53 protein-coding genes and 1 other RNA gene (2 of these 54 cut by a window edge) are annotated in these 57,130 nt (G+C 60.8%); 42 read left to right on the top strand and 12 right to left on the bottom strand.

Translation table 11 applies throughout. The features are described 5' to 3' along the window. From murA to hisC, 4 genes are all read left to right on the top strand, one after another. Positions 1-1,020, top strand: partial view of a UDP-N-acetylglucosamine 1-carboxyvinyltransferase gene (gene murA, locus BBI10_RS23160; RefSeq protein WP_065993161.1) — the 3' portion only. It extends 246 nt beyond the left edge of the window; 1,020 of the gene's 1,266 nt are visible here — the last part of the coding sequence; the start codon falls outside the window, past its left edge; its stop codon occupies positions 1,018-1,020. 164 nt (positions 1,021-1,184) lie between these two features. Then, positions 1,185-1,820, top strand: a complete 636-nt coding sequence (gene hisG, locus BBI10_RS23165) for an ATP phosphoribosyltransferase (RefSeq protein WP_065992096.1) — start codon at positions 1,185-1,187, stop codon at positions 1,818-1,820. A gap of 156 nt (positions 1,821-1,976) precedes the next feature. Then, entirely contained in the window at positions 1,977-3,305 is a 1,329-nt protein-coding gene (gene hisD, locus BBI10_RS23170; protein ID WP_065992098.1) for a histidinol dehydrogenase, read from the top strand. A 2-nt stretch (positions 3,306-3,307) separates the two neighbouring features. Next, on the top strand, positions 3,308-4,366 hold the full coding sequence (gene hisC / locus BBI10_RS23175) for a histidinol-phosphate transaminase (RefSeq protein ID WP_065992100.1): 1,059 nt from the start codon (positions 3,308-3,310) through the stop codon (positions 4,364-4,366). A gap of 26 nt (positions 4,367-4,392) precedes the next feature. Here hisC and algW read toward each other — a convergent pair whose 3' ends face one another. Beyond that, positions 4,393-5,559, bottom strand: a complete 1,167-nt coding sequence (gene algW, locus BBI10_RS23180) for a Do family serine endopeptidase AlgW (protein WP_065992102.1) — start codon at positions 5,557-5,559, stop codon at positions 4,393-4,395. A 98-nt stretch (positions 5,560-5,657) separates the two neighbouring features. Between algW and BBI10_RS23185 the strand changes: the two genes are divergently transcribed. From BBI10_RS23185 to cysN, 3 genes are all read left to right on the top strand, one after another. Then, complete coding sequence (locus tag BBI10_RS23185) at positions 5,658-6,416, top strand: Nif3-like dinuclear metal center hexameric protein (RefSeq protein WP_065992103.1); 759 nt, start codon at positions 5,658-5,660, stop codon at positions 6,414-6,416. 146 nt (positions 6,417-6,562) lie between these two features. Beyond that, the gene (gene cysD, locus BBI10_RS23190; RefSeq protein ID WP_065992104.1) at positions 6,563-7,480 is read left to right on the top strand and encodes a sulfate adenylyltransferase subunit CysD; all 918 of its coding nucleotides are present in this window, start codon (positions 6,563-6,565) and stop codon (positions 7,478-7,480) included. Between the two features lie 124 nt (positions 7,481-7,604). Continuing rightward, positions 7,605-9,503 (top strand): sulfate adenylyltransferase subunit CysN, encoded by a 1,899-nt coding sequence (cysN, locus tag BBI10_RS23195; protein WP_065992105.1) that lies wholly within the window; start codon positions 7,605-7,607, stop codon positions 9,501-9,503. Between the two features lie 138 nt (positions 9,504-9,641). Here the strand turns inward: cysN and BBI10_RS23200 are convergent, their stop codons facing one another. Further along, entirely contained in the window at positions 9,642-10,079 is a 438-nt protein-coding gene (locus tag BBI10_RS23200; protein WP_065992106.1) for a YhcB family protein, read from the bottom strand. A 145-nt stretch (positions 10,080-10,224) separates the two neighbouring features. Here BBI10_RS23200 and BBI10_RS23205 point away from each other — a divergent pair, with 145 nt between their 5' ends. The 3 genes from BBI10_RS23205 to zapE all read left to right on the top strand — a co-directional run bounded on the left by BBI10_RS23205 (position 10,225) and on the right by zapE (position 13,388). Then, complete coding sequence (locus tag BBI10_RS23205; protein ID WP_065992108.1) at positions 10,225-10,854, top strand: alpha/beta hydrolase; 630 nt, start codon at positions 10,225-10,227, stop codon at positions 10,852-10,854. A gap of 28 nt (positions 10,855-10,882) precedes the next feature. Further along, positions 10,883-12,232 (top strand): tryptophan--tRNA ligase, encoded by a 1,350-nt coding sequence (locus tag BBI10_RS23210; protein WP_065992110.1) that lies wholly within the window; start codon positions 10,883-10,885, stop codon positions 12,230-12,232. A gap of 61 nt (positions 12,233-12,293) precedes the next feature. Further along, complete coding sequence (gene zapE, locus BBI10_RS23215) at positions 12,294-13,388, top strand: cell division protein ZapE (RefSeq protein WP_065992112.1); 1,095 nt, start codon at positions 12,294-12,296, stop codon at positions 13,386-13,388. A gap of 84 nt (positions 13,389-13,472) precedes the next feature. Here zapE and BBI10_RS23220 read toward each other — a convergent pair whose 3' ends face one another. Continuing rightward, the gene (locus tag BBI10_RS23220; protein ID WP_172612965.1) at positions 13,473-14,393 is read right to left on the bottom strand and encodes a GlxA family transcriptional regulator; all 921 of its coding nucleotides are present in this window, start codon (positions 14,391-14,393) and stop codon (positions 13,473-13,475) included. A 220-nt stretch (positions 14,394-14,613) separates the two neighbouring features. Between BBI10_RS23220 and BBI10_RS23225 the strand changes: the two genes are divergently transcribed. Next, on the top strand, positions 14,614-15,750 hold the full coding sequence (locus BBI10_RS23225) for an acyl-CoA dehydrogenase family protein (RefSeq protein ID WP_065992116.1): 1,137 nt from the start codon (positions 14,614-14,616) through the stop codon (positions 15,748-15,750). 204 nt (positions 15,751-15,954) lie between these two features. Here the strand turns inward: BBI10_RS23225 and BBI10_RS23230 are convergent, their stop codons facing one another. Next, a complete protein-coding gene (locus tag BBI10_RS23230) occupies positions 15,955-16,992 on the bottom strand; it encodes an NADP(H)-dependent aldo-keto reductase (protein WP_065992121.1) in 1,038 nt (345 codons plus the stop codon). 240 nt (positions 16,993-17,232) lie between these two features. Between BBI10_RS23230 and rplM the strand changes: the two genes are divergently transcribed. The 7 genes from rplM to BBI10_RS23265 all read left to right on the top strand — a co-directional run bounded on the left by rplM (position 17,233) and on the right by BBI10_RS23265 (position 22,061). Further along, on the top strand, positions 17,233-17,661 hold the full coding sequence (rplM, locus tag BBI10_RS23235; RefSeq protein WP_019693576.1) for a 50S ribosomal protein L13: 429 nt from the start codon (positions 17,233-17,235) through the stop codon (positions 17,659-17,661). Positions 17,662-17,675: 14 nt separating this feature from the next. Then, positions 17,676-18,068 (top strand): 30S ribosomal protein S9, encoded by a 393-nt coding sequence (gene rpsI / locus BBI10_RS23240; RefSeq protein ID WP_065992123.1) that lies wholly within the window; start codon positions 17,676-17,678, stop codon positions 18,066-18,068. A gap of 136 nt (positions 18,069-18,204) precedes the next feature. After that, entirely contained in the window at positions 18,205-18,798 is a 594-nt protein-coding gene (gene petA, locus BBI10_RS23245; RefSeq protein ID WP_065993162.1) for a ubiquinol-cytochrome c reductase iron-sulfur subunit, read from the top strand. Then, a complete protein-coding gene (locus tag BBI10_RS23250) occupies positions 18,798-20,009 on the top strand; it encodes a cytochrome b (RefSeq protein WP_065992125.1) in 1,212 nt (403 codons plus the stop codon). Before petA ends, BBI10_RS23250 begins: the two co-directional genes overlap by 1 nt. Further along, entirely contained in the window at positions 20,009-20,785 is a 777-nt protein-coding gene (locus tag BBI10_RS23255) for a cytochrome c1 (RefSeq protein ID WP_065992127.1), read from the top strand. Before BBI10_RS23250 ends, BBI10_RS23255 begins: the two co-directional genes overlap by 1 nt. A gap of 226 nt (positions 20,786-21,011) precedes the next feature. Next, complete coding sequence (locus tag BBI10_RS23260) at positions 21,012-21,629, top strand: glutathione S-transferase N-terminal domain-containing protein (RefSeq protein WP_065992129.1); 618 nt, start codon at positions 21,012-21,014, stop codon at positions 21,627-21,629. An 18-nt stretch (positions 21,630-21,647) separates the two neighbouring features. Beyond that, complete coding sequence (locus BBI10_RS23265; RefSeq protein ID WP_065992131.1) at positions 21,648-22,061, top strand: ClpXP protease specificity-enhancing factor; 414 nt, start codon at positions 21,648-21,650, stop codon at positions 22,059-22,061. Positions 22,062-22,140: 79 nt separating this feature from the next. Here the strand turns inward: BBI10_RS23265 and BBI10_RS23270 are convergent, their stop codons facing one another. The 4 genes from BBI10_RS23270 to BBI10_RS23285 all read right to left on the bottom strand — a co-directional run bounded on the left by BBI10_RS23270 (position 22,141) and on the right by BBI10_RS23285 (position 25,740). After that, the gene (locus BBI10_RS23270; protein ID WP_065992133.1) at positions 22,141-22,719 is read right to left on the bottom strand and encodes a BON domain-containing protein; all 579 of its coding nucleotides are present in this window, start codon (positions 22,717-22,719) and stop codon (positions 22,141-22,143) included. Further along, positions 22,716-23,309, bottom strand: a complete 594-nt coding sequence (locus tag BBI10_RS23275; protein WP_065992135.1) for a phosphoheptose isomerase — start codon at positions 23,307-23,309, stop codon at positions 22,716-22,718. The genes BBI10_RS23270 and BBI10_RS23275 overlap by 4 nt, the downstream gene beginning before the upstream one ends. A gap of 245 nt (positions 23,310-23,554) precedes the next feature. Next, entirely contained in the window at positions 23,555-23,929 is a 375-nt protein-coding gene (locus BBI10_RS23280) for a YraN family protein (RefSeq protein WP_065992137.1), read from the bottom strand. After that, complete coding sequence (locus tag BBI10_RS23285; protein WP_065992139.1) at positions 23,926-25,740, bottom strand: penicillin-binding protein activator; 1,815 nt, start codon at positions 25,738-25,740, stop codon at positions 23,926-23,928. Before BBI10_RS23285 ends, BBI10_RS23280 begins: the two co-directional genes overlap by 4 nt. A 222-nt stretch (positions 25,741-25,962) precedes the next feature. Here BBI10_RS23285 and rsmI point away from each other — a divergent pair, with 222 nt between their 5' ends. The 18 genes from rsmI to lpxC all read left to right on the top strand — a co-directional run bounded on the left by rsmI (position 25,963) and on the right by lpxC (position 45,425). Beyond that, the gene (gene rsmI / locus BBI10_RS23290) at positions 25,963-26,868 is read left to right on the top strand and encodes a 16S rRNA (cytidine(1402)-2'-O)-methyltransferase (RefSeq protein WP_083233241.1); all 906 of its coding nucleotides are present in this window, start codon (positions 25,963-25,965) and stop codon (positions 26,866-26,868) included. An 86-nt stretch (positions 26,869-26,954) separates the two neighbouring features. Then, positions 26,955-27,312, top strand: an RNA gene (gene rnpB, locus BBI10_RS23295) — RNase P RNA component class A. A gap of 306 nt (positions 27,313-27,618) precedes the next feature. Beyond that, a complete protein-coding gene (gene mraZ, locus BBI10_RS23300) occupies positions 27,619-28,074 on the top strand; it encodes a division/cell wall cluster transcriptional repressor MraZ (RefSeq protein WP_037017349.1) in 456 nt (151 codons plus the stop codon). Further along, entirely contained in the window at positions 28,071-29,018 is a 948-nt protein-coding gene (gene rsmH, locus BBI10_RS23305; protein ID WP_065992142.1) for a 16S rRNA (cytosine(1402)-N(4))-methyltransferase RsmH, read from the top strand. The genes mraZ and rsmH overlap by 4 nt, the downstream gene beginning before the upstream one ends. Then, complete coding sequence (ftsL, locus tag BBI10_RS23310) at positions 29,015-29,308, top strand: cell division protein FtsL (RefSeq protein WP_037014701.1); 294 nt, start codon at positions 29,015-29,017, stop codon at positions 29,306-29,308. The genes rsmH and ftsL overlap by 4 nt, the downstream gene beginning before the upstream one ends. Next, positions 29,308-31,053: a peptidoglycan D,D-transpeptidase FtsI family protein gene (locus tag BBI10_RS23315; RefSeq protein WP_197985980.1), complete on the top strand. Its 1,746-nt coding sequence runs from the start codon at positions 29,308-29,310 to the stop codon at positions 31,051-31,053. Before ftsL ends, BBI10_RS23315 begins: the two co-directional genes overlap by 1 nt. Continuing rightward, a complete protein-coding gene (locus BBI10_RS23320; protein ID WP_065992144.1) occupies positions 31,053-32,516 on the top strand; it encodes a UDP-N-acetylmuramoyl-L-alanyl-D-glutamate--2,6-diaminopimelate ligase in 1,464 nt (487 codons plus the stop codon). The genes BBI10_RS23315 and BBI10_RS23320 overlap by 1 nt, the downstream gene beginning before the upstream one ends. Continuing rightward, positions 32,509-33,879, top strand: coding sequence for a UDP-N-acetylmuramoyl-tripeptide--D-alanyl-D-alanine ligase (locus BBI10_RS23325; protein WP_065992146.1), 1,371 nt, complete (start codon positions 32,509-32,511; stop codon positions 33,877-33,879). Before BBI10_RS23320 ends, BBI10_RS23325 begins: the two co-directional genes overlap by 8 nt. Next, complete coding sequence (gene mraY, locus BBI10_RS23330) at positions 33,879-34,961, top strand: phospho-N-acetylmuramoyl-pentapeptide-transferase (RefSeq protein WP_037014691.1); 1,083 nt, start codon at positions 33,879-33,881, stop codon at positions 34,959-34,961. The genes BBI10_RS23325 and mraY overlap by 1 nt, the downstream gene beginning before the upstream one ends. A gap of 5 nt (positions 34,962-34,966) precedes the next feature. Continuing rightward, positions 34,967-36,313 (top strand): UDP-N-acetylmuramoyl-L-alanine--D-glutamate ligase, encoded by a 1,347-nt coding sequence (gene murD, locus BBI10_RS23335; protein WP_065992147.1) that lies wholly within the window; start codon positions 34,967-34,969, stop codon positions 36,311-36,313. Continuing rightward, on the top strand, positions 36,310-37,527 hold the full coding sequence (gene ftsW / locus BBI10_RS23340) for a putative lipid II flippase FtsW (protein ID WP_065992148.1): 1,218 nt from the start codon (positions 36,310-36,312) through the stop codon (positions 37,525-37,527). Before murD ends, ftsW begins: the two co-directional genes overlap by 4 nt. Further along, entirely contained in the window at positions 37,514-38,587 is a 1,074-nt protein-coding gene (gene murG, locus BBI10_RS23345) for an undecaprenyldiphospho-muramoylpentapeptide beta-N-acetylglucosaminyltransferase (RefSeq protein ID WP_065992149.1), read from the top strand. Before ftsW ends, murG begins: the two co-directional genes overlap by 14 nt. Next, a complete protein-coding gene (gene murC, locus BBI10_RS23350; protein ID WP_065992150.1) occupies positions 38,580-40,040 on the top strand; it encodes a UDP-N-acetylmuramate--L-alanine ligase in 1,461 nt (486 codons plus the stop codon). The genes murG and murC overlap by 8 nt, the downstream gene beginning before the upstream one ends. Continuing rightward, on the top strand, positions 40,037-40,996 hold the full coding sequence (locus tag BBI10_RS23355; protein WP_065992152.1) for a D-alanine--D-alanine ligase: 960 nt from the start codon (positions 40,037-40,039) through the stop codon (positions 40,994-40,996). Before murC ends, BBI10_RS23355 begins: the two co-directional genes overlap by 4 nt. Positions 40,997-40,999: 3 nt before the next feature. Further along, the gene (locus BBI10_RS23360; protein ID WP_065992154.1) at positions 41,000-41,872 is read left to right on the top strand and encodes a cell division protein FtsQ/DivIB; all 873 of its coding nucleotides are present in this window, start codon (positions 41,000-41,002) and stop codon (positions 41,870-41,872) included. A 15-nt stretch (positions 41,873-41,887) separates the two neighbouring features. Next, positions 41,888-43,147: a cell division protein FtsA gene (gene ftsA, locus BBI10_RS23365; protein ID WP_037014678.1), complete on the top strand. Its 1,260-nt coding sequence runs from the start codon at positions 41,888-41,890 to the stop codon at positions 43,145-43,147. 63 nt (positions 43,148-43,210) lie between these two features. Beyond that, positions 43,211-44,401 carry a cell division protein FtsZ gene (gene ftsZ / locus BBI10_RS23370; protein WP_065992156.1) on the top strand — a complete coding sequence of 397 codons (1,191 nt, stop codon included), beginning with the start codon at positions 43,211-43,213 and terminating at the stop codon, positions 44,399-44,401. A gap of 112 nt (positions 44,402-44,513) precedes the next feature. Then, positions 44,514-45,425 (top strand): UDP-3-O-acyl-N-acetylglucosamine deacetylase, encoded by a 912-nt coding sequence (gene lpxC, locus BBI10_RS23375; protein WP_065992158.1) that lies wholly within the window; start codon positions 44,514-44,516, stop codon positions 45,423-45,425. 519 nt (positions 45,426-45,944) lie between these two features. On the opposite strand, the gene BBI10_RS23380 is transcribed toward lpxC, so the two are convergent. Next, a complete protein-coding gene (locus BBI10_RS23380) occupies positions 45,945-46,412 on the bottom strand; it encodes a DUF721 domain-containing protein (protein WP_065992160.1) in 468 nt (155 codons plus the stop codon). A gap of 319 nt (positions 46,413-46,731) precedes the next feature. Here BBI10_RS23380 and secA point away from each other — a divergent pair, with 319 nt between their 5' ends. The 4 genes from secA to BBI10_RS23400 all read left to right on the top strand — a co-directional run bounded on the left by secA (position 46,732) and on the right by BBI10_RS23400 (position 52,447). Beyond that, positions 46,732-49,482: a preprotein translocase subunit SecA gene (secA, locus tag BBI10_RS23385; RefSeq protein WP_065992161.1), complete on the top strand. Its 2,751-nt coding sequence runs from the start codon at positions 46,732-46,734 to the stop codon at positions 49,480-49,482. A 135-nt stretch (positions 49,483-49,617) separates the two neighbouring features. Further along, positions 49,618-50,835, top strand: a complete 1,218-nt coding sequence (gene argJ, locus BBI10_RS23390) for a bifunctional glutamate N-acetyltransferase/amino-acid acetyltransferase ArgJ (RefSeq protein ID WP_065992162.1) — start codon at positions 49,618-49,620, stop codon at positions 50,833-50,835. A 38-nt stretch (positions 50,836-50,873) separates the two neighbouring features. Further along, positions 50,874-51,500 carry a glutathione S-transferase family protein gene (locus tag BBI10_RS23395; protein ID WP_065992163.1) on the top strand — a complete coding sequence of 209 codons (627 nt, stop codon included), beginning with the start codon at positions 50,874-50,876 and terminating at the stop codon, positions 51,498-51,500. 2 nt (positions 51,501-51,502) lie between these two features. After that, complete coding sequence (locus BBI10_RS23400) at positions 51,503-52,447, top strand: Nudix family hydrolase (protein WP_065993164.1); 945 nt, start codon at positions 51,503-51,505, stop codon at positions 52,445-52,447. 251 nt (positions 52,448-52,698) lie between these two features. Here the strand turns inward: BBI10_RS23400 and BBI10_RS23405 are convergent, their stop codons facing one another. The 3 genes from BBI10_RS23405 to BBI10_RS23415 form a co-directional block, all read right to left on the bottom strand. After that, positions 52,699-53,277: a cob(I)yrinic acid a,c-diamide adenosyltransferase gene (locus BBI10_RS23405; protein ID WP_065992164.1), complete on the bottom strand. Its 579-nt coding sequence runs from the start codon at positions 53,275-53,277 to the stop codon at positions 52,699-52,701. 4 nt (positions 53,278-53,281) lie between these two features. Further along, a complete protein-coding gene (locus BBI10_RS23410) occupies positions 53,282-55,330 on the bottom strand; it encodes a sensor histidine kinase (protein ID WP_065992165.1) in 2,049 nt (682 codons plus the stop codon). 62 nt (positions 55,331-55,392) lie between these two features. Next, entirely contained in the window at positions 55,393-56,313 is a 921-nt protein-coding gene (locus tag BBI10_RS23415) for a putative 2-dehydropantoate 2-reductase (RefSeq protein ID WP_432213769.1), read from the bottom strand. 172 nt (positions 56,314-56,485) lie between these two features. On the opposite strand from BBI10_RS23415, the gene BBI10_RS23420 reads away from it, so the two are divergent. Further along, positions 56,486-56,971 carry a YajQ family cyclic di-GMP-binding protein gene (locus BBI10_RS23420; protein ID WP_065992166.1) on the top strand — a complete coding sequence of 162 codons (486 nt, stop codon included), beginning with the start codon at positions 56,486-56,488 and terminating at the stop codon, positions 56,969-56,971. A 150-nt stretch (positions 56,972-57,121) separates the two neighbouring features. Next, a protein-coding gene (locus BBI10_RS23425; RefSeq protein WP_065993168.1) for a mechanosensitive ion channel family protein crosses the window boundary here: on the top strand, positions 57,122-57,130 show its start. It continues 840 nt past the right edge of the window; 9 of the gene's 849 nt are visible here — the first part of the coding sequence; the start codon lies at positions 57,122-57,124; its stop codon lies off the right edge, out of view.

The following is a 57,130-nucleotide window of genomic DNA, read 5'->3' on the forward strand; positions in this document are numbered from 1 at the left end:
GTCGCTCCGTACGAACTGGTGAAAACCATGCGTGCGTCGATCCTCGTGCTGGGTCCGATGGTTGCCCGATTCGGTGAAGCCGAAGTGGCACTGCCTGGCGGTTGCGCCATCGGTTCGCGTCCTGTCGATCTGCACATCCGTGGTCTTGAAGCCATGGGCGCGATCATCGACGTCGAAGGCGGTTACATCAAGGCCAAGGCGCCGGAAGGCGGCCTGCGTGGCGCGCACTTCTTCTTCGACACCGTCAGCGTCACCGGTACCGAGAACATCATGATGGCCGCTGCACTGGCCAACGGCCGCAGCGTCCTGCAAAACGCCGCGCGTGAACCTGAAGTCGTCGACCTGGCGAACTTCATCAACGCCATGGGCGGTAAAGTCTCTGGCGCCGGCACCGACACCATCACCATCGATGGCGTTAAACGTCTCGGTTCGGCGACCTATCGCGTGATGCCCGACCGTATCGAAACCGGCACCTATCTGGTGGCGGCGGCGGCAACCGGCGGCCGTGTGAAGCTCAAGGACACCGATCCGACGATTCTCGAAGCGGTTCTCGAGAAGCTGCGTGAAGCCGGTGCCGAGATCACCACGGGCAGCAACTGGATCGAGTTGAACATGCACGGCAAACGTCCGAAAGCGGTCAACGTGCGCACTGCGCCGTACCCGGCGTTTCCGACCGACATGCAGGCGCAGTTCATCTCGCTGAATGCCATTGCCGAGGGTACCGGAACGGTCATCGAGACCATCTTCGAAAACCGCTTCATGCACGTGTATGAAATGCACCGCATGGGCGCGCAGATTCAGGTCGAAGGCAACACCGCGATTGTCACCGGTTGCACCAAGCTCAAGGGCGCGCCTGTGATGGCGACCGACCTGCGTGCTTCGGCGAGCCTGGTCATTTCGGCGCTCGTTGCCGAAGGCGACACGCTGATCGACCGCATCTACCACATCGACCGTGGTTACGAGTGCATCGAAGAAAAACTGCAGATGCTGGGCGCGAAGATCCGTCGCGTTCCGGGCTAGTCAGCTGCTGCGCGTTTGCCCGGGTCGATTTGATCGACTCGGGCGACGTGTCTGGCCCAAGGGCCAAGACTTTCTGATTCGTTTCACTTCGGCTTTTTGAGCTGGAGGTTGTCGGGCGCCAGTTGCGACCCGGCACGCGCTGCTGATAAGGACTGACGTTTCCCATGTTAACCATCGCACTGTCCAAGGGCCGTATCCTCGACGACACTTTGCCGCTGCTCGCTGCGGCGGGCATCGTGCCGACCGAGAATCCGGACAAGAGCCGCAAGCTGATCATCCCCACGACCCAGGCCGACGTGCGCTTGCTGATCGTGCGTGCCACCGACGTGCCGACCTATGTCGAGCATGGCGCTGCGGATCTCGGCGTCGCGGGCAAGGACGTGTTGATGGAATACGGCGGTCAGGGGCTTTATGAGCCCCTCGACCTGCAAATCGCCCAGTGCAAGCTGATGACTGCAGGTGCAGTCGGCGCCGTCGAACCCAAGGGTCGGCTGCGTGTGGCGACCAAGTTCGTCAATGTTGCCAAGCGCTATTATGCCGAACAGGGCCGTCAGGTCGATATCATCAAGCTGTACGGCTCCATGGAACTCGCGCCGCTCGTGGGCCTGGCCGACAAGATCATCGACGTCGTCGACACCGGCAACACGCTGCGTGCCAACGGCCTCGAACCCCAGGACATGATTGCCCACATCAGCTCCCGTCTGGTGGTGAACAAGGCATCCATGAAAATGCAGCACGCCCGTATCCAGTCGTTGATCGACACCCTGCGCACAGCCGTGGAGTCGCGACACCGCGGTTGACTGAATCGCGTGACCCTCAACAGGATCACGCCCAGCTATCCGTGTCATAGCCAAATTTCTCAGGTGCCCGCGCGGATGGCTTGCTAGCTTAGGCATCTGCCTATCCTTGCAACTGACATCGCCACCTGAGAAATCGCCATCATTGAGGCCCACGCTATGACCACTCCCAACGCTATTCGCCGACTCAACGCTGCCGATCCGGATTTCGCCCGTCATCTGGATCATCTGCTGAGCTGGGAAAGTGTGTCTGACGACTCGGTCAATGAGCGTGTGCTGGACATCATCAAGAACGTGCGCGAGCGCGGCGATGCGGCGTTGGTGGAATACACCCGTCGTTTCGACGGGCTGGACGTGGCGTCGATGGCGGACCTGATTCTGCCGCGCGAGCGTCTTGAGCTGGCACTGACCCGCATCACGCCCGCCCAGCGCCAGGCCCTCGAAAAAGCGGCCGACCGCGTGCGCAGTTACCACGAGCGGCAGAAGCAGGATTCCTGGAGCTACACCGAGGCCGACGGCACCGTGCTGGGCCAGAAGGTCACCCCGCTGGACCGCGCCGGCCTGTACGTGCCGGGCGGTAAAGCCTCTTACCCATCGTCAGTGTTGATGAACGCCATTCCGGCCAAAGTTGCTGGCGTGGGCGAAGTGGTCATGGTCGTGCCGACCCCGCGCGGTGAGCTCAACGAGCTGGTACTGGCGGCGGCCTGCATCGCCGGCGTCGATCGCGTGTTCACCATCGGTGGCGCGCAGGCGGTTGCGGCGCTGGCCTATGGCACTGAAAGCGTGCCGCAGGTGGACAAGGTTGTCGGCCCGGGCAACATCTATGTGGCCACCGCCAAGCGTCATGTTTTCGGTCAGGTGGGCATCGACATGATCGCCGGCCCGTCGGAGATTCTGGTGGTGTGCGACGGCCAGACCGATCCTGACTGGATCGCCATGGACCTGTTCTCCCAGGCCGAGCACGACGAGGACGCCCAGGCGATTCTGGTCAGCCCGGATGCCGAATTCCTTGACCGGGTCGCGGCCAGCATCGCCAAACTGATGCCGACGATGGAGCGCGCGGAAATCATTCAGACCTCGATCAATGGCCGCGGCGCCTTGATCAAAGTGGCCGACATGACTCAGGCCATTGAAGTCGCCAACCGGATTGCGCCGGAGCACCTGGAGTTGTCGGTGGCTGATCCACAGGCCTGGCTGCCGCAGATCCGCCACGCCGGCGCGATCTTCATGGGCCGCCACACCTCTGAAGCGCTGGGCGACTACTGCGCCGGTCCCAACCACGTGTTGCCCACTTCGGGCACCGCACGGTTCTCATCGCCGCTGGGCGTGTACGATTTTCAGAAACGCTCATCGATCATTTTCTGCTCGGAGCAGGGCGCGTCCGAACTGGGCAAAACGGCTTCGGTGCTGGCACGCGGCGAGTCGTTGACCGCCCACGCCCGCAGCGCCGAGTATCGCATCGTCGACACCGAACAAGAGGGCAACTGAGCATGAGCAAATTCTGGAGTCCCTTCGTCAACGACCTGGTGCCTTATGTGCCGGGCGAGCAGCCCAAGCTGACCAAACTGGTGAAGCTCAACACCAACGAAAACCCCTATGGCCCGTCGCCCAAGGCGATCGATGCCATGCGTGCGGCGGTCAGTGATGAACTGCGTCTGTATCCCGATCCCAACAGCGATTTGCTGAAGCACGCGGTGGCGCGTTATTACGGCGTCGACGCCAGTCGGGTGTTCCTCGGCAACGGTTCGGACGAGGTGCTCGCCCACGCCTATAACGCGTTCTTCCGACAGGCCAAACCGTTGCTGTTCCCGGACATCAGCTACAGCTTCTATCCGGTGTACTGCGGCCTGTATGGCGTCGACTACGAAGCCGTGCCGCTTGACGAACAGTTTCAGATTCGTGCCGAAGATTACGCGCGTCCCAATGGCGGCATCATTTTCCCGAACCCGAACGCACCCACCGGCTGCCTGTTGGCCCTCGATGCCGTCGAGCAGATCCTCAAGAACAGCCCGGATTCAGTGGTGATCGTCGACGAGGCGTACGTCGACTTCGGCGGCGACACCGCGATCAGCCTGGTGGATCGCTATCCGAACCTGCTGGTCACTCAGACACTGTCCAAATCGCGCTCCCTCGCCGGGCTGCGGGTGGGCCTCGCAGTGGGGCATCCGGACCTCATCGAGGCGCTGGAACGGGTCAAGAACAGCTTCAACTCGTATCCCCTGGACCGTATGGCCATTGTCGGCGCAGCAGCGGCCTTCGAGGATCGCGCGTATTTCGAGAGCACCTGCCAGCGCGTGATCGCCAGCCGTGAAGCGCTCGTCGAGCAGCTGGAAGGCAAGGGTTTTGAGGTGCTGCCATCGGCCGCGAATTTCATCTTTGCCCGTCACCCTCAGCATGACGCAGCGGGTCTGGCGGCAAAGGTACGGGAGCAGGGCGTGATCGTGCGCCACTTCAAACAGGCGCGCATCGCGCAATTCCTGCGCATCACCATCGGCACGCCTGAACAGAATCAGGCGTTGGTGGATGCCTTGGGGGACTTGTCGAGCTGAGTTGACGGCTGCTTCATCGCAACCGATCAATCCTCCGCCGCAGGCGCCGTTGTCTGCGGTGGACGCACGCCCACCTCGGCGCTCAGCTTCAGTTCCTTGCCGTTGCGCATGACCTCAATGGCGATCTTGTCGCTCGGCTTGGTGCGCGCCACCTGATTCATGGAGCGGCGCCCGTCGCCCGCGGGCTCGCCGTTGATGCTCAAAATCACATCACCCAGCTGCAATCCGGCCTTCTGCGCCGGCCCATCGCGGAAAATCCCGGCGACCACGATCCCTGGGCGGTCCTTAAGGCCAAAGGACTCCGACAGTTCCTCCGTCAGCGGCTGTACCTCAATCCCCAACCAGCCGCGAATCACCTGACCGTGCTCAATGATCGACTTCATCACCTCCAGAGCCAGCTTGGTCGGAATCGCAAAACCGATGCCTTGGGAGCCACCGGACTTGGAGAAGATCGCCGTGTTGATCCCGGTCAGGTTGCCATTGGCGTCCACCAGTGCGCCGCCCGAGTTGCCGGGGTTGATCGCGGCGTCGGTCTGAATGAAATCTTCGTAGGTGTTGAGGCCCAGCTGATTGCGCCCGGTGGCACTGATGATGCCCATGGTCACGGTCTGGCCCACGCCGAACGGGTTACCGATGGCCAACGCAACGTCGCCGATGCGGATGGCATCGGAACGGCCGAGGGTAATGGACGGCAGGTTCTTGAGGTCGATCTTCAGGACCGCAAGGTCGGTTTCCGGATCGCTGCCGACGACTTTGGCGATCGTCTCGCGGCCGTCCTTGAGCGCCACGACAATCTGGTCTGCACCGGAGGTGACGTGGTTGTTGGTCAGCAGATAGCCTTCCGGACTCATGATTACGGCCGATCCCAGGCTCGACTGCATGCGCTTTTGTTTAGGCAGGTTGTCGCCGAAGAAACGACGAAACTGCGGGTCGTCGAACAGCGGATGGTTGGGTTTATTGCTGTTGTTGACCATCTTGGTCGTGTACAGATTCGCCACGGCGGGGGCGGCGTTGCTGACGGCGTCCGCGTACGATACCGGGCCCTGTTGCACAAAGGTCTGCTGGGGCGCTTGTTGCAGGTTCACGTCCTGGCTTGGAAGCCCGACCCACTGGGGATAGCGCTGGATTATCAATAAAGCGATAAGCACACCAGCGAGCAAGGGCCAGCCGAGAAAACGCAGCGCTTTGAACATTGAGCGGAGTCCTGAAGGTAGAAGCGCCTAGCTGCGCCATAATGGCCGGCATTATACGAGGACCGACACGGTCTGGACTGCATATTTAGGAGAGTTTTATGGCCGTTGCCCTGAGCACCCTGGTGGAAGAAGCGGACCGCTATCTCGGTAGCGCGCGGATTCAGGATTATTGCCCGAACGGCCTGCAGGTCGAGGGTCGGCCGCAGGTCAGGCGAATCGTCTCCGGCGTCACCGCGAGTCAGGCGCTGCTGGACGCGGCGGTGGAGGCCAATGCCGATCTGGTGCTGGTGCATCACGGCTATTTCTGGAAAGGCGAGAATCCCTGCATCACCGGCATGAAACAGCGTCGGCTGAAAACGCTGCTCAAGCACGACATCAGCCTGCTGTCCTATCACTTGCCCCTCGACCTTCACGCCGACGTGGGCAACAACGTTCAGTTGGCCCAGCAACTGGAGATCACCGTCGAAGGCCCGCTGGACCCGGACAATCCGCGCATCGTCGGGCTGGTCGGCTCACTCAGCGAGGCGATCACGCCACGGGATTTCGCCCACCGCGTGCAGACTGCATTGGGGCGCGAGCCGCTGCTGATCGAGGGTGAAGGGATGATCCGCCGGGTCGGCTGGTGCACCGGAGGCGGGCAGGGCTACATCGATCAGGCCGTTCTGGCCGGCGTGGACCTGTATTTGAGCGGGGAGGCGTCCGAGCAGACTTTTCACAGCGCCCGGGAAAACGGTATCAGCTTCATCGCCGCCGGCCATCACGCCACCGAGCGGTATGGTGTGCAGGCCCTGGGCGATTATCTGGCGCGGCGCTTTGCCCTTGAACATCTGTTTATCGATTGTCCGAACCCGATCTAACGCGTCCTGAGGTCCAAAGCCTGAGCTATATGGATAGATCGTTTCGATCTATCCCCGCCGCTGAATAGAAGCAGGCGCCATGATAAAGTGCCTCGCTCGATAGAGCCCGCAGGCTCTCCACACACGTACGTTATCCGTGAGTAACCATGGTCGACAAACTGACGCATCTGAAACAGCTGGAGGCGGAAAGCATCCACATTATCCGCGAGGTCGCTGCCGAGTTCGATAACCCGGTGATGCTGTACTCCGTCGGTAAAGACTCTGCCGTGATGCTGCATCTGGCGCGCAAGGCCTTCTTTCCGGGCAAGCTGCCGTTCCCGGTGATGCACGTCGACACACGCTGGAAATTCCAGGAGATGTACCGCTTCCGCGACAAGATGGTCGAGGAGATGGGCCTGGATCTGATCGTGCACGTGAACCCGGACGGCGTCGCGCAGGGTATCAACCCGCTGACCCACGGCAGCTCGAAGCACACCGATATCATGAAAACCCAAGGCCTCAAGCAGGCTCTGGACAAGCACGGCTTTGATGCCGCGTTCGGCGGTGCCCGCCGTGACGAAGAGAAATCCCGCGCCAAAGAGCGCGTGTATTCCTTCCGCGACACCAAGCACCGCTGGGACCCGAAAAACCAGCGTCCCGAGCTGTGGAACGTGTACAACGGCAACGTCAACAAAGGCGAGTCGATCCGCGTGTTCCCGCTTTCCAACTGGACCGAGCTGGACATCTGGCAGTACATCTACCTCGAAGGCATTCCGATCGTCCCGCTGTATTTCGCCGCCGAGCGCGAAGTCATCGAGATGAACGGCACCTGGATCATGATCGACGACGACCGCCTGCGTAATCACCTGTCCGACGAGGACAAGAAGCGCATCGTCAAGAAGAAGGTCCGCTTCCGCACACTGGGCGACTACCCGTTGACGGGCGCTGTCGAGTCCGAGGCCACCAGCCTCACCGACATCATTCAGGAAATGCTCCTGACGCGAACTTCCGAGCGCCAGGGCCGGGTCATCGACCACGATGGCGCAGGCTCGATGGAAGAAAAGAAACGCCAAGGCTACTTCTAGCTGCAAGCAGCAAGTTGGAAGCTTCAAGCCGAAACGCTGAAGCTCACTTGAACCGGAAGAATTTTGACTAGCTGTATGCCGACGAGCTTGCCGCTTGAAGCTTACAGCTTGGAGCTTGAACCCAATGACCCATCAATCTGAATTGATCAGCGAGGACATCCTCGCCTATCTGGGCCAGCATGAACGCAAGGAAATGCTGCGTTTCCTGACCTGTGGCAACGTCGACGACGGCAAGAGCACGTTGATCGGGCGTCTGCTGCACGATTCCAAGATGATCTACGAAGATCACCTGGAAGCCATCACCCGCGATTCGAAGAAATCCGGCACCACCGGCGATGAGGTCGATCTGGCGCTGCTGGTCGACGGGCTGCAGGCCGAGCGCGAGCAGGGCATCACCATCGATGTCGCCTACCGCTACTTCTCCACCGCCAAGCGCAAGTTCATCATCGCCGACACCCCCGGCCATGAGCAGTACACCCGCAACATGGCCACCGGTGCGTCCACCTGTGACCTGGCGATCATTCTGGTGGACGCCCGCTACGGCGTGCAGACCCAGACCAAGCGCCATAGCTACATCGCCTCGTTGCTGGGCATCAAGCACATTGTGGTCGCCATCAACAAGATGGACCTCAATGGCTTCGACGAGACCATCTTCGAGCAGATCAAGGCCGATTACCTGGCGTTCGCCGACCGCATTGCGCTGAAGCCGACCACCATGGAATTCGTGCCGATGTCGGCCCTCAAGGGCGACAACGTAGTCAACCGGAGCGAGCGTTCGCCGTGGTACACCGGCAAGTCGCTGATGGAGATTCTTGAAACCGTCGAGATCGCCAACGACCGCAATTTCACTGACCTGCGTTTTCCGGTGCAATACGTCAACCGTCCGAACCTGAACTTCCGCGGTTTCGCCGGCACCCTGGCGAGCGGCATCGTGCACAAGGGCGACGAAGTGGTTGTGCTGCCGTCCGGCAAGAGCAGCCGCGTGAAATCCATCGTCACCTTCGAAGGTGAGCTGGAGCATGCGGGCCCGGGTCAGGCGGTGACGCTGACCATGGAAGACGAAATCGACATCTCCCGTGGCGACCTTCTGGTGCATGCCGACAATGTCCCACAGGTGGCCGACGCCTTCGACGCCATGCTGGTGTGGATGGCCGAAGAGCCGATGCTGCCGGGCAAGAAATACGACATCAAACGCGCCACGTCCTACGTGCCGGGTTCGATTGCCAGCATCACCCATCGTGTTGACGTGAACACGCTGGAAGAAGGCCCGGCCAGTTCGCTGCAGCTGAATGAAATCGGCCGCGTGAAGATCGCACTGGACGCGCCGATTGCCCTCGACGGCTACGACAGCAACCGCACCACGGGCGCGTTCATCGTCATCGACCGTTTGACCAACGGCACCGTGGCGGCCGGCATGATCATCGCCAAACCGGTGGTTGCGGGCGGCGGGAGTCATCACGGCGCGCTGGCCCATGTTTCGACAGAAGAGCGCGCTCAGCGCTTCGGCCAGAAGCCGGCCACCGTGCTGTTCAGCGGTTTGTCGGGTGCAGGCAAGAGCACGCTGGCGTATGCGGTGGAGCGCAAGCTTTTCGACATGGGCCGTGCGGTGTTCGTCCTTGATGGCCAGAACCTGCGTCACGACCTCAACAAGGGCTTGCCGCAGGATCGCGCCGGCCGCACCGAGAACTGGCGTCGTGCCGCCCACGTTGCGCGTCAGTTCAACGAAGCCGGCCTGCTGACCCTCGCGGCGTTCGTCGCGCCGGACGCCGGCGGTCGGCAGAATGCCAAGGCCCTGATCGGCGATGATCGACTGATCACCGTGTACGTACAGGCGTCGCCTCAAGTCTGCCGCGAGCGTGACCCGCAAGGGCTCTACGCTGCCGACAAGGACAACATCCCGGGTGAATCCTTCCCGTATGACGTCCCGCTGGACGCCGACCTGGTCATCGACACGCAGTCTCTGAATGTCGAAGAAAGCGTCAAGCAAGTGCTGGATCTGCTGCGAGCTCGCGGCGCGATCTAAACGCTGTTCGCTGTACAAAAACCCGCCGATGATGGCGGGTTTTTTGTTTCCCTCCATTACCCGTCGCCGCCAACCGACTGCCCACAAAAAAGCCCGCCGTTGGTTAGCAACGGCGGGCTTTTGGTGTTTCGAGTCGCGTTATTTTTTCAAGCCGTAATGCTCATCCAGCATGCCGGGGGAGTCAGGCGACTTGGGCGCGTAGTCCTTCGGCGGTTCAGCCGCGGTGCGCGGTGGCGTCAGGCGATCGCGGTGTGGATGGAGCGCGTCCGGGTGCAGCGCGGCCAGCAGGCGTTGACGGGTGATGTCGTCGGTGGCCAGGCGGTTGGCGCCTTCGGCCAGATGCTCCTGAACATCGTGGTAGCTTTGCGACAGCTTCTGCACCAGATTGGCGGTGCTGTTGAAGTGAGTGATCACCTCGTTCTGATACGTATCGAAACGCTCCTGAACGTCATCCAGCTGGCGCTGAGTCCCGTTAGGCACGGCATTGGGCAGCGCGCGCGCCACGAAGAAACCGATGATCACACCAACCACCAGGGCGATGGTCGGCAGCAACCAAACTAAGAGCGAGTAATCCACGAGTCCTTCCTCTATAAACGGCTTTGCTTTACGTTAACGGCTCGAACCTGCGCTGTATAGCGGCGACGTGTCGCCAGCCTGCCAGCCACAGACAATCAGCTAGACGAGTCGACCCAATTGAAGGTCACGGAGTTCATTCTTGCTCATGCGTGAGACCCCTGTATTCATCGACGGCCCGGCGGGCCAACTTGAAGCGTTGTACCTCGATCTGGACGAGGCCAGAGGCATCGCCCTGATATGCCATCCTAACCCGGTTCAGGGCGGCACCATGCTCAATAAAGTGATTTCGACCCTGCAGCGCACCGCGCGCGATGCCGGTCTTATCACCCTGCGCTTCAACTATCGTGGCGTTGGCGCGAGCGCCGGCAGCTCGGACATGGGGGAGGGCGAAGTCGACGACGCACAGGCGGCGGCGAACTGGCTGCGCGACAAACATCCCGACCTGCCCATGACCTTGCTCGGGTTTTCCTTCGGCGGTTTCGTGGCGGCTACCCTGGGCGGGCGTCTTGAGGCCAAGGGCGAAACCCTGAAGCATCTGTTCATGGTCGCACCAGCCGTGATGCGCATCGCCAGTGTGGAAGCATTGCCGCAGAAGGGTCTGCTGACGCTTATTCAGCCGGACACCGATGAAGTCGTTGACCCACAACGTGTGTACGCGTGGTCTGACACGCTTCAGCGCCCCCATGAGCTGCTGAAAGTGGCAGAATGCGGGCACTTTTTTCACGGCAAGCTGACCGATCTCAAGGATCTGATTCTGCCGCGCCTTTCGAATTGATCGCAGCACCCAAAATAAGCGACTCGCCATGACCACTCGTATCCTGACCGGTATCACCACCACCGGCACACCGCACCTGGGCAACTACGCCGGCGCCATCCGCCCGGCCATCGTTGCCAGCCGCCAAAGCGATGCCGACTCTTTCTACTTTCTGGCTGACTACCACGCGCTGATCAAATGCGATGACCCGCTGCGCATTCAGCGCTCGCGTCTGGAAATCGCCGCGACCTGGCTCGCGGCAGGGCTGGACGTCGAGCGCGTGACGTTCTATCGCCAGTCCGACATTCCGGAAATTCCCGAACTGACCTGGCTGCTGACCTGCGTGGCCGGCAAGGGCCTGCTCAACCGCGCCCATGCCTACAAGGCGTCGGTGGACAAGAACGTCGAAGCCGGCGAAGACCCGGACGCCGGTATTACCATGGGCCTGTTCAGCTATCCCGTGCTGATGGCCGCTGACATCCTGATGTTCAACGCCCATCAAGTGCCTGTCGGCCGCGATCAGATCCAGCACGTCGAGATGGCGCGCGACATCGGTCAGCGCTTCAATCACCTGTTCGGTAACGGCAAAGAGTTCTTTGTAATGCCGGAAGCGCTTATCGAAGAAAGCGTCGCGACGCTGCCTGGCCTGGACGGTCGCAAGATGTCGAAGAGCTACGACAACACCGTCCCGCTGTTCACCAGCGCCAAAGACATGAAGGACGCGATCTCGCGCATCGTCACTGACTCGCGTCTGCCAGGCGAAGCCAAGGATCCGGACACGTCGCACCTGTTCACGCTGTACCAGGCATTCGCCAGTAAAGAGCAAGGCGACGAGTTCCGCACCGACCTGTTGCAGGGGTTGGGTTGGGGCGACGCCAAGCAACGCCTGTTCCAGTTGCTGGACGCGGAGTTGGGCGAAGCCCGCGAGCATTACCATCGCCTGATCGAGCGCCCCGCCGACCTGGAAGACATCCTGCAAGCGGGCGCCGAGAAGGCCCGTCGTGTGGCCACGCCGTTTCTGGGCGAACTGCGTGAAGCGGTCGGCCTGCGTTCATTCCGCACCGCCGCGCAAACCGTCACGTCGACCAAGAAGAAGGCCGGCAAAGGCCCGCGCTTCGTCAGTTTCCGTGAAGACGACGGCAGTTTCCGTTTCCGGTTGCTGGCGGCCGATGGCGAGCAACTGCTGCTGTCGCGCCACTTCGCAGACGGCAAGGCGGCCGGCGCCGTGACCAAACAGCTGCAGCAGGGCGGTGAGCTGGACATTCGGCCCGAAGGCGATGCCTTCACCTTGTGGCTGAGTGACACCTGTGTCGCCGACGGCCCGGCGTTCGCCGATGCCGCCGCCCGTGACGCCGCGATCGAGAGCCTGAAACTGGCGCTCGCGCCACAACAGGATTAATTGCCATTCCAATGGGCCGTCGCTACAGTGACGGCCCGTTTTTGCTCCCTTGCAAGCGACTATGACCCCTCTAGAACGATACCAAGCTGACCTGAAGCGTCCGGACTTTTTCCACGACGCCGCGCAAGAGAATGCTGTGCGCCATCTGCAGCGTCTGTACGACGATCTGGTCGCCGCCCATGACCGCAAGCCGGGATTGCTGGGCAAGCTGTTCGGCAAGAAAGAAGCCCCGATTGTGAAGGGGCTGTATTTCTGGGGCGGTGTGGGCCGGGGCAAGACCTACCTGGTCGACACCTTCTTCGAGGCGCTGCCGTTTGAAGACAAGACGCGCACGCACTTCCACCGCTTCATGAAGCGTGTGCACGAGGAAATGAAAAACCTCAAGGGCGAGAAGAACCCGCTGACCCTGATCGCCAAGCAGTTTTCCGAGGAAGCGCGGGTGATCTGTTTCGACGAATTCTTCGTATCGGACATCACCGACGCGATGATCCTCGGCACGCTGATGGAAGAGCTGTTCAAGAACGGCGTGACCCTGGTCGCGACGTCGAACATCGTTCCCGACGGCCTGTACAAGGACGGTTTGCAGCGTGCGCGCTTCCTGCCGGCGATTGCGCTGATCAAGCAGAACACCGAGATCGTCAACGTCGACAGCGGCGTCGACTATCGCCTGCGCCATCTTGAGCAAGCGGAGCTGTTCCACTTCCCGCTGAACGAAGCGGCAGAGGAGAGCCTGCGCAAGAGCTTCCGTGCGTTGACCCCGGAATGCACCAAGGCCATCGAGAACGATGTGCTGATCATCGAGAATCGGCAGATCAAGGCGATCCGTACCTGCGACGATGTGGCGTGGTTCGACTTCCGTGAGCTGTGCGATGGCCCGCGTAGCCAGAACGACTACATCGAACTCGGCAAGATCTTCCATGCGGTGCTGCTCAGCGGCGTGGAGCAGATGAGCGTGACCACGGACGACATCGCGCGTCGGTTCATCAACATGGTCGACGAGTTCTACGACCGCAACGTCAAGTTGATCATCTCGGCGGAAGTCGAATTGAAAGACCTGTACACCGGCGGCCGCCTGAACTTCGAATTCCAGCGCACGCTCAGCCGATTGCTGGAAATGCAGTCCCACGAATTTCTGTCGCGGGCGCATAAGCCCTAGGCGGGAGCTGCAAGCTTCAAGCGGAAAGCTGCAAGAGGAGATCTCGCTCACCTGCAGCTTGAAGCTTGCCGCATGAAGCTGCTGTCAGGCCGCCTGCTGGAACTGCTGCCGGTACTGGTTGGGCGACAGGTCGGTATGTTGACGGAACAGCCGTGCGAAGAAACTGGCGTCGTCGTAGCCCACTTCGTAGCTGATGGTCTTGATGCTCTTGCGTGAGCCTGACAGCAAGCCCTTTGCGGTTTCGATGCGCAGGCGTTGCAGGTAATGCAGCGGCTTGTCGCCCGTTGCGGTCTGGAAGCGGCGCATGAAGTTGCGGATGCTCATGCCGTGCTCGCGGGCTACATCCTCGAAACGGAATTTGTCGGCGAAGTGTTCTTCGAGCCAGTGCTGGATCTGCAGGATGATCACGTCCTGGTGCAGCTTTTGCCCACCAAAACCAATCCGTCCCGGTGCGTAGCTGCGTTGCACTTCGTAGAGAATGTCGCGGGCGACGGTCTGCGCAACATGGGCGCCGCAGAAGCGCTCGATCAGGTAGATATAAAGATCACACGCTGAGATCGTGCCGCCTGCGCAATACAGGTTATCGGCGTCGGTGAGGTGCTTTTCCTGATTCAGCAGCACGTTCGGAAAACGCTCGGCGAATTCGTTGAAAAACCGCCAGTAGGTGGTCGCCTCCTTGCCGTCGAGCAGCCCCGCATCCCCAAGCCAGAACACACCGCTGGCCTCACCGCAGAGCACAGCGCCGCGCGCATGTTGCTCGCGCAGCCACGGCAGGATTTGCGGATAGCGCTCGCGCAGGGTGTCGAAGTCTTCGACGAAAGCGGGAAGGATGATGATGTCGCTGTGTTCAAGCACACCGTCTACAGGGATCACGACGTCGCTGAAACTGCGAACTTCCTTTCCGTCCGGGCTGACCAGTCGGGTTTCGAAGGCCGGCTTGAAGCCCTGCCCCAACTGCTTGCCGTAGCGCAGGCTGGCGAGGTGAAAGAAGTCTTTGGCTTGCATGAGCGTGGACGCAAAAATGCCATCAATCGCAAGAATGCTGACACGCCGCAATGGCGTGTTGGGTTGGATAGACATAGTCTTTTGTTCTTATATGGGAAAGTGGTCAAGCAACGGCGTGATCGTCTTATTTTTTGTCGGATGTGTCCAGTGTCGCCGTCAACCGGCTGCGCCTACGCTCTGCTGAAGTTTTGTCCGACAATCCTTCGCGCCAGGTGCAGCCATGCTCGCCAGAACACTCTTCAGCTCAGAACACGAACTGTTCCGTAACAGCGTCCGCAAGTTCTTCGAACAGCACGCGGTGCCGTTTCATGCCCAGTGGGAGAAGCAGGGCCACATCGACCGTACGCTGTGGAACCGGGCGGGGGAGCAGGGCATGTTGTGTTCGCACCTGCCGGAAGAGTACGGCGGCATGGGCGCGGACTTCCTCTACACCACGGTGGTGATCGAGGAAATCTCTCGCCTCGGCCTGACCGGTATCGGGTTCTCTCTGCATTCGGATATCGTCGCGCCGTACATCCTCCACTACGGAAGTGAGGCGCTGAAGCTCCAATATTTGCCCAAGCTGGTGTCGGGGGAGCTGGTGACCGCCATCGCGATGACCGAACCGGGCGCGGGGTCCGACCTGCAAGGGGTCAAGACCACCGCAGTGCTGGATGGCGACGAGTACATCATCAATGGTTCGAAAACCTTCATCACCAACGGGTTTCTCGCTGATCTGGTGATTGTCGTCGCGAAGACTGATCCCGGTGCAGGCGCGAAGGGCACCAGCCTGTTTGTCGTGGAGGCGGGCACGCCCGGTTTTGCGAAGGGCAAGCGATTGGAAAAGGTCGGCATGAAGGCGCAGGACACGTCGGAATTGTTCTTCCAGGACGTGAGAGTGCCCAAGGAGAACCTGCTGGGTCAGGCCGGGATGGGTTTCGCGTATTTGATGCAGGAGCTCCCGCAGGAGCGCCTGACGGTCGCCATCGGCGCCATTGCCTCCGCCGAAGCGGCCTTGCAATGGACGCTCGACTACACGCGGGAGCGCAAGGCGTTTGGCAAGGCCATCATCGATTTTCAGAACACCCGCTTCAAACTGGCCGAAATCGCCACTGAAGTTCAGATTGGTCGTACGTTCATTGATCGGTGCCTGGAGTTGCACCTGGAAGGGAAGCTGGATGTGCCCACGGCGGCCATGGCGAAATACTGGTCAACTGACCTGCAATGCAAGGTGCTGGACGAATGCGTGCAGCTGCATGGCGGCTACGGCTTCATGTGGGAATACCCGATCGCCCGGGCGTGGGCCGATGCGCGGGTGCAGCGGATTTATGCCGGGACCAACGAAATCATGAAAGAGATCATTGCCCGGTCTCTGTGAAGTCGGGACTGATCCTGAGAGAACCTTCGGCTTTCAGACCCTACTCGGTCTCACAGCGCATACGGCCCCTGTGGGAGTGAGCTTGCTCACGAAGACGGTATACCAGCTGTTGGAAAGCAGCGGATGTATCGGCCCTTTCGCGAGCAAGGGGGAGCGCCACTCCGGTCGCTCCCACAAGTCAATCAGCTATCAGGCAATCACCGATCACGGCGCAGGATTCGGCTGATCCTTGTGAATCGCTTCAATGCCCGCCAGCACTTCATCCGACAGCACCAGTTCCGCGCTCGCCAAGTTGCTTTCCAGCTGCTCGAGCGTCGTTGCACCGATGATGTTGCTGGTCACGAAGCTGCGGCTGGTCACGAACGCCAGCGCCATTTGCGCGGGATCAAGACCGTGCTCACGCGCCAGCGCAACGTAGCGCGCGCAGGCCGCTTCCGATTGCGGATTGAAGTAGCGCGTGAAGCGGCTGTACAGGCTCAAACGGCCCTTGGCAGGGCGAGCGCCGTCGGCATATTTGCCGGACAACATGCCGAACGCCATAGGCGAGTAGGCCAGCAGGCCGCACTGCTCGCGAATCGCCACTTCCGCCAGACCCACCTCGAAGCTGCGGTTGAGCAGGTTGTAGGGGTTCTGAATAGACACCGGGCGCGTCAGGCCATGGGCGTCGGATTCAGCGAGAAACTTCATGGTGCCCCACGGCGTTTCGTTTGACAGACCGACGTGGCGGATCTTGCCGGCCTTGACCTGCTCGTCCAGCGCTTCGAGCACTTCCAGCAGCGGGGTGAAGTGCTCCTCGCTGTGGTTGTAACCCAGCTTGCCGAAGAAGTTGGTGCTGCGCTCAGGCCAGTGCAGTTGATACAGATCGAGGTAATCGGTCTGCAGGCGTTTGAGGCTGGCATCCAGCGCCGCGACGATGTGATCGCGGTTGAATTTCAGCTGACCGTCACGGATGTAGTCGATGCCGTTGCCGGGACCGGCGATCTTGCTGGCGAGGATCCAGTCAGCGCGGTCGCCGCTCTGCTTGAACCAGTTGCCGATGATGGTCTCGGTGCTGGCGTAGGTTTCTTTCTTCGGCGGGACCGGATACATCTCGGCGGTGTCGATGAAATTGATGCCGGCGGCCTTGGCCCGTTCGATCTGCGCGAAGGCCTCGGACTGGCTGTTCTGCTCGCCCCAGGTCATGGTGCCGAGGCAGATTGCGCTGACATTGAGGTCGGTTCTGCCCAGTTGGCGGTAGTCCATTTGGCTCTCCTGTTTAAAAGAGCCATAAAAGCAGGTTGAAATTTTTTTCGCAATCTGCATAATTCCGCTCCTCTTTGTCGCTGGAGTGATGCCCGGCGACAAAAGAAACCGCTGCGATCGAACGCGCTGACCCGAGCCCCCTATAGCGTTCGTGCCCGGCGGCCTTTGACTTGTCAAAGACCGTACTAATGAGTATGCTCCGCCGTCTATTTTTCAGGGCGGCCTTTGAGGCTATAAAGAATGAAAACTTTTACCGCTAAACCGGAAACAGTAAAGCGCGACTGGTTCGTCGTCGACGCTGCTGGTCAGACCCTGGGTCGTCTGGCCACTGAAATCGCGAGCCGTCTGCGTGGCAAGCACAAGCCGGAATACACTCCGCACGTTGACACTGGCGACTACATCGTCGTGATCAATGCCGAGCAGATCCGTGTGACCGGTGCCAAGACCACCGACAAGATCTACTACTCTCACTCCGGTTTCCCGGGCGGGATCAAGTCGATCAACTTTGAAAAGCTGATCGCCAAAGCTCCTGAGCGCGTGATCGAGACCGCGGTCAAAGGCATGCTGCCTAAGAACCCGCTGGGTCGCGACATGTATCGTAAGCTGAAAGTCTATGCGGGCGCTGCACACCCTCATACTGCTCAGCAGCCCCAAGAACTGAAGTTTTAACGGAATAGTTCATTATGTCGGCGACTCAAAATTACGGCACTGGCCGTCGCAAGACCGCAACCGCTCGCGTTTTCCTGCGTCCGGGTACCGGTAACATCTCCATCAACAACCGTTCCCTGGACTCGTTCTTCGGTCGCGAAACTGCCCGCATGGTAGTTCGTCAGCCGCTGGAACTGACTCAGACTGTCGAGAAATTCGACATCTACGTCACTGTCATCGGCGGTGGTGTGAGTGGTCAAGCTGGCGCAATCCGCCACGGTATCACCCGCGCTCTGATGCAATACGACGAAACCCTGCGCGGCGCTCTGCGCAAAGCAGGCTTTGTCACTCGCGATGCTCGCGAAGTTGAACGTAAGAAAGTCGGTCTGCGTAAAGCGCGTAAGCGTCCGCAGTACTCGAAGCGTTAATTCGCTTCCGTTCAAAAAGAACGCTCAGTTTCTATACGAAGCTGGGCGTTTTTTTATGGCTGTCTTTTATGGCTGTCGTTTATTGATTTCGAGGGCCTGATCAAGGAGATCTCGGATGCTGACGGGAGAGGGCGCAATGGGCAATGACGGTGTTAACACGGCCCGGCGTCGCTTCCTCGTGACAGCCACGTCTGTGGTAGGCGCAGCTGGAGCGGTCGGCGCCGCCGTGCCATTTGTGGGTTCATGGTTCCCCAGTGCCAAAGCCAGGGCGGCGGGAGCGCCTGTCAAAGTCAACATCAGCAAGATCGAGCCGGGCCAGCAGATGATCGCTCAATGGCGCGGTCAGCCGGTGTTCATTGTCCGTCGCACGCCCGAGATCCTGTCCAGTCTGAGCAAGCTTATCGGCGAACTGTCCGACCCTGATTCAAAGGATTCCATCCAGCCTGCCTATGTCGATCCGGTTGTCCGTTCAATCCGGCCTGACATCCTGCTGTTGATCGGCATCTGTACCCATCTCGGCTGCTCGCCTACGTTTCGGCCCGAAGTCGCCCCGGTCGACCTGGGCAAAGATTGGGTCGGCGGATATTTCTGCCCTTGTCACGGCTCCAGGTACGACCTTGCCGGACGCGTCTACAGGGCGCAGCCTGCACCGCTGAATCTGCCAGTGCCCCCGCATTCCTACGAGTCGGACTCAATCATCGTCATTGGTGTGGATCAGGAGAAAGCGTGATGAGCAGGCTCATGGACTGGATCAATGCGCGCTTTCCCGCGACTTCGATTTGGGAGAACCACCTCAGCAAGTATTACGTACCCAAGAACCTCAACTTCTTCTATTTCTTCGGCTCGCTGGCGTTGCTGGTGCTGGTCAACCAGATCCTCACGGGCATCTGGCTGACGATGAGTTACACGCCCACAGCTGAGGGGGCCTTCGCCTCGATCGAGTACATCATGCGTGACGTCGCATACGGCTCAATCCTGCGACTGCTGCACTCGACTGGCGCATCGGCGTTCTTCATCGTCATCTACTTGCACATGTTTCGCGGGCTGCTGTACGGCTCATATCAGAAGCCGCGGGAGTTGGTCTGGGTTTTCGGCATGCTGATTTATCTAGCGCTGATGGCGGAAGCGTTTACCGGCTACCTGCTGCCGTGGGGGCAGATGTCGTACTGGGGCGCTCAGGTGATCATTTCGCTGTTCGGCGCGATTCCCCTCATCGGGGGCGACCTCGCTCAGTGGATTCGTGGCGATTACCTCGTTTCAGGCATCACACTCAATCGCTTCTTCGCGCTGCACGTCGTGGCCTTGCCGATCGTGATCGTCGGGCTTGTGGTGCTGCATATTCTGGCGCTGCGTGAAGTGGGCTCGAACAACCCCGATGGCATCGACATCAAAAAGTACAAGGACGAGAACGGCAACCCCCTGGACGGCATTCCTTTCCACCCGTACTACACGGTCAAGGATCTGCTCGGCGTCGTGGTGTTTTTGTTGATCTTCTGCTCGGTGGTGTTCTTCTTCCCGGAGATGGGCGGCTACTTTCTCGAGAAGGCCAACTTCGAGCTAGCGAACCCACTCAAGACCCCGGAGCACATTGCGCCGGTCTGGTACTTCACGCCGTTCTACGCCATCTTGCGCGCCATCCCGGACAAGCTCCTCGGCGTCATGGCCATGGGCGCAGCCATCGCCTTGCTGTTCGTGCTGCCGTGGCTTGACCGCAGTCCGGTCAAATCGATGCGCTACAAGGGCTGGCTGAGCCGCCTCTGGCTGCTGCTGTTTTGCGCGTCCTTCGGGACGCTCGGGGTGCTGGGCGTTCTGCCGCCGAGCCCCGGCCGTGCGTTGCTGTCACAGGTCTGCACCTTCCTGTATTTCGCCTACTTCATCCTGATGCCGTTCTACACGCGGATGGGCCGGACGAAGCCGGTGCCGGACAGGGTGACCGGTTGATGAAAACGCTGTGCCTGGTCTTGCTCATTGCCCTGTTGCCGGCGTTGTCGTTTGCCGGTGAGCATGGCGCGGAACTGGAAAGCGTCGATATCGACGTGTCCGACAAGGGGGCCCTGCAGGATGGCGCGCAGACGTTCGTCAATTACTGCATGGGTTGCCACAGCGCCAGTTTCCAGCGCTATGAACGCGTCGCGGACGATTTGGGCATTTCCCACGAGCTGATGCTGGAAAAGCTGGCGCCTGCCGGAGCGAAGATCGGCGATCACATGACCATCGGCATGCAGCCGGCGGATGCGAAAACCTGGTTCGGTGCAGCACCGCCCGATCTGACCCTTGTGGCGCGGGTACGCGGAACTGACTGGCTCTACGGTTACCTGCGATCATTCTACGAGGACCCGACGCGGCCCTGGGGCGTGAACAACAGCGTTCTCCCCGACGTGGCCATGCCCAACGTGCTGGAAGGGCTTCAGGGGCGTCAGAGGCTCGGCTGCCAGCAGGTACCGCGTGGCGAAGGCGACAAAAAAAGCGATGGGCCTGCTGGCTCGCCGTTGACCGATCAAGCCTGCGATCAAATGATGATCATGCCCAACACCGGCACGCTGACCGAAGAACAGTTCAACGTGAAGGTCAAGAACCTCGTGACCTTCCTCGCTTACTCAGCCAACCCAGACAAGCTCCAGCACCCGCGCATAGGCACCTTCGTGCTGCTTTACCTCGCCGTGTTGTTCATCCTGGCCTACCTGCTCAAGCGCGAATTCTGGAAAGACATCCACTGAGCGGACGTCTGATTCGCGGGTCTGCGCCGCTTGCGGCTGAGCTGTTTCAGGTAATGAGGGAAGAGCAGGTATAGTGGCGGGCTGAAGATTGCAGAATCTACCTTGAGTAAATGAGCTATCTTGTCGCCCGCGTTGAACACCCGATCATCGTGGACGTCGCCGAAAGCGCCCTCGCGGCGCATCCGTATTTCTGCTTTTTGAATATCTACAAGCGAGGAGGACCGCCATGGGCGTGACCAATCGGTTGGCCTGTTACTCCGACCCCGCCGACCACTATTCCCATCGCGTGCGCATTGTGCTCGCCGAGAAAGGTGTCAGCGCCGAGATCATTGAAGTTGTCGAGGGCCGTCATCCGCCCAAATTGATCGAGGTGAATCCGTACGGCAGCGTGCCAACCCTGGTCGATCGCGACCTGGCGTTGTACGAGTCGACGGTGGTGATGGAATACCTGGACGAACGTTATCCCCATCCGCCGCTGCTCCCGGTCTATCCGGTAGCGCGTGCCAACAGCCGCTTGCTGATCCACCGGATTCAGCGCGACTGGTGCGGTCTGGTGGATCTGATTCTGGACCCGCGCAGCAAAGAAGCTGCACGTGTTCAGGCGCGCAAGGAACTGCGCGAAAGTCTGACCGGTGTGTCGCCGTTGTTCGCGGACAAGCCTTTTTTCCTGAGCGACGAGCAAAGTCTGGTCGACTGCTGTCTATTGCCCATACTCTGGCGCCTGCCGATTCTGGGTATCGAATTGCCGCGGCCCGCCAAGCCGCTGCTTGACTATATGGAGCGCCAATTTGCGCGTGAGGCATTTCAGGCAAGTCTGTCTGGTGCCGAACGCGACATGCGCTAAGGCCTTAGGAGCCGTTTGATGAACTCCAGTCGCCCTTATCTGATCCGCGCGCTGTATGAGTGGATCGTAGATAACGATTGCACACCGCACGTACTCGTCAATGCCGAGTATCCAGCGGTGCAAGTCCCGCAAGGCTTCGCCAATGACGGGCAGATCGTCCTGAACATTTCACCGAGCGCCGTGCGCCATCTGCACATGGACAACGACGCGGTGAGTTTTGAAGGCCGCTTCGGTGGCGTTCCCCACAGCCTGTACGTGCCGATTGCCGCAATCATGGGCATTTACGCCCGCGAAAACGGCCAGGGCATGGTCTTCGACCTGGAGCCTGCTGTGGATGAAGACGAAGATCTGGACGTCGAAGACGACATGCCGCCACCGAACGACGAACCGCCACGCCCTACGGGCCGGCCGAGTCTGAAAGTGGTCAAGTAAGTTGCGCCTGCAGTAACGAAAAAGGCGATCCCGAGGGATCGCCTTTTTTTGTAAGTGCTGATTGGCTCTTGCCACACCGTCAGTCGATGTACTCAAACAGCTTCACGATCTTCTGTACGCCGCCGACGCCTTGCACCAGGTTGGTGGCGCGGGTGGCTTCTGCCTGGGTCAGCAGGCCCAGCAGGTAGACGATGCCGTTTTCAGTCACGACCTTGATGCGCGAGCCAGGGATGGCGCTGTCGGTGAGCATTTCGGTTTTGATCTTGCTGGTCAGCCAGGCGTCATTGCTGCGCGCCAGCATCGAGGACGGGCCGGTGACCTGGAGCTCGTTGTTGACCTTCTTGACCTTCTGCACCTGGCTGGCGGTTTGCTCGGCCAGTTGCTTGAGGTCGGCGCGCGGTGTCTGGCCGGCCAGCAGGACGATGCCGTTGAAGCTGGTCACGACGATGTGCGAGGCGTTGTCCAGATCAGGGTTGGCCTTGGCGATGTTCACCGAGACCTTGGTCTCGATCAGCGAGTCGTCGATCTTGCTGCCGAAGGTGCGTGTACCGCGATCGTCATCGATCGGCGCTTCACGGCTGGCGTTGATCACCGAGCTGCATCCGCTGATGCCCAGGCAGAGCGTCAGGGCCAGCAGGCTAAGACGTTTGGATATCATTCTTCACTCCCGAACAGTTGGCTGTCGATCAAGTCGCAAAGGCAGTGGATCGCCAGCAGGTGGACTTCCTGAATACGTGCGGTGACTTTTGCCGGGACGCGGATTTCAACGTCCTCCGGCAACAGCAGCGACGCGACGTCGCCGCCATCGCGACCGGTCAAGGCTACGACAATCATTTCACGATCATGTGCGGCCTGGATGGCCTGAATAATGTTCGCCGAATTGCCGCTGGTGGAAATCGCCAGCAGCACATCGCCCGGCTGACCCAGCGCACGAATCTGTTTGGAGAAGATTTCGTTGTAGCTGTAGTCGTTGGCAATCGAGGTGATGGTGGAGGTGTCGGTGGTCAGCGCGATAGCGGGCAGGCTCGGTCGCTCGCGCTCGAAACGGTTGAGCAGCTCCGAGGAAAAGTGCTGAGCATCACCCGCCGAACCGCCGTTGCCGCAGGCGAGCATCTTGCCCTCGTTGAGCAGGGCGTTGACCATCACTTGGCTGGCTTGCTCGATGTGGGGGGCAACCACATCCATCGCCTGTTGCTTGGTGTCGATGCTGGCCTGAAAAAGCTGGCGGATTCGGGATTGCATGTCCATCTATGAAAACCTTAATAGGGGCGGCTGGTCGGGGCGGCATCCGATAAGTCATCGGCGTCCGGCACAAAACTGTGCAGCCCGCAAAGCAAAGAGCAAAAAGAGCCAGTGTGGTTCGTTGGGTGGTAAGGGATAAAGCGCAATACCAGAAGCTTCCCGGCTAAAGCCGGTCCTACAAAGCTAAAGCCGGTCCTACGAAAGGGAAGGCGGCCGATCTTACGCTGCAATCCGACGGAATCATCGCGTTTTCAGCAATCGAAAGCGTTCGTCAGCCAGTTAAGCGGAGGCGACGTGCCGGGGTCGCCATTGATCGCGACAACGTCAAAGCGACACGGCGAATCGGCCCAGCGCACCTCGCTTTGCAGAAAGGATTGAGCCGCCAGCGTGAGCTTTTCCTGCTTGCGAAAATCGACGCTTTCCAGTGCGCCACCCCAACCGGCGTGGCGACGATACCGAACTTCGACGAATACTACTGTATCGCCGTCGAGCATGACCAGATCAAGCTCGCCGCGTTTGCATGACCAGTTGCGGGTAATCAGCTGCAATCCATGCTGTTGCAGGTGACGCAAGGCGTAAGCTTCGGCCTCGCGCCCTGCTGTTTGACGGTTGGTGCCTGAGGTCAAGGCGCGGTGTCCGGCAGGCGCTGGACCTTGCCGTCTACGAATTCTGCCCACGGCAGCTGGCGCTCGATGCGTTGGCCCTGACCGATCGCCAGGCTGCCGGACAGGCCATCGATGCGGCTGTCAGGAAGGGTTTTCAGCTGAGTCAGTCGTGGCGCCAAACGATACGCGTCGATGCCCATGGCGTAGAGACGGCCAAGGCTGCCGGAGGCTTGTGGCCATTGAGCGGTCACTTGCTGGCGCAGCGGGTCGTTAGCGTTCAGCAACCACGGGGTTTCGCAGAAGCGCACGCCGTTCAGGTCGTTGTACATCGCCGGGTCGCCGCTGTTGGTGAACAGGTGAGAAGTGGCATAGACGGGAACATCACCAGCGTACTGGAAGACCATGGTCGGCTTGATCTGCTGCGCCTGTTGAGGCGTCGCGGCGAGGAACATGAAGTCTACGTCCTGGCGACGGGAAGGCTGGGCAGCCATCTGCGTGCCAGTGGCGCTTTGGACGCGCTGGGCACGGCCTTCGCTGCTGCGCAGCTGGAACAGATCGGCAACCTGTTGAGCGAGTGCGACCGGCTGATCAATGCGTTCAGCACCCAGCAGGGTGCCGCCCTTGGCTTGCCAGCTTTGACGGAAGGCCTCCAGCACGCGATCACCCCATTCGCCCTTGGGCACCATGGCCACCGCACTGCGCTTGCCATCGGCCCAGGCGCGGCGCGCCACTTCACGAGCTTCGTCTTCAGCCGCCAGACCGAACTGATACAGCTCGGCAGGGCCCTGGGTACCGGAATCGCTGTAGTTCAGCGCCAGCGTGGTGATCGGCAATTGAGGGCGAGCGCTCAGCTGTTTAACCAATGGCTTCTCCAGCGGACCGACCACCAGTTGCACGCCGGCCGCTTTGGCTTGTGCGTAGAAGGCGTCCATCGACGTCACGCGCGAACTGTCGAACACTTCGATCGCAGGTGGCTTCTCGCCGGCCTGTTGAGCTTGATAGTTCGCGGCCATGAAGCCGTCACGCAGCGCGCGGGATACCGAAGCGAGCGGACCGTCTTGCGGCAGCAGCAACGCAATTTTGGTCAGTGGCTGGCTCTTCAGGTCACGCAATTGCGCGAGGGCAGTCGGCAACTGACGTGCCGCCGGGTGCTGAGGGTTCTGCGCTTTCCAGTTGTCGATGGCCGCCTGTTGCTGCTCCAGCGTGCCGGCACCTTTGACCGCGCGGGCCAGGCTCAGCCAGCCGCCCATGTCATCGTTGGCCGAACTTTGCAGCTGCTCGGGTGGCAGCGCGGCAACCAGCGTCCAGATGGCGTCGTTGTTCGCGTTCAGTGCGTCGCCTTGCAGTAGCGGGCCCATGAACACGCGCTCACTCGCGGCGGCGAGGGTCTGACCATCTGCCTCAAAAGCCCGGGCGCGAACGGTGTGAGCACGGGTTTGCAGGTCAACCGGCATTTCGCCCAGATGCTGCATGCTCGGGTGGTTGAGGGCGGTCAGCGCGGCTTTCGGCTGGCTGCGACCCAGTGCCAGTTCGGCAGACAGAGTGTTGGCGTAGATTTGTTTGTCGGTTTTGAGCTGGTCCATCTGCACCTGCTCAAGGATGCTCGCGGCGCGGCTCGGGTTGTTCTGGCGCGCTGCCAGATCGGCCGCCGTCAGTTTCAGCAACGCTGCCTGATCCGGCGACTTCGCCGCAGCGGCTTGTTCGAGCAGTTGTTCGATGCTGGCATCGGGGGTGCGTGGCAATTCGCCAAGGCTGGAGGAGGGCGAACCGGCACAGGCAGCCAGAAGGGCAGCCAGGCAGAGGGCAGAGAACAGCCGCAGGCAAGCGATCATGTGTATGTTCCTGATACTCGAGCAAATTAGCGTGGAAGTGTACCCAAGCACTGGCCGGGGCGCGACGTTGAAGGCGTTAAAGCGGCGATATGGGTCGTCTCCGGGCGTGTCAGCCAGGCTGAAACGTCTTTCGCGGGGTCGCTGCCCTGATGCTGGCACTCGAACTGCGTTTTCAGGTCTCACGGGGTGCGGCGTCCTGTTTTGTGCGCCGCAGCCTGTACAATGCAGGCTTTTACACAACATGAGGTGTGCGCTTTGACTGCTCCGGGTGTTTCGAATTCCACTACAGGCGCGCTTTATGTGGTGGCCACGCCGATCGGCAACCTGGATGACATGAGCGCCCGTGCCTTAAAGGTGCTGCGCGATGTTTCGCTGATTGCCGCAGAAGATACCCGGCACTCGTTACGGCTGATGCAGCACTTTGGCATTCCGACGCCGTTGGCGGCCTGTCATGAGCACAACGAGCGCGAGGAGGGCAGCCGCTTTATTACGCGTCTGCTGGCGGGCGATAACGTCGCGCTGATTTCCGATGCCGGCACGCCGCTTATTTCCGACCCTGGCTACCATCTGGTGCGTCAGGCCCGGGCAGCCGGTATTCAAGTGATCCCGGTCCCGGGCGCCTGTGCCTTGATCGCGGCGTTGTCTGCGGCAGGGTTGCCGTCAGACCGCTTTATCTTCGAAGGCTTCTTGCCCGCCAAGTCAGTGGCTCGCAAAGCGCGGCTGGAACTCGTCAAAGAAGAACCGCGCACGCTGATCTTCTATGAAGCGCCCCACCGCATTCTCGAATGCCTTCAGGACATGGAAGAAGTCTTCGGTCCGGACCGTCCCGCCTTGCTCGGGAGAGAATTGACGAAAACGTTCGAAACCCTCAAAGGACTGCCGCTGTCCGAACTGCGTGCCTTCGTTGAGGGCGACAGTAATCAGCAACGGGGCGAGTGCGTTGTGCTGGTGGCAGGTTGGAGCGAACCCGAAGGCGAGGATGTGATTGGCGCCGAAGCGCGGCGGGTGCTGGATCTGCTGCTGGCGGAAATGCCGCTCAAGCGTGCAGCTGCGCTGGCAGCAGAGATCACCGGCGTACGTAAGAACCTGCTTTATCAGGTGGCGCTGGATAAACAGAAAAGCGTGTGACGGGATGTCGCGGGCAGCGCTGCAAATGGCGCGAGAGCCGATTAAAGCTTGTTCTTGAGCCGTCCTCCCATTAACCTTGGCGGCGGAGAGTCGATTGGACAGTCGCTGCCTTTCATTGTTCTGCAATGAAGGGGGGAGGAAAGTCCGGGCTCCATAGGGCGGAGTGCCAGGTAACGCCTGGGGGGCGCGAGCCTACGGAAAGTGCCACAGAAAATAACCGCCTAAGCACTTCGGTGCCGGTAAGGGTGAAAAGGTGCGGTAAGAGCGCACCGCACGGCTGGCAACAGTTCGTGGCTAGGTAAACCCCACTCGGAGCAAGACCAAATAGGGTTCCAAGGCGTGGCCCGCGCTGGAACCGGGTAGGTTGCTAAAGATGTCCAGTGATGGCCATCGTAGAGGAATGACTGTCCTCGACAGAACCCGGCTTACAGATCGACTCTCCACCTCCTTTTCTCCCCCTCGTTTGTACGATTTATCCCCTCCGGTAATACCAAAAAAATCTTAAACCTCACAAATCACTTTAACTTCGAACGCCATCCGTTTGTTCGTCCTAGGAAATATCCGTAGGACCGATCCGAAATCCGCCACATCTCCTTCGTAAGTGCTCCTAAATATCCGTCCTATAAGGGTTTTCCTCGTGAAGTCGCCTTGACGGTGTGGTGGGCGCATTCCTATAGTGTGCGCGAGTGGCGGAAAGTGGCGTGAAGTGGGTTTTTTGACCGCAAAAAGATAATATTTGGAGATCGCGCCGTGTTCCGTGGTGCAAACGCAATCAATCTCGACGCAAAGGGCCGTCTCGCTATGCCGAGCCGGTACCGTGACGAGTTGGATTCGCGTAGCGCAGGGCAGCTGATCGTCACCATTGATACCGTCGACCCGTGCTTGTGCATCTATCCGCTTCCCGAGTGGGAGCTGATCGAGGCCAAGTTGCGTGAGCTCGCCACCTTCCGTGAAGAAAACCGTCGTCTGCAGCGGCTGTTGATCGGGAACGCGGTGGATCTGGAGCTGGACGGCAGCGGGCGTTTCCTGGTGCCGCCACGTTTGCGTGAATACGCCAAGCTCGATAAGCGAGTGATGCTGGTAGGCCAGCTCAACAAGTTTCAACTGTGGGATGAGGACGCCTGGAACGCACTTGCTGATGCGGACCTTGCGGCCATTCAAAAACCGGGCGCTATGCCTGATGAACTGCGTGATTTGATTCTGTGACTACGAATAGCGGCTTTACCCACATCACCGTACTGCTCGAAGAAGCCGTCGAGGCTCTCGCGGTGCGCGCCGATGGCTGCTACCTGGATGGCACCTTTGGGCGTGGCGGACACAGCCGCCTTATATTGCAGAACCTGGGGCCGGAGGGTCGGCTTCTCGGATTCGATAAAGATCCCCAGGCGATTGCCACCGGGCAAACGCTGGCGGCCGAAGACGGCCGCTTTGTCATTGTGCAGCGCAGCTTTGCTGAACTGGGCGCCGAAGCTCAAGAACGCGGGTTGGCGGGCAAGGTCAGCGGCATCCTTCTGGATCTCGGTGTGTCGTCGCCACAACTGGACGACCCTGAGCGCGGCTTCAGCTTCATGAACGATGGCCCCCTCGACATGCGCATGGACCCGTCCCGCGGCGTCAGCGCAGCCGAGTTCGTCAATACGGCGCCCGCCGAAGAAATCGCCCGCGTTTTCAAAGAATACGGCGAAGAACGTTTCTCCCGCCGCATGGCAGGTGCCGTCGTGGCCCGTCGCGAGACGCAACCGTTCGAGCGCACTGGCGATCTGGCCGAAGTGCTGAAAGTCGCCAACCCGGCGTGGGAAAAGGGCAAGAACCCTGCGACCCGTGCGTTTCAGGGCCTGCGCATCCACGTCAACAACGAACTGGGTGATCTGGAAGCAGGGCTTGATGCTGCGCTGGAAGCCCTTGAAGTGGGCGGCCGTCTAGTGGTTATCAGCTTCCACTCGCTGGAAGACCGCATCGTCAAATTGTTCATGCGCAAGCTGGTCAAGGGCGAAGCCGACAACCTGCCGCGCAACCTGCCGATCCGTCATCAGGCGTTCGAGCCACGTATCAAGCTGGTCGGCAAGGCGCAGTTCGCGTCCGACGATGAAACCCGCGCCAATCCGCGTTCGCGCAGCGCCGTCATGCGCGTCGCGGAGAAACTCCGATGAGCCGCGGTTTCTTCAAGCCCCTGCCGGGCGGCAGCTTCTTCATGCTGATGCTGTTTATCGCTGTGCTGGTGTCGGCCATCGGTGTGGCGTACAGCGCGCACTGGAACCGTCAGCTGCTCAACTCCCTGTACGGTGAACTCAGCGTGCGCGACAAGGCGCAGGCCGAGTGGGGTCGTCTGATTCTTGAGCAAAGCACCTGGACTGCCCACAGCCGTATCGAGGCCCTGGCCACCGATCAGCTGAAAATGCGCATTCCGAACGCCGCCGATATCCGGATGGTGTCGCCATGATGAAACTCGAAGGGGCGCTTTACCCGTGGCGGTTCCGTGTCGTGGTCGGCCTGCTGTCGGTCATGGTCATCGCGATCTGCTACCGCATCGTCGACCTGCAAGTCATCGACCACCGCTTCCTTATCGAACAGGGTGATGCGCGCAGCCTGCGTACCGTTTCGATTCCTGCCCACCGTGGTTTGATCACTGACCGCAACGGTGAGCCCCTTGCTGTCAGTACGCCGGTCACCACCATTTGGGCCAACCCGTCCGAAATGCAGGCCGACAAGACCAAGTGGGTCCAGCTTGCGCAGGCACTGGGGCAGGACCCCAAGGCGCTGACGGATCGCCTCAATGAGCAGGCGAGCAAGGAATTCATCTATCTGGTCCGTGGCCTGACCCCGGAGCAGGGTCAGTCGGTACTCGATCTGAAAGTCCCGGGCGTTTACGGCAAGGAAGAATTCCGCCGTTTCTACCCGGCGGGCGATGTCACCGCGCACATGGTCGGCTTTACCGACCTCGATGATCACGGCCGTGAAGGCGTAGAGCTGGCCTATGAAGACTGGCTCGCGGGTGTCCCCGGCAAGCGGCAGGTCATCAAGGACCGGCGCGGCAGGATGATCAAAGACCTGCAAGTGAAGAAAAACGCCAAGGCCGGCAAGACCTTGGCTTTGTCTATTGATCTGCGCCTGCAATACCTGGCAACCCGCGAGCTGCGTAACGCCATTCAGGAAAACGACGCCAAGGCCGGCAGCCTGGTGATCATGGACGTGAAAACCGGCGAAGTGCTGGCGATGGTCAATCAGCCGACCTACAACCCGAACAACCGTCGCACCATGGTGCCGGCCGCGATGCGCAACCGCGCGATCATCGACGTGTTCGAGCCCGGTTCGACCATGAAGCCGATCTCCATGACCGCTGCGCTGGAAAGTGGCCGCTGGAAACCGAGCGACAAGGTCGAGGTGTATCCGGGTACGTTGCAGATCGGTAAATACACGATCCGTGACGTGACCAAAACCGAAGGCCCGATCCTCGACCTGACCGGCATCCTGATCAACTCCAGTAACGTCGGCATGAGCAAGGTGGCGTTCGACGTGGGTGGCGAAGCGATTTTTCATGCCATGCAGCGCGTGGGCCTGGGCCAATACACCGGCCTCGGCTTCCCGGGCGAGCGCGTCGGCAACTTGCCGAACTACCGCGAGTGGCGCAAGGCTGAAACCGCAACGCTTTCGTACGGTTATGGCCTTTCGGTGACGGCGCTGCAGTTGGTGCACGCCTACGCGGCACTGGCCAACAACGGCAAGATTGTGCCGCTGACCATTCTCAAAACCGATAATCCAGCCGAGTCGGTTCAGGCCATTCCGGAAGCGACGGCCAAGACCGTGCAGGGCATGTTGCAGCAAGTGATCGAAGACCCGCGCGGCGTTTACCGTGCGCGCGTTCCGTCGTATCACGTGGCAGGCAAGTCCGGTACCGCGCGTAAGACATCCGTGGGCACCAAAGGCTATGCCGAAAATTCCTACCGTTCGCTGTTCGCCGGTTTCGGCCCGATGAGCAACCCGCGTTACGCGGTCGTTGTGGTCATCGATGAGCCGAGCAAAGGCGGTTACTTCGGCGGTCTGGTTTCCGCTCCAGTCTTCAGCAAGGTGATGTCGGGCACGTTGCGCTTGATGAACGTGCGTCCGGACAACCTCGCGCCGGTTCCGCCTGAGCAACAAGCTAACGCTGTGCCCGCCGTCGCTCCAGTCAAGGGAGGGCGTGGCTGATGTCTTTGAATTTGAGCAAGCTGTTTGCCCAGTGCAACCGCGATCTGCTGATTCGCGAACTGACCCTGGACAGCCGCAAGGTGCGTCCGGGCGATCTGTTTCTGGCGATTCCGGGCCTCAAGGTCGATGGCCGTGAGCACATTACCGACGCCATTGCACACGGCGCGGCGGCCATCGCTTATGAAGCCGAAGGCGCCAAGGTGCTGCCGATCACCGACATCCCGATGATGCCGGTCAAGGGCCTGGCGGCACAGTTGTCCGACCTCGCCGGGCGCTTTTATGGCGACCCGAGCCGCAATCTGAACCTGATCGGCGTGACCGGCACCAACGGCAAAACCAGCGTGACTCAGTTGGTGGCGCAGGCGCTGGACAAGCTCGGGCAGCACTGCGGCATCATCGGCACGCTGGGCACCGGCTTCTATAGCGAGCTGAAAAGCGGCATTCACACCACGCCGGATCCGATCTCCGTGCAATCGACCCTCTATGACCTGAAAAGGGCCGGCGCCAAAGCGGTTGCCATGGAAGTCTCGTCCCATGGGCTGGATCAGGGCCGGGTGACCGCGCTGGCGTTCGACGTGGCGGTGATGACCAATCTGTCCCGTGACCATCTCGATTACCACGGCACCATGGAAGCCTACGCGGCCGCCAAGGCCAAGCTGTTCGCCTGGAATGACCTGCGTTGCCGTGTGGTCAATCTCGACGACGCCTTTGGGCGCGAGCTTGCGGCTGCGCCCCACGCGTCGCGTCTGATCACTTACAGCCAGGAAGACAGCAGCGCTTATCTGTTCTGCCGCGATGCGCATTTCGATGACGACGGCGTACGCGCGACCTTGCTGACGCCCCAGGGCAGTCATGTCTTGCGCAGCAGCTTGCTGGGCCGTTTCAACCTGAGCAATGTGCTGGCCGCAGTCGGCGCGTTGATGGGTCTCGATTATCCGCTGGACGACATCTTGAAGGTGCTGCCAACGCTGGAAGGCCCTGCCGGCCGGATGCAGCGTCTGGGCGGTGGCTCGCGTCCACTGGTGGTGGTCGATTACGCCCACACCCCTGATGCGCTGGAAAAAGTGCTTGCCGCTTTGCGCCCCCACGCAAAAGGTCAACTGACCTGCCTGTTCGGCTGCGGCGGCGATCGCGATCGTGGCAAGCGTCCGCTGATGGCCGAAGTGGTCGAGCGTCTGGCCGACAAAGTGCTGGTCACCGACGACAACCCGCGCAGCGAAGACCCTGCTCGTATTTTCGATGACATCCGTGGCGGATTCGTCGCGGCGAACGCAGTCAATTTCGTTGCCGGGCGCGGTCAGGCCATCGCTCAGATCATCGCCCAGGCGTCCGCTGCCGATGTGATCGTGCTGGCTGGCAAGGGCCACGAGGATTACCAGGAAATCAACGGACAGCGTCAGCCGTTTTCCGATCTGGAAGAAGCCACCAAAGCGCTCGACGCTTGGGAGGCCGCACATGCTTAAGCCGCTCTCGTTCAGCGAATTGCTTGTGCCGCTCGACGCGCGTCGTGTGGGCCATGACTGCAGTTTCTCCGGTGTCAGCATCGACAGCCGCGGGATCACGCCCGGCCAGTTGTTCGTGGCGCTGACCGGCCCGCGGTTTGACGGTCACGACTACCTTGATCAAGTCGCCGCCAAAGGCGCAGTCGGCGCATTGGTTGAGCGCGAGATCCCGGGCAGTTCGTTGCCGCAGTTGATCGTCACCGACACCCGCAAAGCCCTGGCGCAACTGGGCGCGCTGAACCGCAATGCGTTTATGGACAAGCCGGTCGCTGCGATCACCGGTTCCAGCGGCAAGACCACTGTGAAAGAAATGCTCGCGAGCATTCTGCGCACGCGCGGTCCTGTGCTTGCGACGCGCGGCAATCTGAACAACGAATTGGGCGTCCCGTTGACGCTGCTTGAGCTGGCGCCGGAATTCGATGCCGCTGTGATTGAACTGGGCGCGTCCCGTGTGGGCGAGATCGCTTTCACCGTCAGCCTGACCAAGCCCCACGTCTGTGTCCTGACCAACGCCGGGACTGCCCACGTGGGCGAGTTCGGCGGTCCGGAAAAGATCGTCGAAGCCAAGGGCGAGATCATCGAAGGCCTGGACGCTCGCGGTATCGCGGTATTGAACCTCGACGACAAGGCATTCGATATCTGGGTGGCCCGCGCCGGCGCACGCAAAGTCTTGAGCTTCGCGCTCAGCAACAGCCGCGCCGACTTCCACGCCACCGACCTGGGCATCGACGCGCGCGGTTGCCCGGCGTTCACGCTGAACACCCCGGCCGGCTCCGCGCCGGTGCAATTGAATCTGTTGGGCACGCATAACGTTGCCAACGCATTGGCCGCCGCTGCTGCTGCCCATGCGCTGGGCGTTTCGCTCGCGGGCATCGTGGCCGGGCTCAACGACGTGCAGCCGGTCAAGGGTCGCACTGTGGCGCAACTGGCGCCGAACGGCATGCGCGTCATTGATGACACCTACAACGCCAACCCCACGTCCGTGGCGGCCGCGACCGACATTCTCACCGGGTTCCCGGGCCGCAAGGTGCTGGTGCTGGGCGATATCGGCGAGCTGGGCGCCTGGGCGGAGCAGGGCCATCGCGACGTCGGTGCATACGCAGCCGGCAAGGTCGACGCGCTGTATGCCGTCGGTCCGTTGATGGCCCATGCGGTCAGGGCTTTCGGGCAGGATGCCCGCCATTTTGAAACTCAGGCCGAGCTGATCGAAGCGCTCGGCGCCGAGCACGATAAAAACACCACCATTTTGATTAAAGGTTCACGCAGCGCTGCGATGGAAAACGTCGTAGCGGCCTTATGCGGAACACGCCTGGAGAAACATTAATGCTGCTGCTGCTGGCCGAGTATCTGCAACAGTTCTACAAAGGCTTTGCGGTCTTTCAGTACCTGACCCTGCGCGGGATCCTTGGCGTGCTCACTGCACTGTCACTTTCCCTGTGCCTGGGCCCGTGGATGATCCGCGCCCTGCAGAGCAAGCAGATCGGTCAATCCGTGCGCAACGACGGACCCCAATCGCACCTCTCCAAGTCCGGCACGCCGACCATGGGTGGCGCGCTGATTCTGTCTGCAATCGGCATCGCCACGTTGCTGTGGGCCGATCTGAGCAACCGTTACGTCTGGGTCGTGCTGATCGTCACGCTGCTGTTTGGCGCCATCGGTTGGGTCGACGACTACCGCAAGGTGATCGAAAAGAACTCGCGCGGTCTTCCGAGCCGCTGGAAATACTTCTGGCAGTCGGTGTTCGGCCTGGGCGCGGCGATCTTCCTTTATATGACGGCGCAATCTCCGGTTGAAACCACACTGCTGATTCCGATGCTCAAAGACTTCAGCATCCCGCTGGGCATCGGCTTCGTCGTGCTGACCTACTTCGTGATCGTCGGCTCCAGCAACGCCGTGAACCTGACGGATGGCCTGGACGGTCTGGCGATCATGCCAACGGTGATGGTTGGCGGCGCGCTGGGGATCTTCTGCTACCTGTCGGGTAACGTGAAGTTCGCGGAATACCTGCTGATCCCTTATGTGCCGGGCGCGGGCGAGCTGATTGTGTTCTGTGGCGCGCTGATCGGTGCAGGCCTGGGCTTCCTCTGGTTCAACACCTATCCGGCTCAAGTGTTCATGGGCGACGTCGGTGCACTGGCATTGGGCGCGGCACTGGGCACCATCGCGGTGATCGTCCGTCAGGAAATCGTCCTGTTCATCATGGGCGGCGTCTTCGTAATGGAGACCCTGTCAGTCGTCATTCAGGTCGCATCCTTTAAATTGACCGGCCGCCGCGTTTTCCGCATGGCGCCCATCCATCACCACTTTGAACTCAAGGGCTGGCCCGAGCCGCGCGTGATTGTCCGTTTCTGGATCATCACCGTGATTCTGGTGTTGGTCGGCCTTGCCACGTTGAAACTGAGGTAGAACGAGTGTCACTGATCGCTTCTGACCACTTCCGCATCGTTGTCGGCCTCGGCAAGAGCGGCATGTCCCTGGTTCGCTTCCTGGCGAACCGGGGTGTGTCGTTTGCTGTCGCCGATACGCGGGAGCATCCGCCAGAACTCGCGACCTTGCGCCGTGACTACCCGCAGGTCGAAGTGCGCTGTGGTGAGCTGGACGTTGAATTCCTGTGCCGCGCCGACGAGCTGTATGTCAGCCCTGGCCTGGCGTTGGCGACCCCGGCGCTGCAGCAAGCGGCCATGCGCGGCGTGAAGTTGTCCGGCGATATCGAGCTCTTTGCCCGCAACGCCAAGGCGCCCATCGTGGCCATCAGCGGATCGAACGCGAAAAGCACGGTCACCACATTGGTGGGCGAGATGGCTGCGGCAGCGGGCAAGCGAGTCGCGGTCGGCGGCAATCTCGGCACGCCGGCGCTGGATCTGCTCAGCGACGACGTCGAGCTGTATGTCATGGAGCTGTCGAGCTTTCAGCTGGAAACCACCGATCAACTCGGCGCCGAAGTGGCTACCGTGCTGAACATCAGCGAAGACCACATGGATCGCTACGCCGGGCTGCCGGCTTATCACTTGGCCAAGCACCGGATTTTCCGTGGCGCGCGGCAGGTGGTGGTCAATCGTCAGGACGCGCTGACCCGCCCGTTGATCGGCGAAGGCGTGCCGTGCTGGACCTTCGGTTTGAACAAGCCGGACAGAAACGGCTTCGGCTTGCGCGAAGAGAACGGCGAGAAGTATCTGGCCTTCCAGTTCGACAACCTGATGCCGGTCCGCGAGCTGAAAATCCGTGGCGGCCACAATCAGGCCAACGCCCTGGCCGCACTGGCGCTGGGTCACGCGGTGGGTCTGCCGTTTGACGCCATGCTTGCCAGCCTCAAGACATTTGCCGGTCTGGTTCATCGCTGCCAGTGGCTGCGTGAGCTCAACGGCGTGAATTACTACGACGACTCCAAAGCGACCAACGTCGGTGCCGCGCTGGCAGCGATTGAAGGCCTTGGCGCCGACATCGACGGCAAGCTGGTGCTGATTGCCGGCGGCGACGGCAAGGGCGCGGATTTCACTCCGTTGAAAGCCCCGGTTGCCGCCCATTGCCGCGCCGTTGTCCTGCTGGGCCGCGATGCGGATTTGCTCGCCGCGACCTTCGGCGATTCGGTGCCTCTGGTACGCGTCACTACATTGGAAGAAGCCGTGCAACGTGCTGCTGATATCGCGCAGGAGGGGGACGCCGTGTTGCTGTCGCCTGCTTGCGCAAGCCTGGACATGTTCAAGAATTTCGAAGAGCGCGGACAACTGTTCGCCCGGGCCGTGGGGGACTTGTCATGATTTTTGGCGTGATCAAGCCGTACCCGTCGCCGATCATCAGCGGCCGTGGCGTTGACGTCGATTTCCCGATGCTCGCCGGTTGCCTGGCGTTGCTGGGCCTGGGCCTGGTGATGATCACTTCCGCGTCGTCGGAAGTGGCCGCCGTTCAGTCGGGCAACGCGCTGTACATGATGACCCGTCACTTGATCTATCTGGTGCTCGGCCTCGTCGCTTGCGTCGCGACCATGATGGTGCCCGTCGCCACTTGGCAGCGTCTCGGCTGGCTGATGCTGATCGGTGCATTCGGCCTGTTGATCGCGGTGATCGTGCCCGGCATCGGGCGTGAGGTGAACGGTTCGATGCGCTGGATCGGCTTCGGCATGTTCAACGTGCAGCCGTCGGAAATCGCCAAGGTATTCGTGGTGATTTTCCTCGCCGGTTACTTGATTCGACGCCAGCAGGAAGTGCGCGAGAGCTGGATGGGCTTCTTCAAGCCGTTCATCGTCTTGCTGCCGATGGCTGGCCTGCTGCTGATGGAGCCGGACTTCGGCGCCACGGTCGTGATGATGGGCGCGGCGGCGGCGATGCTGTTCCTCGGCGGCGTTGGCCTGTTCCGTTTCAGTTTGATGGTGGCCCTGGCGGTTGCCGCAGTGTTCGTTCTGGTTCAGGCCCAGCCGTACCGGATGGCGCGTCTGATTACCTTCACCGACCCGTGGTCCGATCAATTCGGTTCCGGCTACCAACTGACCCAGGCGCTGATCGCCTTCGGTCGCGGCGAATGGTTCGGCGTCGGCCTTGGCAACAGCGTGCAGAAGCAGTTCTACCTGCCGGAAGCCCACACCGACTTCGTGTTCTCGGTACTGGCCGAAGAGCTGGGCGTCGTGGGTTCACTGGCTACGGTCGGGCTGTTCGTGTTCGTCAGTATCCGCGCCATGTACATCGGCATGTGGGCCGAGCGCGCCAAGCAGTTCTTCGCCGCGTACACCGCCTACGGCCTGGCCTTTCTGTGGATTGGTCAGTTCCTGATCAACATCGGCGTGAACGTCGGTTTGCTGCCGACCAAGGGTCTGACCCTGCCATTCCTCAGCTACGGCGGCAGTTCGTTGATCATCTGCTGCGCGAGTCTGGGGCTGTTGCTGCGCATCGAATGGGAATCGCGCAACAACATGGGCAGCGAAGAAGCCGAGTTCCAGGAGAGCGACTTTGCCGAGGAGCCGACCCATGGCCGCCGGTAACGTGTTGATCATGGCAGGCGGCACCGGCGGACACGTGTTCCCGGCGCTGGCGTGCGCCCGTGAGTTCCAGGCCCGCGGTTACACCGTGCATTGGCTGGGAACGCCGCGCGGCATCGAGAACGAGCTGGTGCCCGCAGCAGGCTTGAAGCTGCACCTGATCAACGTCACGGGTTTGCGTGGCAAGGGTCGGCTGTCGCTGCTGAAGGCGCCGTTCATGTTGATCAAAGCGTTGTTGCAGGCGCGCAAGGTGGTGGGTGAGTTGAAGCCGGTCTGCGTCGTCGGCTTCGGTGGCTACGTGACAGGCCCAGGCGGTCTGGCGGCGAAGCTGGCTGGCGTGCCGCTGATCATTCATGAGCAGAACGCGGTGGCGGGCACGGCCAATCGCAGCCTGGCGTCCTTCGCCGCGCGGGTCTGTGAAGCGTTCCCGCAGACATTCGCCGCATCGGCCAAGCGCCGTACCACCGGTAACCCGGTGCGCGCCGAGCTGTTTTTCGAGACGCCGCGCCAGACGCTGATCGGTCGCCGGCCTCGTTTGCTGGTGCTGGGCGGAAGCCTGGGCGCCGAGCCGCTGAACAAATTGCTGCCGGAAGCTCTGGCGCAAGTGCCTGCCGACATCCGCCCTGAAGTGTTTCATCAGGCCGGCAAGCATCACGATGAAGTGACCGCCGAGCGTTACCGCGCCGCCGGTGTCGAGGCGCAGGTCGCCCCGTTCATCAAAGACATGGCCCAAGCCTATGGCTGGGCGGATCTGGTGGTCTGCCGCGCAGGTGCGTTGACCGTCAGTGAACTGGCTGCTGCCGGACTGCCGTCATTGCTGGTGCCTTTGCCCCACGCGATCGACGATCACCAGTCGCGCAATGCCGAATATCTGGCTCGCGAGGGCGCTGCCTTCGTCATGCCGCAAGCGACAACTGGCGCCGCCGAGATGGCCGCTCGCCTGAAAGAGGTTTTGATGCAACCCGAACAATTGAACCGCATGGCCGTCACGGCTCGCCAACTGGCCAAGCCTGACGCCACCAACACCGTCGTCGATATCTGCCTGGAGGTGGCCCATGGTTGAGAATCAACGCGCCATGCCCCAGCCGGAAATGCGCCGCATCCGTCGTATCCACTTCGTGGGCATCGGCGGCGTGGGGATGTGCGGTATCGCTGAAGTGTTGCTGAACCTGGGTTACGACGTGTCGGGTTCGGACCTCAAGACCTCGGCAGTGACCGAGCGTCTGGAATCCTTCGGTGCGCAGATTTTCATCGGCCACCGGGCAGAAAACGCTGCTCCCGCTGATGTGCTGGTCGTCTCCAGCGCTGTGAACACGTCCAACCCGGAAGTGGCGACCGCCCTTGAGCGTCGTATTCCAGTCGTGCCACGGGCTGAAATGCTGGCCGAGTTGATGCGCTATCGCCACGGCATCGCTGTCGCCGGTACACACGGCAAAACCACGACCACCAGCCTGATCGCTTCGGTATTCGCAGCCGGGGGCCTTGATCCGACGTTCGTCATTGGCGGTCGCCTGAATGCCGCCGGCACCAACGCACAGTTGGGTACGAGCCGTTACCTGATCGCCGAAGCCGACGAGAGCGACGCGAGTTTCCTGCACCTTCAGCCCATGGTGGCTGTGGTCACGAATATCGACGCCGATCACATGGCGACCTACGAAGGTGACTTCAACAAGTTAAAGAAAACCTTCGTTGAGTTCCTGCACAACCTGCCGTTCTACGGGCTGGCAGTGGTGTGCATCGATGATCCGGTGGTGCGCGACATTCTGCCGTCGGTCAAGCGTCCGACCATGACTTATGGTTTCAACGAAGCGGCCGACGTACGCGCGATTAACGTACGTCAGGAAGGCATGCAAACGTACTTCACCGTGCTGCGTCGCGACCGTGAGCCCCTTGATGTGTCGGTGAACATGCCGGGCAATCACAACGTGCTCAATTCGCTGGCGACCATTGCTATCGCCACCGACGAAGGCATTACCGATGAGGCCATCGTGCAGGGGCTTTCGGGCTTCCAGGGCGTGGGTCGACGTTTCCAGGTCTACGGTGAGCTGCCGGTCGAAGGCGGCAGTGTGATGCTGGTCGACGATTACGGCCACCACCCGACCGAAGTGGCTGCCGTCATCAAAGCTGTGCGCGGCGGCTGGCCCGATCGCCGTCTGGTCATGGTTTACCAACCGCACCGGTACAGCCGGACCCGCGATCTGTACGACGATTTCGTGCAGGTCCTCAACGACGCCAACGTGCTGCTGCTGATGGAAGTCTATCCCGCCGGCGAAGAACCGATCCCGGGCGCCGACAGCCGTCAGATGGCCCACAGTATTCGCCAGCGCGGTCAGCTTGATCCGATCTACATCGAGCGTGGTGTCGAACTGGCTCCGCTGGTCAAACCGCTGCTGCGCGCCGGCGACATTCTGCTGTGCCAGGGCGCTGGCGACATCGCCGGGCTCGCACCGCAATTGCTGAAAAGCCCGCTGTTCACCGGCGCCATCGTGGCCTCAACCGAAGGTAAGCTGAAATGACAGCCGCCCTGCAGTCCGCCCTGTTCTCGACGCTGGAGCCGAAACGCTTCGGCCGCGTCGCCGTGCTGTTCGGCGGCAAGAGCGCGGAGCGGGAGGTCTCCCTGAAATCCGGCAGTGCGGTGCTTGAAGCCCTGCAAAGCGCAGGCGTCGACGCGTTCTGTATCGACGTGGGCGAGGATTTCCTGCAACGGCTGGTCAGCGAAAAGATCGATCGCGCGTTCATCGTGTTGCACGGTCGCGGTGGCGAAGACGGCACCATGCAGGGTCTGCTGGAGTGCCTGGAAATCCCCTACACCGGCAGCGGCGTACTCGCGTCGGCGCTGGCGATGGACAAGCTGCGCACCAAGCAGGTCTGGCAGAGTCTCGGGTTGCCGACGCCCCGCCATGCCGTGCTGAGCAGCGAGGCAGATTGTATTTCTGCAGCGACGGAACTGGGCTTTCCTTTGATCGTCAAACCCGCCCATGAAGGTTCCAGTATCGGTATGGCCAAGGTGACCGGCGTCGACGAATTGATCGCCGCCTGGAACGCCGCCCGTACCTACGATTCGCAAGTGTTGGTCGAGCAATGGATTGAAGGTCCGGAGTTCACCATCGCTTCTCTGCGTGGGCAGGTATTGCCTCCCATCGGTCTGGGTACTCCCCACAGTTTTTACGATTACGACGCCAAATACCTGGCTTCCGATACCCAGTACCGGATGCCTTGCGGCCTCGATGCAGCCAAAGAAGATGAACTCAAGGCACTCACGGCGCGGGCGTGTGAAGCGGTCGGCATTGCCGGCTGGGCGCGCACCGACGTCATGCAGGACGCCGATGGCAAATTCTGGCTGCTGGAAGTGAACACCGTTCCCGGCATGACCGACCACAGCCTTGTGCCCATGGCTGCGCGCGCGGCCGGGCTCGATTTCCAACAGTTGGTGTTAGCGATTCTGGCCGACAGCGTCCAGGTGCGAGGGTAAATCATGCACGGCGCAACGGTTCGTCATCAGCAATCCGCTACCGGCCGCAACAAGCCGGTTCCGCGGGGTGCCAGCCGCATGGTGGCCAAGGAGCCCATGTCGTCGCGCATGTCGCGACCGAACTTCGGTTTCCTGCGCAGCCTGATGTGGCCGGTGCTGTTGGTTGTGTTCGGTTTTGGTACGTACGAAGCCGCCCAGCGTCTGCTGCCTTACGCCGACCGGCCGATCTCGCGAATCAACGTGCAGGGCGACTTGAGCTACATCAGTCAGCAAGCCGTGCAGCAGCGGATCGCGCCGTTCGTGGCGACCAGCTTCTTCAACATCGATTTGGCCGGCATGCGCACCGAGCTTGAGCAAATGCCGTGGATCGCCCACGCCGAGGTCCGCCGCGTCTGGCCGGATCAGGTGGTGATCCGTCTGGAAGAACAATTACCGGTTGCGCGCTGGGGCGATCAATCCCTGCTGAACAACCAGGGCCAGGCATTCACCCCGCGTGAACTGGCCAATTACGAACACCTTCCGCAGTTGTTCGGGCCACAGCGGGCTCAACAGCAGGTGATGCAGCAGTACCAGGTACTGAGCCAGATGTTGCGCCCGCTGGGGTTCTCCATCGCTCGCCTGGAACTGCGTGAGCGAGGCAGCTGGTTTCTGACCACCGGCGCAGGCAATGCAGGCCCAGGCCTGGAGCTGCTGCTGGGACGAGGCAATCTGCTTGAGAAGATGCGCCGCTTTATCGCCATCTACGACAAGACACTGAAAGACCAGATCACGAACATTGCGCGAGTCGACCTTCGTTACAACAACGGCCTGGCCGTTGGTTGGCGCGAACAGGCAGCAGCGCCAACGACGGACAAACCCGCCGTCGCGAAGAATTGATAAGAGGCAGGACCCATGGCAAACGTGCAAAGCGGCAAAATGATCGTCGGATTGGATATCGGCACCTCCAAAGTGGTGGCGCTGGTAGGCGAAGTCGCGGCTGATGGCACGCTGGAAATCGTCGGTATCGGCACTCACCCGTCCCGCGGCCTGAAGAAGGGCGTGGTGGTGAATATCGAGTCCACCGTGCAATCGATCCAGCGCGCAGTAGAAGAAGCGCAGCTGATGGCCGGTTGCCGGATTCACTCGGCGTTCGTCGGCGTTGCGGGCAATCACATCCGCAGCCTGAACTCCCATGGCATCGTGGCAATTCGCGACCGCGAAGTCAGCTCGGCCGACCTTGAGCGCGTGCTCGACGCTGCCCAGGCTGTGGCGATCCCGGCTGACCAGCGCGTGCTGCACACGCTGCCGCAGGACTACGTCATCGATAACCAAGAAGGCGTTCGCGAGCCACTGGGCATGTCGGGCGTGCGTCTTGAAGCCAAGGTTCACGTCGTGACCTGCGCGGTGAATGCTGCGCAGAACATTGAAAAATGCGTGCGCCGCTGTGGCCTTGAAGTCGACGACATCATCCTCGAGCAACTGGCCTCGGCCTACTCGGTGCTGACCGACGACGAGAAAGAGCTGGGCGTGTGCCTGGTGGACATCGGCGGCGGCACCACCGACATCGCGATCTTCACCGAGGGCGCGATCCGTCACACTGCTGTGATCCCCATTGCTGGCGACCAGGTCACCAACGACATCGCCATGGCGCTGCGTACACCGACCCAGTACGCCGAAGAGATCAAGATCCGTTACGCCTGCGCCCTGGCCAAACTGGCCGGTGCCGGCGAGACCATCAAAGTGCCAAGCGTCGGCGACCGTCCACCCCGTGAGCTGTCCCGTCAGGCCCTCGCCGAAGTGGTCGAGCCGCGCTATGACGAGCTGTTCACCCTGATTCAGGCCGAACTGCGTCGCAGCGGCTACGAAGACTTGATCCCGGCCGGCATCGTGCTGACCGGTGGCACCTCGAAAATGGAAGGCGCGGTCGAACTGGCCGAAGAGATCTTCCACATGCCGGTCCGCCTTGGCGTGCCGCACAGTGTCAAAGGGCTCGCGGACGTTGTTCGCAACCCGATCTACTCAACCGGCGTCGGCCTGTTGCTGTACGGACTGCAAAAGCAGTCTGACGGCATCTCGCTGTCCGGCCTTTCCGGCTCCGGTAGCAGTTATAGCGATGAACCGAAGGCCCCAGTGTTAGAGCGTCTGAAACGCTGGGTTCAGGGGAATTTCTAAGATTCAAAAAGTGGTAGGCAGGCAACAGGCGACATAAAACTAGAGAACTGAAGGAGAGGGAACATGTTCGAGCTCGTAGACAACATCCCACAAAGCCCGGTAATTAAAGTTATCGGCGTTGGTGGTGGCGGCGGCAACGCAGTCAATCACATGGTCAAAAGCAACATCGAAGGCGTCGAGTTCATCTGCGCCAACACCGATGCTCAGGCCCTGAAAAACATTGGCGCACGTACCATTCTGCAACTGGGTACCGGCGTGACCAAAGGCCTGGGCGCAGGTGCGAATCCTGAAGTCGGCCGTCAGGCTGCACTGGAAGACCGCGAGCGCATCGCTGAAGTGCTGCAAGGCACCAACATGGTCTTCATCACCACTGGCATGGGCGGCGGTACCGGTACCGGTGCTGCGCCGATCATTGCTGAAGTGGCCAAGGAAATGGGCATTCTTACTGTCGCGGTCGTCACTCGTCCGTTCCCGTTCGAAGGCCGCAAGCGCATGCAGATCGCCGATGAAGGCATCCGCGCGCTGTCCGAAAGCGTCGACTCGTTGATCACTATTCCCAACGAGAAGCTGCTGACCATCCTCGGTAAAGACGCCAGCCTGCTGTCGGCTTTCGCCAAGGCTGACGATGTACTGGCCGGTGCCGTTCGCGGTATCTCCGACATCATCAAGCGTCCGGGCATGATCAACGTCGACTTCGCCGACGTCCGCACCGTGATGTCCGAAATGGGCATGGCGATGATGGGCACTGGCTGCGCCAGCGGTCCGAACCGTGCGCGTGAAGCCACCGAAGCGGCGATCCGCAACCCGTTGCTGGAAGACGTGAACCTGCAAGGCGCTCGCGGCATTCTGGTCAACATCACCGCCGGTCCTGACCTGTCTCTGGGTGAGTACTCCGACGTGGGTAGCATCATTGAAGCGTTCGCCTCCGAGCACGCCATGGTCAAGGTCGGTACCGTTATCGATCCGGACATGCGCGACGAGCTGCACGTGACTGTGGTTGCCACTGGCCTGGGTGCAAAAATCGAGAAGCCTGTGAAGGTCATCGACAACACCATCCAGACCGCTCAAGCCGCACCTGCGCAGCAACACGCCGCACGCCAGGAGCTGTCTTCGGTCAACTACCGCGATCTGGACCGTCCAACCGTGATGCGCAATCAGGCACACGCGGGCGCAACAGCCGCCGCGAAGATGAACCCGCAAGACGATCTGGATTATCTGGATATTCCAGCGTTCCTGCGTCGTCAGGCTGATTAATGGGTTCTATCAGGGGTATAAGGGTGATTGGTGTTCAGCAAAGGCGGGGTCTGCTATCATTGCCAGCCTTTGTTGATACTAATTCGCGATACGCGCTGAAGCGGCCAATGCCATGATTAAACAACGCACCCTGAAAAATATTATCCGTGCCACAGGTATCGGCCTGCACTCGGGGGAGAAGGTTTACCTGACCCTCAAACCAGCACCTGTGAACGCTGGCATTGTGTTTTTCCGTACCGACCTTGAGCCGGTGGTCCAGATCAACGCTCACGCGTTGAATGTGGGTGACACCACGCTTTCCACGACGCTGTTCAATGGCGACGTGAAGGTCGATACGGTCGAGCACTTGCTGTCGGCCATGGCCGGTCTTGGCATCGATAACGCCTACGTTGAACTTTCTGCCTCCGAAGTTCCAATCATGGATGGCAGCGCAGGTCCCTTCGTATTCCTGATTCAATCGGCTGGCCTGGAAGAGCAGGACGCACCGAAGAAATTCATCCGCATACTTAAAGAAGTGTGCGTAGAAGAAGACGGCAAGTCCGCCAAGTTCTTACCGTTTGAAGGGTTCAAGGTAGGGTTCGAGATCGATTTCGATCACCCTTATCTGAAGAACCGTACGCAAACGGCTTGTGTGGATTTTTCCAGCACTTCGTTCGTTAAAGAAGTGAGCCGTGCGCGGACATTCGGTTTCATGAAAGACATCGAGTATCTGCGTAAACATAACCTTGCTCTGGGCGGCAGCGTTGAAAACGCGATCGTCGTGGACAAGGACGGCGTGTTGAACGAGGACGGTCTTCGTTATGAAGACGAGTTCGTGAAGCACAAGATTCTGGATGCCATCGGTGACCTGTATCTGTTGGGCAACAGTCTGATCGGCGAGTATCAGGGCTTCAAGTCGGGACACGGTCTGAACAATCGTTTGCTTCGTGCGTTGATCGCTCAGGAAGACGCTTGGGAAGTTGTGACCTTCGAAGATGCCAGCACCGCACCGATCTCTTACATGCGCCCCGTTGCGGCGGTGTAAACAGTCTCTTCTTCCTAGTTTTGTTGTTTTCAGGCCACCTTCGGGTGGCCTTTTTTGTGGCTGGTCTATTAGAGAGCGTACATATCCGTTTTTTGTGTTTGCTGAAATTATGGTTCCGCCCTTACGGCGGGTCACTTTTTCCAACAGCCGAAAAAGTAACCAAAAAGGCCGTGCTCCTGGTTGGGTTCCTCCTTCGTCGGAATACCTTCACTCCGGTCCCGCTCCGTGGGCCCGCGCCGAACGGGCATCCATGCCCTGACGGCGCTCTCGCCGCATCCATGCGGCTCGGCCCACTGCGCGAGACCTGCGTTCAGCCTGCACCCAAGTCGCGTTCTGCTGTGTCTGGGCTTTATGCGTATGAAGATCAAGAACAGATCAAAAGCGCGTTAAGCAGATCAAGGGCTTCCCGGCTGAAGCCGGTCCTACAGGTGGAGTCGGCCCTACTGACCGCACGCGGTGTTCATGTAGGACCGGCTTTAGCCGGGAAGGGGCCAGTGCGAACACTGGGATGTTCTAGGCTTATGATCCCCCAGCCTCTTTCGGGGTCGCATGCGCTGCCAGCCGTTCCAGGGCAGCACGCAGTTTCGGGTCGGTGATGCCTTCGGCCGTTGCGGAGATGGTTTCGGCCGCTGCAACCGACAGATCGCGTGTATGCCCCATCTCGGTCCGGTGGGTTCTCGCGGGCTGTACCTTCAGTTGCAGCCGGGTGAGGTTGGCGAATTCCTTGAACGCTACCAGTTGCCGTTGCAAGCGCCTCTGTTGATAGCGCAGTCGGGTGGCCCAGTGGCCGTCGGTGACGATGAGCAGCAGGGTGCCTTCGCGCCAGGAGGCCACGTGGCAGTGCTCGCGCGCGGCGGGTTGCAGCTGGCTTTCCAGCAGCCGCTGCAAGTGCGCGAGGCGTTGGGCGTGGTTGAAGATGGCTTTGAGCGGCCGGGCTTCGCGCAGGAGAACAGCCGGTGCGCGCGCCGGTAGGGGACGAAATGCCATGGTGGGGTGCCTTGTGTTGCCAGGGCGTGATCTTAGCAGAATCGGTGGAAGCACCTTTAGGTCAGGCGTTCCGGGTGCAAATGCACGGCGCGATCATGAAAAAACATTAATAAAACTTCTCACCCGCATGGGTTGAAGTCACGGGAAATGACCCTATTGTACTTCTGCCCCGTAACATTGCTGTGCCAGCATCGTGGAATAACGCCACTTTCCTCACCACCATTTCCGGGTAGAATGCTCGTTCGCATGCGGCCATGAGGGCTGCTCGGGCGACTCACGGGGCCGCCCTCCATCCCTATGTGTGGAAGATCCTTTCGATATGTTTGCACCTTTGTTAAAAAAACTTTTCGGAAGCAAGAACGAGCGCGAAGTGAAGCGCATGCTCAAGACGGTCCAGGTCGTCAACAGCTTCGAAGAGCAAATGCTCGCCCTCTCGGACGAACAGCTGCGCGCCAAGACCGACGAGTTGAAGGCCCGCATAGCCAAAGGTGAGACCCTCGACCAGCTCTTGCCCGAAGCCTTCGCGGTCTGCCGCGAGGCGGGCAAACGCATCATGGGCATGCGTCACTTCGACGTACAGCTGATCGGCGGCATGACACTGCACGAAGGCATGATCGCCGAGATGCGTACCGGTGAGGGCAAGACCCTCGTCGCGACCCTCGCGGTCTACCTCAACGCACTGTCCGGCAAAGGCGTGCACGTGGTCACGGTGAACGACTACCTGGCCCGTCGTGACGCCAACTGGATGCGCCCACTGTATGAATTCCTCGGTCTGACCGTAGGCGTGGTAACACCTTTCCAGCCGCCGGAAGAGAAGCGCGCCGCCTACGCCTCCGACATCACCTACGGCACCAACAACGAATTCGGTTTCGATTACCTGCGCGACAACATGGCGTTCAGCCTGGAAGACAGATTCCAGCGTGAACTGAATTTCGCCGTGATCGACGAAGTCGACTCGATCCTTATCGATGAAGCCCGTACACCGCTGATCATCTCCGGTCAGGCCGAAGACAGCTCCAAGCTCTACACCGAAATCAACAAGCTGATCCCCAAGCTCGAGCAGCACATCGAGGAAGTGGAAGGCCAGGTCACCCAGCAGGGCCACTTCTCCATCGACGAGAAGTCCCGTCAGGTCGAGCTGAACGAGTCCGGTCACCAGTTCATCGAAGAGATGCTCACGGAAGTCGGCTTGCTGGCTGAAGGCGAGAGCCTCTATTCCGCGCACAACCTCGGTCTGCTGACCCACGTTTATGCCGGTCTGCGTGCCCACAAGCTGTTCCATCGCAACGTCGAGTACATCGTTCAGGACGGCCAGATTCTTCTGGTCGACGAACACACCGGCCGTACCATGCCGGGTCGTCGTCTGTCCGAAGGCCTGCACCAGGCCATCGAAGCGAAGGAAGGCCTGAATATCCAGGCCGAGAGCCAGACCCTGGCCTCGACCACCTTCCAGAACTACTTCCGTCTCTACAACAAGCTGTCCGGCATGACCGGTACCGCGGACACCGAAGCGTTCGAATTCCACCAGATCTACGCCCTGGCCGTGATGGTCATTCCGCCGAACAAGCCGTTGGCGCGTAAAGATTTCAACGACCTCGTGTACCTGACCGCCGAAGAGAAATACGCGGCGATCATCACCGACATCAAGGCCTGTCTGGCCGAGCAACGCCCGGTGCTGGTGGGTACGGCGACGATCGAAACCTCCGAGCACATGTCCCGCCTGCTGGTGCAGGAAGGCATCGAGCACAAGGTTCTGAACGCCAAGTTCCACGAAAAAGAAGCTGAAATCATTGCCCAGGCCGGTCGTCCGGGCGCGCTGACCATCGCCACCAACATGGCCGGTCGCGGTACCGACATTCTGCTGGGCGGTAACTGGGAAGTTGAAGTGGCCAGCCTGGAAGACCCGACCCCTGAGCAAATCGCGCAGATCAAGGCCGACTGGCAGAAGCGTCATCAGCAGGTGATTGAAGCGGGTGGTCTGCACGTGATCGCTTCGGAGCGTCACGAATCCCGTCGTATCGACAACCAGCTGCGTGGCCGTGCGGGTCGTCAGGGTGACACCGGTTCGAGCCGCTTCTACCTGTCGCTGGAAGACAGCCTGATGCGGATCTTCGCCTCTGACCGGGTGAAGAACTTCATGAAAGCGCTGGGCATGCAGTCCGGCGAAGCGATCGAGCACCGCATGGTGACCAACGCGATCGAGAAAGCGCAGCGCAAGGTCGAAGGCCGCAACTTCGACATCCGTAAGCAGTTGCTCGAGTTCGACGACGTCTCCAACGAACAGCGCAAAGTGATCTACCACATGCGTAACAGCCTCCTGGCTGCGACCAACATTAGTGACACCATTGCCGAGTTCCGCGAAGAAGTCCTCGACGCCACCATCACCGCGCACATCCCGCCGCAGTCGTTGCCCGAGCAGTGGAATGTCGCGGGTCTGGAAGCCGCGCTGAGCAGCGATTTCGGCGTGAAGCTGCCGGTTCAGCAGTGGCTCGACGAAGACGATCACCTCAACGAAGACACCCTGCGTCCGAAGTTGATGGAAGCCATTCTGGCCGCCTACAACGAGAAAGAAGACCAGGCCAGTGCCGAGGCGCTGCGCACGTTCGAGAAGCAGATTCTCCTGCGCGTGCTGGACGACCTGTGGAAAGACCACCTGTCGACCATGGATCACCTGCGTCACGGTATCCACCTGCGCGGTTACGCTCAGAAGAACCCGAAGCAGGAATACAAGCGCGAGTCGTTTGCCCTGTTCCAGGAGCTGCTCGATTCGATCAAGCGCGACGCCATTCGTGTGCTGTCCCACGTTCAGGTTCGCCGCGAAGATCCGGCCGAGGAAGAGGCACGCCTGCGCCGCGAAGCCGAGGAGCTGGCCCAGCGCATGCAGTTCCAGCACGCCGAAGCACCGGGTCTGGATCAGCCGGACCTGCTCGCCGAAGAGGGTGAGGACGTCGCGGTAGCGGCTGCCGCTGCACTGTCACCGGTTCGCAACGACCAGAAGCTGGGTCGCAACGAATTGTGCTGGTGTGGTTCGGGCAAGAAATTCAAGCACTGCCACGGCCAGATCAGCTGATTCGCCTATCGCGACGAGCTGTAGCTGACCTGTAACATCACGCCGCGACCGGCTTAGCCGTCGCGGCGTTTTTCAATCAATCGAGCCGTGTCGGCAACGCCGCGCGGTGTGACTGTCTTTCAAGGAGCGCACTTCATGGCTGTTGGTCTTGGTCCTTTGCCGACGCTGCACCCGGTTCCCGGTTTTGAACTCGGCATCGCTTCCGCCGGCATCAAGCGCCCGGGGCGCAAAGATGTTGTGGTCATGCGCTGCGCCGAAGGCTCCAGCGTTGCAGGCGTGTTCACGCTCAACGCCTTTTGCGCGGCACCGGTGATCCTCGCCAGGCAGCGCGTGCAAGGCGCGGTGCGCTATTTGCTGACCAACACCGGCAACGCCAATGCCGGTACGGGCGAACCGGGCCTGGCCGCTGCCGAGCGCACTTGCGCGAAGCTGGCCGAGATCACCGGGGTCGATGCCAGCGCCGTGCTGCCGTTTTCCACCGGCGTGATCGGCGAGCCATTGCCCGTCGAGAAGATCGAAGGCGCGCTGCAGGCGGCGCTGGATGATTTGTCCGTCGACAACTGGGCTGCGGCGGCCACCGGCATCATGACCACCGACACGCTGCCGAAGGGTGCGAGCCGTCAGTTCGTACTCGACGGCGTGACCGTCACCGTGACCGGCATCAGCAAAGGCGCGGGCATGATTCGTCCGAACATGGCGACCATGCTGGGCTACATCGCCACCGACGCCAAGGTGGCGCCGGACGTGCTGCAGGACCTGATTCGTGACGGCGCCAACAAGTCGTTCAACCGCATCACCATCGATGGCGACACGTCGACCAACGACTGCTGCATGCTGATTGCCACTGGGCAGGCTGATTTGCCCGCGGTGACCGAGGCCAAGGGTTCACTGTTCGAAGCGCTGAAAAAAGCCGTCTTCGAGGTCTGCATGGACGTCGCTCAGGCCATCGTCCGTGACGGCGAGGGCGCGACGAAGTTCGTGACCGTCGAAGTCAACGGCGGCGGCAATCATCAGGAATGCCTGGACGTCGGTTACACCGTGGCCCACTCGCCATTGATCAAAACCGCGCTGTTCGCGTCGGACCCGAACTGGGGACGCATCCTGGCGGCCGTGGGTCGCGCAGGCGTGCCGAACCTCGACGTGAGCAAGATCGACGTGTTTCTGGGTGACGTCTGCATCGCCAGCAAGGGCGCCCGCGCCAGCACCTATACTGAAGAGCAAGGCTCGCTGGTGATGGCACAGGAAGAAATCACCATCCGCATCGAGCTGGGCCGTGGCGATTGCAGTGAGACCATCTGGACCACCGACCTGTCGCACGAATACGTGAAAATCAACGCGGAATACCGCACCTGAGTCACGAGCGAGTCCACCGGTTTCAATGGAGCCAAGACATGAGCCTGCACCTGATCATCGGCGACAAACGTTATTCCTCCTGGTCGTTGCGCCCCTGGCTGGCGCTTGCGCTGACCGGCGAGGCGTTCACCGATCAGGTGATTCGCCTGAATCAGGCCGACACCACGCGCCTGATTCTTGAGCACTCGCCGACCGGTAAAGTCCCTGCGCTGAAGTGCGAGCACGGCACCATCGTCGACTCATTGGCGATCTGTGAGTACCTGGCAGAGCGCTTCCCGAACGCAGGTTTGTGGCCGGCGGACGTCGCCGCCCGTGCTCAGGCCCGGTCGGCATGCGCGCAAATGCACAGCGGCTTTGTCGGACTGCGCTCGCGTTTGCCGATGGATTTGCGCCAGGACGAGGCGCTGGAAGTCATTTCGGTCGAAGCTCAGGCAGACATCGACCGCATGGTTGCGCTGTGGCGTGAATGCCGCGCGGTGTCGGGTGTGAGTGAAGGTTTCCTGTTCGGCACGCCGGGCATCGTCGATGCGTTCTTCGCACCGGTCGCCGTGCGCTTTCGTACCTATCACGTCGAGTTGCCCGCAGACGCGGCAGCCTACGTCGAAACGATTTATCAGTGGCCTGAGTTCAAGCGCTGGCAGCAGGCGGGTCTGGAGGAAGGTTGAACGTGAAACGCATCCATGTGGCCGCGGCGGTGATCCGTAGCACCGACGGCAAGATCCTCATCGCACGACGCGCCGACAAACAGCATCAAGGCGGCTTGTGGGAGTTTCCCGGCGGCAAGGTCGGACCTGATGAGTCGGTCGAAGCAGCGCTGTCCCGCGAGCTGCACGAAGAGCTGGGCATCGTCGTGACTGCAGCGCGTCCGCTGATCAAGATCAAGCACGACTACCCGGACAAGCAGGTGTTGCTGGATGTCTGGGAAGTCTCGTCGTTCACCGGCGAGCCCGACGGTGTTGAAGGCCAACCGCTGGCCTGGGTATCGCAGCGGGAGCTGGTCGAGTATGAATTCCCGGCAGCGAATCGGCCGATCGTGGCCGCTGCGCGTTTGCCGGGTGAGTACCTCATCACCCCGGACGATCTGGACACGCCGGAGCTGTTGCGCGGTATACGCACGGCAGTGGCCGGCGGCATCAAGCTGGTTCAGCTGCGTGCGCCGAACATGTACGACCCGAAATACCGTGACGTGGCGGTGGACGCGGTCGGGCTATGCGCGGGCAAGGCGCAGTTGATGCTCAAAGGACCGCGCGAATGGCTTGGTGACTTTCCGGCAGCGGGCTGGCACCTGACCAGCGAACAGCTGCGCAAATACGCCAGCAAGGGCCGTCCGTTTCCCGAAGACCGTTGGCTGGCGGCCTCGTGTCACGACGCCGAAGAGTTGAGTCTGGCCGAGCAGATGGGCGTGGATTTCGTCACGCTCTCGCCCGTGCTGCCGACCCACAGCCATCCAGATGCCCAGCCGCTGGGTTGGGAAAAGGCCCGCGAGTTGATCGAGGGCTTCAGCAAGCCGGTTTATCTGCTGGGCGGGGTAGGGCCGACGGACCGTCAGCACGCTTGGGAGAGTGGTGCGCAGGGTGTGGCCGGCATTCGCGCGTTCTGGCCGCAAAGCTGACAGCTGTCGAAGTCCGAGCCGCGAGATCTAAGGTTGCTACACCGCAGATTCAGCGGCGAATGGGATCATTGTGGGAGTGAGCTTGCTCGCGAAGAGGTTTGTAAATCCATTAGATCTCTAATGGTTGAAATGCAGTCTTCGCGAGCAAGCTCACTCCTACAGGATTTGCGCTTGCCAGCTGAGTTGCGGTGTATCAGGACAGCAGCACGTCAGGACAGTAGCCCCTCAGCACCGCAGCACTGTCTCCCAAATCACTGCGGTTTCTTCGCAGGCTCCCACAAAATCTCTGCCACGCCCTCACGTCGGGCAATGATCCGCGCCGCAACAAACAGCAGATCCGACAGCCGATTGATGTACGCCAGCCCGACGCCGGCCAGTGGCTCGACCGCGTTGAGGTGCTGACAACGCCGCTCCGCCGTGCGCGCCAGGCTCCGGCAAACGTGGGCCTGGGCGATCAGCGTAGAGCCGCCCGGCAAGATGAAATTTTCCAGCGGCCCCAGCTCTTCATTCCAGTGATCGATGGCCGTTTCCAGGCGCTCGATCTCCGCCGCATTCAGCGCCTTGTATTCCGGCATCGCCAGCTCGCCACCCAGGTCGAACAACCGATGCTGACAGGGCGCCAATACGTCGATGACCTCCTGCAGCGCCGGATGAGTCGCGACTGCTGCCGAAAGGCCGGCCAGCAACACGCCGACCTGACTGTTCAGCGAATCAACTTCCCCGATCGCCTCGACCCGCGGATGATCCTTCGGCACTCGGCGACCATCGCCCAGGCCCGTTTCGCCGGTGTCACCCGTGCGCGTGTAAATTTTCGACAAGCGAAATCCCATGGCTCTACTCCCGGTCGTTCTGACCAATGACCTGTGGTGCAGGCATATCTATCGAATTGTCCACCAGCGGCAGGCGCAAGGTGAAACAGGTGCCTTGGCCGAGGGTGGAATGCACTTCCATCTGGCCCTTGTGGTTGTTGGTGATGATGAAATACGACACCGACAGCCCGAGGCCCGTGCCCTGGCCGATTTCTTTGGTGGTGAAAAACGGCTCAAAGGTGCGCTTGCGCACGCTTTCCGGCATGCCGATGCCGTTGTCCTCGACCTGAATCTCCGCCCACGGCGGGTTCAGGCGGGTACGCAGGATGATGCGCCCCGGCTCGCTGGCGTTGTCGCGCTGGTGAATGGCCTGAGCGGCGTTCTTCAACAGGTTGAGCAGCACTTGCTCCAGTTCGTTGGCCGTCGCAGGCACCGGGCCCAGAGCAGGGTCGAACTGGCGAATGATGTTCTGGCCCTTGAAGTCAAAACCGATGGTCAGGTCGAAGTCGTTGCTGGCGATCTCTACGGCCTGATCGATCAATGCCGGCAGATCACAAGGCGCCAACTGACGGTTGCTGCGTCGGCTGAAGCTGAGCATATGGCTGACGATCTTCGCCGCCCGCGCCCCGGCCGACTGAATGCCGTCGAGCAACTGCGGCACTTCGCGCGCGATCAGGTACTGGTTCACCGCCGCCAGCTGGATACCTTCCTGCTCGGCCTGCTCCAGGTTCTTCGGCAGATCGGGCGACAGCCGACGGCGGATGTTCTGCACGTTGTGCATGATCGCCCCGAGGGGGTTGTTGATCTCGTGGGCCATGCCAGCGGCCAGACCACCCACCGAAAGCATTTTCTCTGACTGCACCATCATTTCCTCCAGCGACAGGCGCTGGGTGATGTCATCGATGCGGATCACCGCGCCACGCCCGGCATCGCCGGTCAGGGGGTAGAAGGTGAGGGCGTAATGGCGGGACTCTTCGCCCTTGACCCAGGTGACGCGCTCGATCTTGGTGACGGTGTGTCGTTCGACGGTCTGTTTGATCTGCGGCAAAAACGCCCGCATTGGCGGGAAGGCCGAGTAAATCGGCTGGTTGAGCGCCTCATCCAGCGGCGTACCGGACAGGGCGCCGGCCTCCTGATTCCACTGGGTGACATACAGCTGCTCGTCCAGGGCGATCAGCGCCGACGGCATGGAGTCGATGATGCTGTTGAGGTAGTTCTGAAAGCCGGTGAGCTTCTTCTCGATCTTGCTGCGCACCTGAACTTCCAGCTCAAGCTTGCGGTTGGTGTGACGGGTTTCTTCCGCCAGCCCCTGCGCCTGATCGTAGGCGTCCTGGGATTCATCGCGGGCGCGTCTGAGCTGCTGCTCACGGGCTTCCATGCGCGAGAGCATGGTGTTGAATGCCTCGGCCAGCGAACCGATTTCGTCTTTGTTGCCGGGCGTCGCCCGCAGCGCGTAGTTCTCCTCGCGGGTGACCCGCCGCGACAGGTCTTCCAGCTGGTAGATCGGTTCGGTGATAAAGCGCCGAATCTGCCGGGCAACGCCGGCCCAGAGCAGGATGCTGAAGATCAGGATGCCGAGGCTGGCGGTCAGCGTGCCGGTGTAGAACGCCGTCGGCAATTCACTGCTGGCGACCAGCAACAGATGCCCCTGCGCTTGCCCCGCTTTGGGAATGGGGATGACCTGAGTGTTGCGAAACTCGGTGACGCGCCAGCTCTCCAGATCCCGGTAGTGGTCGGGCATGCGCAGCTTGTCGCCTTGCTGCATCTGCGCCAGACGGGTACCGCTGCCGTCGTACACCGCTGCCGCCCGTAATGGGCCGTAGTTTTTCAGTTCCTTGAGCAGCGCCTGGGCGTTAGAGGTCGAGGACAAGGCTTGCTCGGAAAGCCCGGGATTGCTGATCAGCCGACCGATTGTTTGCAAGGCCTGGGGCGCCATCGCTTCCTGGGAGATGTAATAGGCGGCGCTGATGAAGGTCAGGTTGGCGACCACCAGCACGGTGGTGAGCAACACCAGCAAGGCGGCCAGAAGCTTTTGACCGACCGGCAGGTTTTCGAGGCGCTGGCGCAATGGCATGGGGCGGGTCACCGGAATGAGGAGCGGGCAGGTTAGCGCTGTTCCGCCCGTGAGCAAACCCGTCAGTCGCTGGGCAGGCCCTGGGCGTTGAGGTGTTCGATCAGTCGCAGGCGTAACTGGTTCAGCATCGGCGCCGGGCAATCGAGGGCGTCCGCCGTCGCGCAGACATGCCCGAGCAGGTAGCGGATCTCGGTGCGACGGCCTTGGGCGACATCCTGATACATCGAGGAATAATTCCCGGCGGTGGCGGCAATCACCTGTTGCACTTGCTCCAGCAAACCGTCAGCCGCGCCGGGCTGACCGCAGCGTTGCAGCACGCGGGCGAGCTCGGCACACAGTGCCGTCACTTCTTCTGCATGGGCCAGCAGCTCGCCGTTGCGGCATTGATGCAACACGGTGAGCGGGTTGATCGCGCAATTGAGCGCGAGCTTTCGCCAGAGGCGTTCGGCGATGTCAGCGGTCCATTGATGGGGGATGACTGCCTGCTTGAGGTCTTCCAGCCAGGCCGGCGCCGCGCCGTGGGGTGTGTCGCCCAGCCAGTTGGAGCCCTGTCCGGCAAATACCACGCTCCAGTCTTCATCGCGGTAGGCGCCTTCGGTGCTGGAGACAAAAATGCAGCGCGCGTGCGGGATCATGGCGGCCACCGCTTCCTGGCTGCCCAGACCGTTTTGCAGGAGCAGTACGTCAGCCTTGTCGGTCAGGCGATGGGCGACGGCTGCAACGGCGCGTTCAGCGTCGTAGGCCTTGCACGCCACCAACAGACGCCGGATCGGTTCATCCGCGCTGACCGTCTGCGCCGCAATGGCAAACGTCTGACGCTGGCCATTCTCGTCAAGCGCCAGACCGGCGTGCGCGTTGTAGGCCGCCAGTCGGGCCTCGTCACGCAAGATCAGGCGCACCGGCAGACCCTCCCGGGCCAGTCGCGTGGCCCAGAGACTCCCCAGACTGCCCGCGCCCAGAACGTGCCAGCACACGGAATTCAAAAGAAATGACGCCCGATGACGAAGATCTCGGTGCGCAAGGAAAACGAAATCAACATCGCAGGCTCACATGAACGTGGGAAAAGTCTCGTTATAATGACCGGGCTTTCATACCGTCAAGTCAGGCGTGCTCCATCCACATGTTGAGCCGCGCCGTATCAATTGGAGAATCTACATGCCCTCGTTCGACGTAGTGTCCGAACTGGATAAACACGAAGTCACGAATGCCGTCGACAACGCTATCAAGGAGCTGGACCGCCGCTACGACCTCAAAGGCAAAGGCAGCTTCGAGTTCACGGAAAAAGACCTGCTGATCAAGATGACGGCCGAAGAAGGTTTTCAGCTTGAAGCCATGATCGAGATCCTCAAGCTGGCCCTGGTCAAGCGCAAGATCGATGTGCAATGCCTGGAACTGAAAGATCCCTTCGCGTCCGGCAAGGTCATGAAGCAGGAAGCCACGCTCAAGGAAGGCATCGACAAGGAGCTGGCGAAGAAGATCGTCGCTCACATCAAGGAGGCCAAGCTCAAGGTTCAGGCCGCGATTCAGGGCGAGCAAGTGCGCGTCACCGGCAAGAAGCGTGATGACCTGCAAGAGGCGATCGCTGCGCTGCGTGGCCACGAGTTCGGCATGCCGCTGCAATTCAACAACTTCCGCGACTGATTACCCCGCGATTTGCCCTGCGATTTCATGTTGACTCAGGAACCCGAGGGGTTCCTGTGCGTCCGAATGCAGGTCTCGCTGAAACAATGGGCCCACTCGCCGCCGTTGCTTCAGCCTTCCATGCGCGACTCAGAGGAGAAATAGATGGACTTGGATTTA

The organism is Pseudomonas graminis (genome assembly GCF_001705435.1).
GTDB classification, from domain to species: domain Bacteria; phylum Pseudomonadota; class Gammaproteobacteria; order Pseudomonadales; family Pseudomonadaceae; genus Aquipseudomonas; species Aquipseudomonas graminis_B.

Coding starts and splice junctions, on each gene's coding strand:
- BBI10_RS23205 (WP_065992108.1), top strand. CDS start 10,225: ATGCGTGAGACCCCTGTATTCATCGACGGCCCGGCGGGCCAACTTGAA.
- ftsL (WP_037014701.1), top strand. CDS start 29,015: ATGAGCCGCGGTTTCTTCAAGCCCCTGCCGGGCGGCAGCTTCTTCATG.
- ftsZ (WP_065992156.1), top strand. CDS start 43,211: ATGTTCGAGCTCGTAGACAACATCCCACAAAGCCCGGTAATTAAAGTT.
- mraY (WP_037014691.1), top strand. CDS start 33,879: ATGCTGCTGCTGCTGGCCGAGTATCTGCAACAGTTCTACAAAGGCTTT.
- BBI10_RS23325 (WP_065992146.1), top strand. CDS start 32,509: ATGCTTAAGCCGCTCTCGTTCAGCGAATTGCTTGTGCCGCTCGACGCG.
- BBI10_RS23210 (WP_065992110.1), top strand. CDS start 10,883: ATGACCACTCGTATCCTGACCGGTATCACCACCACCGGCACACCGCAC.
- rplM (WP_019693576.1), top strand. CDS start 17,233: ATGAAAACTTTTACCGCTAAACCGGAAACAGTAAAGCGCGACTGGTTC.
- BBI10_RS23405 (WP_065992164.1), bottom strand. CDS start 53,277: ATGGGATTTCGCTTGTCGAAAATTTACACGCGCACGGGTGACACCGGC.
- murG (WP_065992149.1), top strand. CDS start 37,514: ATGGCCGCCGGTAACGTGTTGATCATGGCAGGCGGCACCGGCGGACAC.
- murC (WP_065992150.1), top strand. CDS start 38,580: ATGGTTGAGAATCAACGCGCCATGCCCCAGCCGGAAATGCGCCGCATC.
- BBI10_RS23380 (WP_065992160.1), bottom strand. CDS start 46,412: ATGGCATTTCGTCCCCTACCGGCGCGCGCACCGGCTGTTCTCCTGCGC.
- BBI10_RS23395 (WP_065992163.1), top strand. CDS start 50,874: ATGAGCCTGCACCTGATCATCGGCGACAAACGTTATTCCTCCTGGTCG.
- BBI10_RS23320 (WP_065992144.1), top strand. CDS start 31,053: ATGTCTTTGAATTTGAGCAAGCTGTTTGCCCAGTGCAACCGCGATCTG.
- BBI10_RS23185 (WP_065992103.1), top strand. CDS start 5,658: ATGGCCGTTGCCCTGAGCACCCTGGTGGAAGAAGCGGACCGCTATCTC.
- BBI10_RS23410 (WP_065992165.1), bottom strand. CDS start 55,330: ATGCCATTGCGCCAGCGCCTCGAAAACCTGCCGGTCGGTCAAAAGCTT.
- BBI10_RS23265 (WP_065992131.1), top strand. CDS start 21,648: ATGAACTCCAGTCGCCCTTATCTGATCCGCGCGCTGTATGAGTGGATC.
- BBI10_RS23260 (WP_065992129.1), top strand. CDS start 21,012: ATGGGCGTGACCAATCGGTTGGCCTGTTACTCCGACCCCGCCGACCAC.
- hisC (WP_065992100.1), top strand. CDS start 3,308: ATGAGCAAATTCTGGAGTCCCTTCGTCAACGACCTGGTGCCTTATGTG.
- ftsW (WP_065992148.1), top strand. CDS start 36,310: ATGATTTTTGGCGTGATCAAGCCGTACCCGTCGCCGATCATCAGCGGC.
- hisG (WP_065992096.1), top strand. CDS start 1,185: ATGTTAACCATCGCACTGTCCAAGGGCCGTATCCTCGACGACACTTTG.
- BBI10_RS23285 (WP_065992139.1), bottom strand. CDS start 25,740: ATGATCGCTTGCCTGCGGCTGTTCTCTGCCCTCTGCCTGGCTGCCCTT.
- argJ (WP_065992162.1), top strand. CDS start 49,618: ATGGCTGTTGGTCTTGGTCCTTTGCCGACGCTGCACCCGGTTCCCGGT.
- rsmI (WP_083233241.1), top strand. CDS start 25,963: ATGCAGGCTTTTACACAACATGAGGTGTGCGCTTTGACTGCTCCGGGT.
- secA (WP_065992161.1), top strand. CDS start 46,732: ATGTTTGCACCTTTGTTAAAAAAACTTTTCGGAAGCAAGAACGAGCGC.
- cysN (WP_065992105.1), top strand. CDS start 7,605: ATGACCCATCAATCTGAATTGATCAGCGAGGACATCCTCGCCTATCTG.
- BBI10_RS23255 (WP_065992127.1), top strand. CDS start 20,009: ATGAAAACGCTGTGCCTGGTCTTGCTCATTGCCCTGTTGCCGGCGTTG.
- petA (WP_065993162.1), top strand. CDS start 18,205: ATGGGCAATGACGGTGTTAACACGGCCCGGCGTCGCTTCCTCGTGACA.
- BBI10_RS23225 (WP_065992116.1), top strand. CDS start 14,614: ATGCTCGCCAGAACACTCTTCAGCTCAGAACACGAACTGTTCCGTAAC.
- BBI10_RS23250 (WP_065992125.1), top strand. CDS start 18,798: ATGAGCAGGCTCATGGACTGGATCAATGCGCGCTTTCCCGCGACTTCG.
- BBI10_RS23355 (WP_065992152.1), top strand. CDS start 40,037: ATGACAGCCGCCCTGCAGTCCGCCCTGTTCTCGACGCTGGAGCCGAAA.
- BBI10_RS23360 (WP_065992154.1), top strand. CDS start 41,000: ATGCACGGCGCAACGGTTCGTCATCAGCAATCCGCTACCGGCCGCAAC.
- BBI10_RS23275 (WP_065992135.1), bottom strand. CDS start 23,309: ATGGACATGCAATCCCGAATCCGCCAGCTTTTTCAGGCCAGCATCGAC.
- BBI10_RS23220 (WP_172612965.1), bottom strand. CDS start 14,393: ATGCAAGCCAAAGACTTCTTTCACCTCGCCAGCCTGCGCTACGGCAAG.
- BBI10_RS23230 (WP_065992121.1), bottom strand. CDS start 16,992: ATGGACTACCGCCAACTGGGCAGAACCGACCTCAATGTCAGCGCAATC.
- lpxC (WP_065992158.1), top strand. CDS start 44,514: ATGATTAAACAACGCACCCTGAAAAATATTATCCGTGCCACAGGTATC.
- rpsI (WP_065992123.1), top strand. CDS start 17,676: ATGTCGGCGACTCAAAATTACGGCACTGGCCGTCGCAAGACCGCAACC.
- hisD (WP_065992098.1), top strand. CDS start 1,977: ATGACCACTCCCAACGCTATTCGCCGACTCAACGCTGCCGATCCGGAT.
- BBI10_RS23315 (WP_197985980.1), top strand. CDS start 29,308: ATGAAACTCGAAGGGGCGCTTTACCCGTGGCGGTTCCGTGTCGTGGTC.
- ftsA (WP_037014678.1), top strand. CDS start 41,888: ATGGCAAACGTGCAAAGCGGCAAAATGATCGTCGGATTGGATATCGGC.
- algW (WP_065992102.1), bottom strand. CDS start 5,559: ATGTTCAAAGCGCTGCGTTTTCTCGGCTGGCCCTTGCTCGCTGGTGTG.
- BBI10_RS23420 (WP_065992166.1), top strand. CDS start 56,486: ATGCCCTCGTTCGACGTAGTGTCCGAACTGGATAAACACGAAGTCACG.
- cysD (WP_065992104.1), top strand. CDS start 6,563: ATGGTCGACAAACTGACGCATCTGAAACAGCTGGAGGCGGAAAGCATC.
- zapE (WP_065992112.1), top strand. CDS start 12,294: ATGACCCCTCTAGAACGATACCAAGCTGACCTGAAGCGTCCGGACTTT.
- BBI10_RS23270 (WP_065992133.1), bottom strand. CDS start 22,719: ATGATATCCAAACGTCTTAGCCTGCTGGCCCTGACGCTCTGCCTGGGC.